A 53,232-nucleotide genomic window follows, 5' to 3' on the forward strand; every position below is an offset into this window, starting at 1 on the left:
AGTAGCTTCTTGAGCAAAGCGGCCTTCCGTTCACTTGAATAACGAGCCATTCGACACTCTTTATCCTCCCCCGGTCTTCACTTGTAGATAGATCAGATCAGGCGACAACTATCCTGACACCGGGGGCCATTAAAATGGTGGTTCTCACGCTACATACACACAGGTTCAGGTGTCAGCAAATAGTTAACGCTAATGTGCTGACATGCTGATTAAATGCTGGGGTGAGAAATAAAGATAGTAATAAAAGATAAATTATCCAATTTGATTTTTATTATCAAATAAATGGAAGTGCATATCGAGTACAAAGTCAACTGGCAAGCGAAGATTTGTATCTTGTCAGTGTGGGTCAAGATATAACATGCTACCGTTGGATATCAGATTGTTTATATTGGAATCCATCAGTATGTTTAATTTTGGCTTATTTGGTTAGATAGAGTAAAATATTTTCGTTGAATTTTTGTTGGTGAAAAATACTTTTATGAAAAAACATAAATTAAATGCAGTGAATGTTGCTGCGCTAGCTTGAATAATAATGGTAGTTTTATTTATGTTAATGTGGAATGTTTTTGTCATCTATTCCCAATGTGAAAAGCGACCTTCTATTGGTGTTTTGTAAATTGTGGCGCCTTGTGCTTTGCACTCTCCCCACAATGGTTTTCTAATTAAGAATGTACCATTATTATTATGCCCCACATAGTAAACATTTATTTTTGACATGGCGCAGGGATTGAACCAGCTTTTTTGTACACGCTGTTCCGAACTATCATTTTTGTGATGTATTATATCTGTATCTGTCAGGATAGTAATAAGATATGGGGATCGATAAGCGGATATGAATTCTTGGCTTACAACGACATCGCTATTCTTGATGTTGGTGATGGTTTTTATTTTTCCTGAATTGCACAATACGCGTGTAAAAAGCGTGTCAGATTCAACTTGCATATTATAGTTGCAGCCTGACGCATTAATAAATGGCAGGGAGATATAAGTTGCGGGGAGCAATGTTGCTATGAAAATAACGAAATTAATTAGTTTTGATTTCTTCATAGATTAACTGGCCTGTTACTGAATCTTTTCCATATAAATAAACGCCATGACTCTTTGGTGCATCATGCTGTGGGGCTGAATGGATGTCATCACCAAAATAACAGACTATGTTATCTTGGTTTTTCAGACAGTCTGGTTCTCTTTCGAGATAATGCATTGTTAGTGCACATCCCCATAAAAAAATGACAAAAGAAATAATCACGGGGTATATGTATTGGCGTCTTTCATATTCGTGAAGGGGGGCTTTTATGTCACGCTCTTTCTGTGGTCTTATTTGCTCGCTTGCTGCAGCCAGTTGGCTAGGTTCAATCGTTATTATACCGGATAGTAATGTAAATCCTTCCTTTGGATTGGTGATAATAACAGGGGCGTCGTGAACTCTGCTAAAAACATCTCTTATGTTTTTTATTGCCATGTTTACCGAGTTGGCTACTACGATACGATCTGGCCAACCAGCATTCAACAGCTCATCTCTTGATACAGTGCTCCCCTCAGACTGCTTAAGGCGACATAAAATATATATTTCACTCTGGCTCAGATTGCCAATGCATTCACTATCACGGTAGACCAATCTGCTGGAGGGAATAATGGTTATCATATGTTTATCAATCTATAAGTTTGAGTCTGCTTCAAAGAATATACCATAAGATATCTTTATGGTAGTGGGATGCATTGTGATTAGCGCACTTCTATGACCTAAATGAGTCAAGTGACGTTACTGGCAGCCAGAGTCATGCTCTGCTTGTAAAGCAACAGTCATAAAGTGTAGGGCAGAGGATACAGCTTCTGCAGGCTCTTGCTGTTAGTCTTGGAGAGGATATGCCCAAGAGCAGTTTTGAGATGCCTCCATGTGCTTAAGCGCCGTGGCTCGTGGCTCAATATCAAGATGACTTTTTGTAATCTACAGATTAACTAATTTTTGATGATACTTTTTTATTTTTATTTATTCACATTTATTTGCTTGGCTTAAATATTATTTTTTATTTTTTTACTTTTCCTGCTGCATAGCTATCGTACTGAATCGGCTTCGGTATGACTTTATTTTGTGTGTAATTAAGCTGCATGTCAGTCAGGCTGAATAGTGATTAATGTGATTAATGTGATTAATGTGATTAATGTGATTAATGTGATCAATGTGATTAAGTGGGAATAGGAAGGTTTTTCTAATGTTTTATGTGGTGGAATCAACAAGAGCCGGAAAAAAGAGAACGTCATATTTATGTATGGCTTGGTTTAATGTTTTCGTTCAGGTGTTTTATCCACTTGCGGTTGCATTTAGTCCAATGGTTATCGGGGCCCCTGCTGCATTTGTCCACGACTTAGAGCAAGTTAGACAGTACCCACCAGTTCAGTTGCCAGAACTTGGTAGCGATGTGTCTGATTTTACTTCCTTTGACGCTGAAGCATTTGAAGAGTCGATGGCAACTATTGCTATTGGGGCCGGTCAACTTTTTTCCAATTCCAATATCGGTGATCAGGCAAAGTCTCGTGCTATTTCTTTGGGCGAGTACGTCGTCAATGGTGCCATTAATTCCTGGATGGGACAGTTTGGTACGGCCGCTGTTTCATTGAATTCAGCTGGCAAGGGCTCTTTTGATTTTCTGCTGTCCGTGCTGGAAGGCAAGGATTACCTCTTTTATACCCAGCTTGGTGCGCGCGCTGATGAAGAGCGCACTTTCTTTAATGCGGGTCTGGGGGCGCGTTTCTTTCAGCCAGAGGCCATGTTTGGTGTTAACTCATTTTATGACTATGACCTGACCGGTAATAACCGTCGTCTTGGCTTGGGTGCTGAATTGTGGCGCGATTATTTGAAATTGGCGGCCAACGGTTATGTGCGTCTGAATGATTGGCAGCAATCCAGTCTGGACTCCATGACTGATTATGACGAGCGGCCGGCCAACGGCTTTGATGTGCGCCTGAAGGCTTATCTGCCTTCTTATCCGCAACTGGGGGCCAATGTTGCCTTTGAACAATATTACGGTGACGAGGTTGCGCTGGTGAGTACCAGCGACCGCGCCGTGAATCCTTCAGCGTTTTCCTATGGCCTGGAATACACCCCCTTCTCTTTGCTCACATTTGGTGTCGGTCAGAAGCATTCGGGCTCAACCCATGACACCTCGGTCAGCATGGACCTGAACCTGCGTCTGGGTGTACCGCTTTCCAAGCAACTTGATGGTGCCAGTGTTGGTCAGTCGCGCACCCTCATGGGCAGTCGCTATGACCTGGTTGAGCGTAACAACACCATTGTGATGGATTATCGCAAGCAGACGCTGGTGACGGTGGCACTGCAGGCCAGTGGCAATCCGGTTGCGGGTGGCGTGATGACAGTGACGCCGACTGTGGTGGCCAAATACGGCCTTGACCGGGTGAACTGGGATGCAGCGACCCTGGAGATGGATGGCGGTCGGCTGGAAAGTCAGAGCGATGGCACTTTGCGGGTGACGTTGCCGGTAGTGGCAGCGGGCGTACTGCCTGCGTACACCATTGGTGCGGTTGCGGTAGACAAGAAGGGTAACCGCTCCGAGCGTGCGACCCTGGTTATCCAGATGCTGGAGGGTGGGGAGGCTGCCCGACCGGCGATTACGACATTGGCGGTGAGCAAGCCGACGGCATTGGCGAACGGTGCTGACGAGATAGGTATCACGGTGTTCGTGGCCAATGGTCTGGTACCGGTGGTGGGTGAAGTGGTCGCACTTTCGTTCAGTGCCGTGGATGAAGCTGCGCGCAGTAGTCATGAGCCGCAGACGCTGACGACGGATGAGAATGGTCAGGTTAGCACTGTACTGACAAGTACCCGGGCAGGCCATACGGAAGTGACGGCAACTTTGGTTTCACACGATGTAAAGGCGACCGAGCGTTTTGCATTTGTGGCAGACGAGGGGACTGCGCAGCACGAAGAGCTGTTGGTGGTGAGTGACAATGCGCTTGCCGATGGGGTGAGCGAGAACAGCGTGCAGGCGGTGGTGACCGATGCCAATGGCAACCCGGTTGCGGGCGTGTCGGTGGATTTCGCTGCGAGCAACGATGCGCGGATAGTCAGCCCGGTGTTGACCGACAAGCGCGGTGTAGCGGTGGCGACGCTGACCAGCACCCGGGCGGGGCAGAGCGAGGTGACTGCGACGGTAAATGGGTTGAGCCGCAGCGTGATGACGACCTTCGTGGTGGATGCCGGTAGTGCGGTGATTGCCGATGAAGAGACTGACTTTGCCGTTGCGACAGGTGCGATTGCTGATGGCCGTGATACCAACGTGGTGAGTGCGACGGTCAAGGATGCAGCAGGCAACCTGGTGGGTGAGGGTATTGCCGTGACCTTCACGGTGAGCGGTGATGCGCGCTTTGTCGATATGAGCGGCAAGCAGCCCCTGGTGGTGGTAACCAACGACAAGGGGGTTGCGGCAACGACACTGGTGAGCAAGGTTGCTGGTGATAACCAGGTGACGGCCCAGGTGGGCAAACATGCGCCGACCAGAGCCAAGCCCTCCCGCTTTGTGGCTGACGCCAGCACGGCCGTCATTGCCGACGAAGAGACAGACTTTACTGTCGCGACTGGCGCGATTGCTGATGGCAGTGCTACCAACGCGGTAAGTGCGACGATAAAGGATGCCAAAGGCAACCTGGTTGGTGAGGGTGTTGCGGTGACCTTCAAGGTGACCAGTGGTGCTGCGTACTTTGTGGATGGTGATGGTGAAGATGCGCAAGAGTTGGTTGTGGAGAGCAATGACAAGGGTATTGCGGCAACATCGCTGTTCAGTAAGGTCGCGGGCGACAACCAGGTCACTGCAACGGTGGGAACCAAAACCACAGCGGAGAAAACGTCGGCCTTTAGCAGTGACTTCTCTGCTGTGACAGTTGAGATTAAGCGTCTGGAGGGAGACATCTATAGTGACGTTGCCATAGACGGTATCCACCCAGTAGGCACTGATGAGGGGACGCCAATTGTTGGGGCAAAATGGGGCGTCAGCCTATCTTGTTCAAAGGCCGTTCTGGAAAATGACTGCGCTGAAGAACGATTCAGCTATCAGTGGAAACTCAGCAGAAAGGATTCGAAGGGAGTAGAGAATGTTGGAACAGGAAGTAGTTATACGGTAAAGGGTAGTGATCAAGGTGCTGAGTTATTCGTAGAGTTGACGCCAACACAGCCAGATACGCCGGAGGCATCCATCGAAAGCGCTATTAATAGATAATATGCAATGTCGATATGTTTGTGGGTTAGCTTGGCTCGCTCACAACCAGAGCCTTCAGTTTTACAATAGAAAATCATGCTGCATGCTATGGATTTATCTTAATTAGAACTGTTCCATTTTTTATATCAGCTGTTACCAAGAGTATTGATTTTTGTGGCCCCTAAGGGGTGGTTAACGGATATGTTAAATGTGCCGAACCGCTGCATTATTAGTGGCTCTAGCCTATTCCTACATTGTGCGCTGGAACTAGATAATGAATTTAATTAATTTAAAAGGTTGCCAAGTATGATGCATCTAACTTTGAAGTTAAATGGCGTAGAACACGTGGATGTTTACTTGGATCTCTGTGAGATCCACATAGATAGTAATGTCATCTCTTTGCAAATGGATAAAGTGAAAAAAGCTGTTTTGCTGAAAACTCAACCATGTGATGAAGATAATGCATATCAGTTCTTATCATTTGATTGCGTGGCATCGAACGCAATATTAATAAAAGTTAAAAAGGATGGGGCTGCGATTGATGCCCTTATGGAGTAACTGATGAAAATGAATGAGTATTCGATAACAGTTGGTTGTGGTCGGATCTTGAAAGGTACCAGATCACCGATTATGTGGACTTTTTATTTTGGTATGATAGCTACACCTGTGCTTGCAACCACAATTATTTCAAGTGCAAGCGATGCCATTATGGGGCATGCACCCACCATATCAGATATAAAAATAGAACAGATAGATACCAAGGCTGGACTGCAGGTTAAGGCTGGAACGCAGGTTAAAACATCATGGAAATATAACGATGCCGATGGTGACATAGAAAAAAATTCTTTGGTTGAATGGTTTCTTGATGATGCATTGCACCCAATGCACCCAGATGGCTCGATTACATTGAAATACGATGTCGCAAATAAAAAACTGAAGGTACGTATTACACCGTATTCCACTGACACTGCATACCCGAATAAAGGCAGCTCTGTCATCAGTAGCGAGGTATTAATTGCAGTGAATAGTTGCACTCAAGGTACCACACTGGTGGATAGTAAGAGTAAGGATAAGCTTAGTTTTACATGTCCACTCACGACGGCTAAAAAATGGAGTGAAGCTAATAATTATTGCAAAGGCATAAAGGCAAGACTGCCTACACGTAATGAGTTACAGGCGCTCTTTTTGAACATGACCCCAGCCAACAGAATTGGCGAGAGAAGTGATGATATGTGTGCTCTTTACGGTTGGCCCTTAGGTGGTGACCTATGTGGTGGAACTACCTCAATGTACTGGACCAGCGATATTGCTGCGGCGGACGGACATCATCTGGTCGTCATGTCAACTGGTTCCCAATCTTATCAGGAAGACTCTAAGTTGCTACAGGTAACATGTGTTTATTAATATCCCACATCTTTTTGGTTATGTTATTGCAGTGATAAAACCCGTTGCGAGTCAATAGATCACCTTGGTTGTTGAGGACGCTGCCAGACTGGCTCTACTTGGCTTGTTGCAACAACTCAAATTTGGCATGCACCCGGTTTGGATACAGGTCGGTATAGATTTGCCAAAGAATATTGATGTTTCTGTGCCCTGTGATCTGGGCAACCTCGTCAATGACAAATCCGGCTTCAAAGAGACGGCATGCGCCTTCGCGGCGTAGGTCGTGCCAGCGTAAGTCTTCAATACCAAGCTCTGTTCTGACTCGCTGAAAACCGGCTGTGACACTCTTGCCGTTGTAAGGGAAGATGCGGGCATCGGTTTTGGGTTGACGCTTGAGGATCTCCCACGCCTCACCCAGCAGAGGAACCAGCATATGGTTTCCTATCTTTTTTCTCGGGTCTTTACGGTCTTCAACCAGCACGGCCCGATTTTTTTCATCCACGCCAGACCATGTTATCTTGCACACCTCGCTTATCCGCATGCAGCTCAGGATGGCGAAGTTGAGAAGGGCTGTGTAGGGGATCTTGGCCATACTGTGATTCTGCCGTTTTTCCAGCCCCTGGATGATCTTTTCCAGCTCATTGCTCACCGGGCGGCGTGTGCGCTTCTGGGATTTTCCCACCAATTTCAGATTGCCGAGAGTTTTGCGTGCTTCCAGGATGAGCTTATTGTCGACGGGGATATTAAAGACCGGGTTTGCGGCAGCAAAAACAGTTCCAAGGTAGCTTATGTCATGGGCAATGGTGGCTGGAGAGGCTCCCGCATCTTTTCTGGCTTGACAGTGATCGATCAGGTCTTTGATGGTGAGCTCGTCGGCATTGAGCTTGGCGATATCGCAATCGGCAACCAGGTCGAGGCAATAAGCCTTGGTTCTGCCTATGGTGGGGCTGATGGCTGGATGGGCACGGTAGAGCGAAATGAGTTCGCGGATGGTCGGAACAGGCTGGCGTTTCCCCGGAAGGCCATCCCTTTCGATCATTGTTACCATCTGCATTCCCCAGCTCTTGGCGTCGGACTGTCTGCCAAAGGTTCGGGATTCTCGGTATACTACCTCTTCGCCTTTATGTTCCCTGACGGTACAGCGATAGCGTAACTCGCCTTTGCTGGTCTTACGTTTTTCTATTGTGTAGCCGGCCATAGATACCTCGTGGAGTACACCTGCCCCATGAAATGGTGGGGCAGATATGGGGCAGGTTCAATCAACAAATGTCTGGAAACACCCGCAAATGACTCAGAAACAAATCAGTGAGAACCCCGTTAAATCAGGCTCTGAGGCCATATCTGGCAAGCCTGCCCACCGCCAGACATTCTCAATTGCCCCCATGCTCGATTGGACCGATCGGCATTGCCGTTATTTTCATCGACTGATGAGCCGCCAGACCTTGCTCTATACCGAAATGGTGACCACCGGCGCCATCATCCACGGCAAGGGGGATTATCTGGGTTACAGCGAGCAGGAGCACCCCATCTCCCTGCAGCTGGGTGGCAGCAATCCGGCCGATCTGGCACGCTGTGCCAAGCTGGCCGAGGAGCGTGGCTATGACGAGGTGAACATCAACGTCGGCTGCCCCTCCGATCGGGTGCAGAACGGCCGCTTTGGCGCCTGCCTGATGGGTGAACCGGCGCTGGTGGCGGACTGCGTCAAGGCGATGCGCGATGTGGTCGATATTCCGGTGACGGTGAAGACCCGTATCGGCATCGACGATCAGGACTCCTACGAATTTCTGCAGACCTTTATCGAACAGGTGCGCGATGCCGGTTGCGACACCTTCATCGTCCATGCCCGCAAGGCCTGGCTGAGTGGCCTGAGTCCCAAGGAGAACCGCGAGATCCCGCCGCTCGATTATCCCCGCGTCTATCGGGTCAAGCAGGATTACCCGGATCTCACCATCGCCCTCAACGGCGGTGTCACCTCCATGGAGCAGACCCTTGAGCACCTGCAACACGTGGACGGCGTCATGATGGGGCGCGAAGCCTATCAGAACCCCTACATTCTGGCGCAGGTGGATAATCTGGTGTTCGGCCAGAACAATGCCGTGCCGAGCCGCCATGAGGTGGTGCGGATGATGCTGCCCTATATCGAGCAGGAGCTGGCCAAGGGTAACTACCTCTCCCACATGACCCGTCACATGCTGGGGCTGTTCCAGAACATGCAGGGGGCGCGCGCCTGGCGTCGTCACCTGAGCGAAAACGCCTGCAAGCCGGGGGCGGATATTCAGGTGGTGCTGGATGCCATGGCCAAGGTGCCGGAGTTTGCTGCCAGCGAGCAGGGCGAATAACTCTCCTGTCAGGCAAAGCGAAAAAAGCGCGTCTTGTGACGCGCTTTTTTTATTTCAATCGGCTGTGGGCAGAGGTTCAGCTGGCGGGGTGGAAGTTGTGGATCTCCCCCTCGCGCGGGGTGAAGCGGGGATCGCTGTCGCGATGCGCCTCTATTTGCAGCATGGTCTGGCAGAAACTGCCTGCTTTGTCGTACTCCTGCCGGGCAAGGTCGATAGCCCGCTCGGCCCGTCGCCGCGTCATCTTGTCCGCCTTGCGATCGCTGAACTGCTGTTGCTGATGCAGCATCCAGTCGACAAAGGCTTGCTGGCAGTGAGATTCACTCTCGGCCAGGGCTGGTAGTGTCCAGAGCAGGGAGAGCAGTAACAGGTAACGCATGATAAATGGCGATCGACAACGGCTGATGGAATCGGAAAGCGGGCATTCTATGCGGCGATATCGGGTGTGAACAGTATCAATAAGAGGGCCGCCCGCAGGCGGCCCTCTTGTGCTTTAGCGCTCTATATCAGCTCAGTGTTTGACGATATAGAGCTGGCGGCTGTAGGCCACATCTTCCGGGTTGTTGATGGGGTAGCCCTTGAGCCAGGGCTTGATGAGCCGGGCATTGGTGTACTGATAGATGGGGGCGATGGGCGCCTGCTGTTCGAGGATGTTCTCCGCCTGATCGAATAGCCGGCTGCGGGCACCGCTGTCGCGAGTTTGCGCCGCCTTGTCCAGCAACTGGTCATAGCTTGCATCGGCAAAGCCGGCCATGTTGCCGCTATGGTGAGAGCCCCACAGGCCGAGGAAGGCGGACGGGTCGTTGTAGTCGGCCACCCAGGAGGAGCGGATCACCTCGAACTGGCCGCTCTGGCGGCTGTCGAGATAGGTTTTCCACTCCTGATTGGTCAGCTCCACCTGGGCGCCCAGCTTCTGTTTCCACATGTTGGCGATGGCGAGCGCCAGCTTCTTGTGTACTTCAGCTGTGTTGTAGAGCAGCGAGAGCTTGAGCGGCTTGTCAGGGCCGTATCCTGCCTCCTTGAGCAGCGCCTGTGCCTTGCTGTCCAGCTCCTGTTGGCTGCTGCTCGAGAGCAGGTTGGCCTTGGGCTCGAAGCTGGCGGTGACATCCGGGGTGAAGTGGTAGGCCGGTTTCTCGCCGGTGCCGAGCACCTTGTCGGCAATCAGGGCGCGATCGATGGTGTAGGAGAGCGCCTTGCGTACCCGTACGTCGTTCAACGGCGGCTGACGGGTATTGAAGGCGTAGTAGTAGGTACCAAGCTGCATCGGGGTGTAGACCTCACCCGGGATCTCTTTCATCAGCTTGTCGTACTGCTCTTTGGGGAAGGATTCGGTGATCTGCAGATCCCCCGCCAGATAGCGGTTGGTGGCGGTGGTCTCCTGATTGATCGGCATGAAGATGACCTGGGTCAGCACTGTGTGGGCCTTGTCCCAGTAATGGGGATTGGGCACCAGCTCCAGCTTCTCGTTGACCACCCGGCTGCTCAGCACAAAGGCGCCGTTGCCGACCAGCTTGCCGGGCTGAGTCCACTTGTTGCCAAATTTCTCGATGCTGGCCTGATGCAGCGGCGACAGGCTGGGGTGGGTGAGCAGGCTCAGGAAATAGGGAACCGGTTGGGAGAGGCTGATCTGCAGGGTGTGGTCATCGATCGCCTTGACACCCAGCTCGCTGGCAGGCAATTTGCCAGCCATGATCTCGTCCACCTTGTCGAAGCGGGCAAGCTGGGCAAACCAGGCGAAAGTGGCCGCCTCTTTCGGGTCGACCAGCTTGCGCCAGCTGTAAACGAAGTCGCCAGCCTTGACCGGATCGCCGTTGGACCAGCGGGCATCAGGGCGCAGGTGGAAGGTGAAGAACTGGTTGTCCTTGTTCTCCCAGCGCACGGCAACGGCGGGGACGGGTTTGCCATCCGGCCCCTGGGTCAACAGCCCCTCGAACAGATCCCGCAGCACCTGCAATTCGGGCAAGCCGACCAGCTTGAGCGGACTGAGACTGGCAGGTTCATCTTTCAGGTGGCGAACCACCACCTGTGTGGCGGCCAGTTCGGTTCCGGCGGGAATATCGGCAGCCTGGACTGCGGCACAGCCCAAGAGGGCCAGCAAGGGGCTCCATCCTTTCATGGGTCGGATCCTTCAAATTGTGTGAAGCGGGGAGAAAACTCGGCGAGAAAATGTCGCCGACAGACGGGAAATCATGATATCCCGTTTACTGGTCTGACCGCCAGCATTCGGCTCTCATCTGTCGCCGGGGCGGCGCCGCGTTGTCGCGTGTCCGGGATTGAATGTGACTAGGAGTAGCAAACGATGAAAGCATGGTTATTGCCGGGCTGTTTCCTGATGGTCGGGGCGCTCAGCCAGAGTGCCTGGGCGTTGACGCCGTGTCAGCGCGACACGGCGGTGGGCAGCTGGTGCGAGGTGGGGATCGAGACCCTGCACCCGACTCAGGGCGGAGTAGGGCAGCTGCAGGTGGATGAAACCCAGGCGACGCTGGCGGACATGAATCCCAAGCAGCTCGACAAGCTGATGAAAAAGAAAGAGATCCCTGTGGTGATTGCGCCGGATGGCGGCTATTGGCTGGTGGACCGACACCACCTGACCAAGGCGCTCTGGCAGCAAGGGGTCAAGCAGGTGCGGGTCAAGGTGATCGGTCGCTTGCAGGATAAAGACAACTTCTGGAGCCAGATGCAGAACAACCACTGGGCCTGGCTCAAGGATGAGAAGGGGTTACCCCTCACGCCGGAGCAGTTGCCGACCAGCATCGACAAGCTGCCTGACTACCCCTATCGCACTCTGGCGGGGTTGCTGCAGGATGCGGGTTACTTCAGCAAGCAGGATCAGGTCTACTTTGTCGAGTTCGCCTGGGCCAGCTGGCTCGGCAAGCAGATGCAGTGGATGCCGATAGACAGTGCCAATCTGGCGGCTCGGCTGCAGCAGGCCAAACGGCTTGCCTGTGGCAGCGATGCCAAAGACCTGCCCGGTTATCCCGGCCGGCAGTGCAGCCTAAACCAGTCGAAAACGGCGAGCTGACAACCAGACAACGAGAGAGGGCGACCCGTGGGTCGCCCTCTTTTTATGTCAGGCTGCGCGTTATGGTGTCGCATCTGGCGCAGACGCTTGGCTCTGCCAGGTGGCCGCCGCCTGTTCCAGTAGCGCCACCTCGCCCTGCTGGATCAGTGGCAACAGGGCATTGACCTGTTCGTCCGGCCAATCCCACCAGGCGAGGGCCTGCAGCCGGGCTATCTCGCTCTCGGTAAAGCGCATCCGCACTATGGCCGCTGGCGTACCCGCCACCATGGCGTAGGGCGGCACATCTTTGGTGACCAGCGCCCGGGCGGCGATGATGGCGCCATCGCCGATGGTGACGCCGGGCATGATCATTGCCTCCATGCCGATCCAGACATCGTTGCCGATGCGGGTATCGCCGGCAGGGCGGTAACTGCGCTTTAGCGCCTCCAGATCAGCAAACGGATAGGTGCTGATGAAGGCGGTATTGTGGGTGTGGTTGCCACCCATGATGATCTTCACCCCGGCGGCGATCTGCACGTAGTCGCCGATATGAAGCTGGTCGATATGCCAGAGCGGCTCCCAGCCGGTATCGGGGTGGCGGCTGAAGCTGTCGCCATGGAGGTAGCGCACTACCTCCTGTTCGAAGGGGCCATCCCAGGCACCCGAGTAGTAGCTATGTTGCCCCTTGAGGCGGATGTTGGGGTTGCTGACTGTCAGATGCAGGTATTCGACCTGTGACCAGTGCTGGCAGGTTTTCATCCTGGTACTCCTTTGCTGAATGGATTTGATTGGTTGCGTTCGATGGAGCGCAGCTAATAGATCCAGACCAGCATACGGGGCACGCAGAGCAGGGAGCAGCCCAGCATTTGGGGTAGACGGGGTCGCATTCGGGGTAAGCCCTGATATGGGAAATCGGCGCGATCATAAGGGTAATGATCGCGATTTGCCAACCTGCAGCGGAGATCCTGCACTAACCATCTGGTTGATATTTATTCTCAATTAGCCATCATTAACCTCCCGGTTTAGTCGGTGGGGGATAACGAAATGACACCAGAGAGTTGGCAGCGTTACATGCTGGAGGCGGAGCGGTCGTGGCAGTCCGGTTCGCTGGGGGCCGCCGTCTGCTTCTATCAGCAGGCGCTGGGGGATGTCTACGAGATGAGTGAGGTTGAGCTTGCCGAGCTGGCCAGCATGCGGGTCGCCACCTGCCACCGGCTGGCCGATTTCTGGCGGGCGATGGATGAACCCGCCTATGAGCTGCGTTATCTCAAGCTCGCCTCCGAGCTTGTGACGGCGCTGGTGCCGCAGTGCCCCAACCGGGAGTGCGAGGCGCTGATCAGCGAGCTGGGTTGCTGCCGCGGCGCCCTGCTCGCCTTCTTGAAGCGCCACCCCAACCCCGAAATAGCCAAACTGATCCAGTTGCAGGACAAAGTTCAGGGCTGCGAACTGATCGGCCGTTTTCGCCTCAACTGACAGGCGTCGATCTCAGCTGCGGCGTTTGAGCTTTTGAGCGATGCGCTGCTGCGCCTCTTCCCCTTGCAGCGCCTGGGCGAAGGCGCGCGCCTCCAGATCGATGACGAAGTGGACCGCCTGTTTGAGCTCCTGTTTCATAAGCGCCTTGCTCTTTTGCACCGCTTTTGGCGCCTTGCTTGCCAGCTTGAGCCCCTGCTCGCGGGCAAAGGGGAGCAGGACATCGGCGGCCATCACCTTGTTGGCGAGTCCGAGCCGCAGCGCCTCGTTGGCATCGAGCGCCTCGGCCAGTAGCAACAGCTCCGCTGCCTTGAGGTGACCCACCAGACGCGGCAGCAGCAGGCTGGAGGCGAACTCCGGCACCAGCCCAAGCTCGACGAAGGGGAGTTGCAGGCGGGCGTTATCCCCCAGATAGACCAGATCGCAGTGGAGCAGGATGGTGGTACCGATCCCCACCGCCGGGCCGCCGACCGCCGCAATCACCGGCTTGGGAAAGTCAGCCAGGGTGTGGAGGAACTGCAGGATGGGATCGTCGGGTTCCAGCGAGCTCTTGCCGACAAAATCGGCCAGATCATTGCCCGCGGTAAAGCAGTCGCTCTGACCCTGCAGCAGCAGGGCGTGCACCTCCTCATCGTTTGCCGCCTGTTGCAGGGCGCTCACCAGCTGCTGATAGAGGGCGGTATTGAGGGCATTGCGCTTGTCGGGGCGGTTGAGCGTCAGGGTGAGCAAGCCATCCTGCTGCTCGGCGACGAGAATGGGGGCCATGTCTAAATCCTTGTTATTGAAGGGTGCACAAAGGTTACTGCCGGAGTAACCTTGGAGCCGTTTAACAACATCATAAAAGGATTTCAACCATGTTTAAACGTGCGTTTTATTCTCTGCTGGTGCTCGGCATGACGGCTCCCGCGCTGGCCAAGGTGGATGCGGTTGACGGCTATGTGCGTTTGCTGCCGCCGGGCTCTCCCAACACCGCCGCCTTCATGGTGCTCAAGAACGATGCCGACAAGCCGGTCAAGCTGGTGGCGGCAGCCTCTCCTGCGGCGGGTCGCGCCGAGCTGCATACCCACCTGCACGAGAATGGCGTGATGAAGATGCGTCAGGTCGAGAGCATCGAGATCCCGGCCAAGGGCGAAGTGGCGCTCAAGCCCGGCAGCTTCCACATCATGCTGTTCGAGATTGGCGCGCTCTCCGAAAAAACGCCGATGCCGCTCACTCTGACCATGGATGATGGCGAGAAGCTGGAGCTCTCCCTGCCGGTCAAACCGATCGAGCCGATGGCGGGGATGAACATGAAGCATATGAAACACTGACATTTGTCGTCGCTTGTTCAGATTTGAGACTGGGTATTTTGGCTGCACCGGGTAAAATAGCGCTCTTTCCATGTATGCAAGAGGAAGTGAAGTGATGAAAAAGACGCTGATTGCCGGTGTTCTGTTTGCCCTGTGCAGCCAGGGTGCCATGGCCGCCAATGACTGGCGTTTCGCCGCCGGTGCCGACGTATGGAATGCCCAGGGCAGTGGTCAGGTTTATGGTGCCAGCACCAACTATGACGATCACTACAACTGGAACGGCTACCTGCAGCTGGAACACGGCATCATTTTCCTGCCGAACGCCAAGTTTGAGATCTCCGACTTCAGCACCTCCGGCGGCGCCTTCAAGAACGAGCTGACTGCCTACGATCTGAACCTCTACTACCGTCTGTTCAACAACGATCTGTTCAAGATCGATCTGGGTCTGACCGGTCGTTACTATGATGGCGAGCTGACCTCCTACGGTCGCAAGGGCTACGACAAGGACACCGTGATGGCCTACGCCGGTAGCGAACTCTACATCCCGAACACAGGTTTCGCCTTCTTCGGTGATCTGCGTACTCACGATGTGGACAACTATGACTACCGTCTGGGTGCCTCCTACAAGTTCTCCAACATGCCGGTCAAGCTGCGCGCCGGCTGGCGTGAAGCCAATGTGGACTTCGACAACGTCGACCAGCGTATCGACGGCTGGTTCATGGGCGGCGAATTCACCTTCTAATCTGAGCGTCTGACGACAAGGAGAAGTAATGGGCTACATCATAGTGACGGGGGCCGGTTCCGGTCTGGGCCGCGCCTTGACCGCAGGGCTGGTTGAGCGGGGCCATCGGGTTGCCATGATGGGGCGCCGTTACGAGAAGTTGCAGGAGCAGGAAGATCAGCTCGGTCAGGCGGTGATCGGCATTGCCGCCGATCTGGCGCACCACGAAGAGGTGGAGATGGCTTTTGCCGCCGCCGTCGAGTGGGGCGGCCTGCCCGAGATGGTGATCCACTGCGCCGGGGTTGGTGAATTCGGCCCGGTCGGCATCTACACCGCCGAGCAGATCCGCAGTGTGGTGGAGAGCAATCTTGTCTCCACCATTCTGGTGGCCCAGCAGACGGTGCGCCTCATCGGCGAGAAAGGCGGGGTGCTGGCCAACGTGCTCTCCTCTGCCGCGCAGGTGGGCAAGGCCAACGAGAGCCTCTACTGCGCCTCCAAATGGGGGATGCGCGGCTTTCTGGAGTCGTTGCGCGCCGAGCTGAAAGGCTCGCCGCTGCGGCTGGTGAACCTCTACCCGAGCGGGATCCGCAGCGCCTTCTGGGACAACTCGGATCACGTCGACCCGACCCGTTTCATGACTCCGGAAGATGCCGCCGCCTACATGCTCGATGCGTTGGAAGCTCGCAGCAGCTGCCACGTGACCGACCTCTTTATCGGTCGCAACGAGTAGCTTTTTCTCTTGCCGCGCAGGCTCAGGTTAAAGAAAGAGGGAGGCGTAATGCCTCCCTTGTTTTTTAGCTGATAGCAAAATCGATCATTGGTGCAGCCCTGCTTGGCTGCTTCTGCTGGCCAGTTTCCCTTTCAGCCAGCTCTCCAGGTCGGCCACATAGCTGTAGACAACCGGCACCATCAGCAGGCTCATGGCGGTGGCTGACAGTAACCCCCCTATTACGGCAATGGCCATCGGTTGGCGGAAGCTGGCATCCGCGCCAAAGCCCAGCGCAAGTGGCAGCAAACCCGCCGTCATGGCGACCGATGTCATGGTGATCGGCTGTGCCCGTTTATGACAGGCATCGAGCAGGGCATCGCGCAGGCTCATCCCCTGCTGTCTGGCTACGATGGCAAAATCCACTACCAGTATCGAGTTCTTTGTGACGATCCCCATCAGCATGACCAGCCCGATGAGCGATGGCAGGTTCAATTCGCCGTGGGTCAGCAGCAAGGCGGCAAAGGCACCTCCCGCGGCCATCGGGACGGCGGAGAGGATGGTCAGAGGCTGGAACCAATCCTTGAACAGCAGCACCAGTACCCCGTAAACGCAAAGCACACCCGCAATCATGGCACCGCTCATGCCGGCAAACAGCTCGGCCTGGGTTTCTGCATCGCCAGACTCCAGCAGCCGTACCTGTTCCGGGCGGTCCTGCAGAGCAGGCAGCGCTTTAGCCGCTTTCAGGGCATTGCCCAAGGCATAACCCCCCAGATCTGCTGTCAGCGTGACCTGACGTTCGCGATCAAATCTGTCTATTTGTGATGGGCCGCTCTCCAGCCCAATTGCGGCTACGTTGCCAAGAGGAACCAGTCCGGTGCGACCTGGTACACGCAGCGCCGCAATAGCCTCAAGGTTCTGGCGCATCTCCCCGCGCAACAGCACCCGGATATCCAGTTGTCGCTGTTCCAGATTCAGTTTGGAGAGCGAGGACTCGCGATCTCCTGCCAGCGCGACCCGCAAGGTGTCGCCAATGGCCTGGGTTGTTACACCGCTCTCGGCAGCTTGATCGGCATCGGGTCGGATGACTACATCTTGCCGCTCCAGACTGGCTGTCGAGGTCACGTTGTGGAGAAATGGCAAGCCACGTAGCTGTTGTTCCAGCTGTTTGGCGCTATTCATCAGCGCGTGTGTATCTGAGCTGGAGAGCACCAGCTCGAGTTTTTCACCCGAGCCACCGCTGCTAAATGAGAAGCGGGCACCGGGAACATCAGCCAACCGCTGCCGCATGGCCAGCTCGATCTCCCTCTGTTTCGGACGTTCCCCACGTTCGGCAAGCACGACGACCAGGCTGGCAAAGCGTACTTCACCGGGATCATTGGCCGAGGCATTGCCGGCATAGGCGAACATGGACTTCACGCCTTCAGTGCCAATCAGCGCATTTCTGGCCTCCTCGGCCATCTCCATGGTTTGATTGATGCTGGCTCCCGGAGGCAGCTCAATGCTGATGGTGGTGCTACCCCGATCAGCCGGCGGAATAAAGCCGGTAGGCAGCAGCGGCAACAGGGCGGCGGAGAGTACAAACAGACCGACCCCGATGAGCAAGGTCTTCAGACGATGATCGAGGCACCAGCGAGCCAGTCGCAGATAGAATTGCATGGTGGGGCCATCGTGCTCTTGCTGGTGCAGACCGGGTTTGATCAGCCAGACCGCCATCATGGGGGTGATGATGCGGGCGACCATGAAAGAGAGGCCGACGGCAATCACTATGGTCCAGCCAAATTGCTTGAATACCAGACCGGGGACACCACTCATCATGGCGGTGGGCAGGAACACCACGATCAGCGTGGTGGTGGTCGCCGCTACTGCCAGCGCAATCTCGTTGACCGCGTCTTCAGTGGCCTCCCGGGCACTTTTCCCCTTGTTCATATGGCGGGCGATGTTCTCGACCTCAACGATGGCATCATCGACCAGGATCCCGACGACGACCGCCAGCGCCAGCAACGTAATGGTGTTGAGCGTATAGCCTGCCCAGTGCATATAGGCGAAGGCCGGTATGATGGAGAGAGGGAGTGCGACCGCCCCTATCAGGGTGGCTCGCCAGTCGCGCAGGAACAGCCAGATTACCAGCACGGAGATAATGGCGCCCTCATAGAGCATGTGCATCGAACCTTCGTACTGCTCCTCGGTATGCTCGACCGTGCTGTTGACCCGTAGCAACTTGATATCGGGATATTTGTGCTGGATCTCCTTCAGCGCTTGCTCTACCCCTGCAGCAATGCGCACTTCGTCAAACCCCTTGGTGCGCCAGAGTTGAAATCCCACCGCAGGTTTGCCATCCAGCATGGCCGACTGGGTTCTGTCGGCAGTTGTATCCTGGACGGTCGCGATCTCGTCCAGACGGATTTTGCGTCCATCACTCAGCACCACCGGCAGGGCGCGCAGCTGGTCGGCTTGCTGTACCGTCGCCAGGGTTCGCACACTCTGCTCAGCCCCACCCATCTGACCCCGTCCGCCGGATGACTCCTGCTGGACACTGCGTAGCGCGCGCGATACATCAGCCGCAGTGGCCCCCAGCCCGGAGAGACGAATGGGATCGACTTCGATGCGCACTTCCCGGCGCACGCCACCGATCCGGGTGAAATCTGTGATGCCGGGAACGGCTTGCACCGCCTTGGCCAGTTCGTTGTCAACCAGCCACGACAGGGCCTCTTCACTCATCTTGTCGCTGGCAATGGCATAGGTGAGCATGGCGCCGCCTGGCCCCGCGATCACCTTGCTGACGATAGGCTCCTGCAGGTCATCGGGCAGATCGTTGCGGATCCGATCCACCGCATCCTTGGTGTCGGACAAGGCTTCATTCAGATTGCGCTCCAGATCAAAGGTCACCGTGATGGTGACCACTCCATCGTTAATTTTGGTGGTCATGTGGCGCAGACCACGTACGGTCGCCAGCGAATCTTCCACCTTTTTGGCGACATCGGTTTCCAGCTGGGAGGGGCTGGCGCCCGGCTGACGGAGTTCCAGTTTGACGGTCGGTAAATCGAGATCCGGCAAATCCTGGATCCCGAGCTTCTGGAAGCCGGCCACGCCGGCCAGGGTCAGCATGATAAACAGCAGAATGGAGGGAATGGGGTTGCGGATCGACCAGGTTGCCAGATTCATGGTTACTCCTTGCCTTTGGCGGTCATGACGCGAATGGCTTCACCATTGTTGAGGAACCCGGCCCCCTTGAGGGCAATCAGGTCGTTTTCCCGGATGCCCCGGGTGATTTCGACGGCATTGTCGCGGCGCAGGCCCACGGTGACCTCCTGCATATAGGCCTTGCCATCGTCGATGCGGAAAACGACGCTGCGGCCATCCCGGATCAGCAGCGCCTGTGCCGGGATGGTCAGTGCCTGCCGTTTCTCGACTTCAATTTGGCCACCGATATACATGGCCGACTTGGCACCGCTGCCCGGCAGGATATCGACATAGGCAGTACCCATCCGGCTGTTGTTGTCGAGTGCGCCAGCCAGCTGCCTGACCTGCCCTTCCGTTCTGGCACCGGATGGCAGGAGCAAGGAGACATGCTGGCCCGGCTTGACTTGCTCCATCTTGGCGGCGGTCAGTTCGGCGCGCCACTCAAGGCGATTTTGCCGTATGAGCCGAAACAGTTCGGTGCCTGTGGCTGGTACCTGCCCCAACGTGGCATTGCGAGCAGTAATAAGACCATCATCCGGCGCAATGATGCGGGTATCGTCCAGACGCACCTGCTGACTGGTCAGTGATGCCTTGGCAGATAGCTCCTGCGCCTGAGCCAGCTTGAGCTCGGTTTCCACTTTGAGCAGATCCTGATCGCTGACACTCTTTGCCTGATAGAGCCTGCGCATGCGCTGGGCATTGGCCAGGTTTTGCTGCAGGCTCGCCTCGGCCTTGATGAGCTCGGCTTGGGCTCGCTGCACATCTGCTCTGGCGATCCTGTCATCCAGCCGAGCCAGCAAGGTGCCTCGAGTGACCAGATCACCGACAGCGGCGTTGATTTCCACCACCGCCATGTTGCCGCTATTGGCGCTGACGATGGCCTCCTGCCAGGGTGTAACAACGCCCATTGCCGGAATGATGTCAGGCCAGAGCTGCCGCTGTGGCGTCACCGTCGTGATTGCCGTCGCCATTTTGTTTTCTGCGGCATCACTTATTAATGGGGTCAGACATAGTTGAGCGATGATTAACATGAACAAAGGATGTCGCATAATTTAGAGGCTCCACGCAGCGGCCAATATGGCAATCATGTTATGCTACTATGATTACCGGTCATATTATTTGGTGATGGATTAAATCAGTAATAAATTTAGCTGGTCGCTGCTGAAGCAGATTCAGGATGGGTAATTCCGGCAAGGAATATTGAAAATACCCCCGGAGCCTGCTTCTGGAGTTGTTCCATATCCTCGGCAATGACGGCCTGCATAATCAAACCTTGGAGCATGCCGATGAATAATGTCGCCGCAGCATCCATATCCAGAGTTGATGGAAATTCATGGTTTGCAATACCTTGCTGCATTAATTTAATCAACATCGCCCGATAACGTAATAACAATGTCTTGGCAATCGCTCTGGTTGGCGAGGCTCGGCTCTTTTGCAGCTCGCCAAACATCATTCTCGGAATACCGGGGTGATGAGCTGCAAATTCAGCGTGCGTCATAAACATGGCTTCCAGTGCAGCCGGTGCTGACTCGATACCCTCTATGGCACGTTCGAGACGGGAGAGCAGGGTGTTGGCGATCCACTCCATCACCGTCTGGAAGATGGCATCCTTGGTGGGAAAATGTTTGAACAGGGCCCCCTGGGTGAGCCCCATGTGCTGCGCAATGATGGTGGTGGTGAGCTCCCCGGGGTGATGCTTGGCCAGCAGTGTGATGACCGTCTGGATCGTGGCGGCTTGCCGCTCTTCGCTCGGTAAATGCTTGGGATGACGTGCCATCTGGTCTGGTCTCGAAGTAAAGTAAGTTGCCTATTACTTAGCATCAATCTCTGTACGTTTTTTGTCAAGCAAGCCACATCGACAAAAACATAACCATAGGAAATAGAAGGTTTTTATATACAGCGTCATTTCTCCATCCTGGCCATGATGAGCTTTGCCAGCGGTTGAGCGGACTGGACTATCGTCACCAGGTTTCACGGGTGATGGGGTACATCAAGAGATGATGGAGATGAACTCCTTGATGTCTTCGCTGTGCAGAGTTAACGACCAGAGGGCACGATGCTGGTCTGAGCTGAGGCCATCGGTATATATAATTGTGCTGTCTTGAACATGAATATGATTACGGTGTGCTTCCATTTGCAGTCCCGTCGTTGGAAACCAGATATGTATAATTCCCGATGTAATAAAGGTAAATTGAGCAAAAAGTTCATTTTCGCCGACCAGTCTGAAGGTTCTCTCAATCACTTTGACTTGCATATATCCCCCCGGTTAAAAAACGCAATTGATATTTGCGTCAAGAGATAGTCCTGAAATTAACGAGAGACAATAGAATGTGGTGCTGATTGTGAGAGCGCTCACGGGTGGTGAAAAAGTAATTGCGGGTGCTCACTTGGGGGTTTTATGGCAATTAAAGGCGTGCTAGGCAGATATTTCTGTTAAATATCGGTTATATATCGCCGCAAGACTGGATTGTCCCACAGTTTATTTACACAGAGCCATATTGAGCACATGGAGGGGGATTTCCGGTATTTCCCGTCAGATCACCCCAACATAGCGACACCTCCTTACGAGAGCTGGTGGCGCGGTTTGGCGGTCAGGAGTCAGGAGTCAGGAGTCAGGAGACTGTGCAGGAAGATACCCGGCATTCTGATGCAACAGGGCCATCCGTCAGAGCGAGCAATAAAAAATGCCAGTCAGCATTGGCTGACTGGCACCATTTTGAGTGCGTTCGTTAACGCGGCAGTGGGGCTTAACGCCCCAGCTTGGCCTTGATCATGGCGACGATGTCGCTGATGGCCACTTCCTGCTTCTCGCCGGTGCGGCGGCACTTGTACTCCACCACGCCGTTGTCCATGCCGCGCTCGCCGATGACGATGCCGTGCGGCACGCCCAGCAGCTCCATGTCGGCGAACATCACGCCCGGGCGCTCTTTACGGTCGTCGAACAGCACGTCGACACCGGCCGCTTTCAGCTCGGCGTAGAACTGCTCGGCCAGCTCGGCAACGCGCACTGACTTGTGCATGTTCATCGGCACGATGGCCACTTCGAACGGGGCGATGGCGTCCGGCCAGATGATGCCGTACTGGTCGTTGTTCTGCTCGATGGCGGCAGCCACCAGACGGGAAACCCCGATACCGTAGCAACCCATCTCCATGGTGACGGACTTGCCGCCTTCGTTCAGCACGCTCGCCTTCATCGCTTCGGAGTACTTGGTACCCAGCTGGAAGATGTGGCCCACTTCGATACCGCGCTTGAGCAGCAGCTTGCCCTGGCCGCACGGGCTCGGGTCGCCTTCCACTACGTTGCGCAGGTCGGCAACTTCGTAAGCGGTGATGTCGCGATCCCAGTTGGCACCGGTCAGGTGGAAACCGGTCTCGTTGGCGCCGCAGACGAAGTCCGCCAGATGGGCGGCGCTGCGATCGACGATGATGCGACCGGCAAAGCCGACCGGGCCGATGGAGCCTGCGTCGCAACCGGCGGCCGCTTTGATCTGCTCGTCGTTGGCGAAGGTCAGCGGGTTGGCCACGCCAGCCAGCTTCTCGGCTTTGATTTCGTTCAGCTCGTGGTCGCCACGCAGTACCAGCGCGATGACGGCCTGCTTGCCGTGCTCATCTTCCTCTGCCAGTACCAGCAGGGTCTTGGCGATGGCGGTCGGCGCCACGTTCAGGAAGGCGGCCACTTCGTCGATGGTGTGGACGTTCGGGGTGGCAACCTTGGTCAGGGCTTTGGTTGCGGCAGCGCGCTCGCCAGCCGGCGCCAGCGCTTCGGCCATCTCGATGTTGGCGGCGTAATCTGATGTATCGGAGAAGGCGATCAAGTCTTCACCGCTCTCGGCCAGCACTTGGAATTCGTGGGAACCGGTACCACCGATGGAGCCGGTATCGGCCTGCACCGGACGGAAGTTCAGACCCATGCGGGTGAACGCCTTGCAGTAGGCGGCGTGCATCTTCTCGTAGGTATCGACCAGAGACTCTTTGTCGATGTGGAAGGAGTAGGCATCCTTCATCAGGAATTCGCGGCCACGCATCACGCCGAAACGGGGGCGCACTTCGTCGCGGAACTTGGTCTGGATCTGGTAGAGGTTGAGCGGCAGCTGCTTGTAGCTGTTCACTTCGTAACGCACCAGCGCAGTGATCACCTCTTCGTGGGTCGGGCCCAGCACGAAGGGACGGTTGTGACGGTCGGTCAGACGGCACAGCTCGGGACCGTAGTCATCCCAGCGGCCGGACTCCTGCCACAGCTCGGCGGGCTGAACCACCGGCATGGAGACTTCGATGGCACCTGCATTGTTCATCTCTTCGCGAACAATGTTCTCGATTTTCTTCAGTACCCGCAGACCGGTTGGCAACCAGGCATACATGCCGGAGGCCAGTTTACGGATCATCCCGGCGCGCAGCATCAGCTGGTGGCTGACAACTTCAGCGTCGGAGGGGGTTTCCTTGAGAGTGGAAAGCAGATATTGGCTGGTACGCATCGCGGTAGACCTTAGCTAGAACGGGCGCGGGGCCCAGGATAATTTCAAGGGCGGAATTTTAACAGGCTGGACGTTGCGGCCCAAGGGCTAAATTTGCCGCAGCCGCGAAAGGGCGGTGCGGGCTGGCCATCTTGTCCGGATCGAAGGGGATGCCCGGCTGGCCATCACCGGCTTGCCGGAGACGCATGTGACCGCAATTGGCTTGGTATAAGTAAAAGTTTGGCCATTTTGGAAAAAACCATAAATTTGATTTATATCGCGCTGTTTGTCCCTGTAACGGGCCGCAGCTTGCCAGTGAGGGCTCGCTAGGGGGATTGGCCGATCCTGACGATGCTGATCTTGCCGCAACCCGCGGGAACGGGGGCTGGCGGGGCCTTGCCATTGCGCGGTTTGGCCGGGATGAAAAAGCGGGGCGGGTAGTACCACAACCATTGGGCTTTTAATGCCTGCAATTTGGCCGGATCTCCGCTAAACTCTGCCACCTTTTCGTGACGGGTCGGCCAAACCGGCCCCGTCTCCCCCTCTTTATTTGCACTTTTGGAGCCGCTCATGCCGCTAGTGGGACATCAACACCAGATCGAGATCCTGGAACTGACCGACAAAGGAGATGGCAAAGGACGCCTGTTCGACCGCCCCCTGTTTGTCGAAGGTCTGCTGCCGGGTGAGCAGGCGTTGGTCGAACTGACCGAGGTGAAGCCCAACTACCTGCACGGCAAGGTCGCCGAGCTGCTCCAGCCCTCCGCCGACCGGGTAGCCGACTTCTGCCCCAACACCGAGTGCGGTGGCTGTCAGGTGCGCCCGCTGGCCTATCCGGCCCAGCTCAAGCTCAAGCAGAGTCTGGTGCAGAGCGCCCTGGAGCAGGTCGGGCTGGGTGAGGCCGTGGTCAATCCCATCCTCGGCATGGAGACCCCGTTCGCCTATCGCAACAAGGCGCAGTACGCGGTGCGCGGCTGTGACGCCGGTGCCGAGATCGGTTTTTATCGCAAGCACTCCCACGATCTCATCACCGCCGATGACTGTGCGGTGCAGGACTCGCTGCACGTGGAGCTGAACGCCCGGGTGCGCAACTGGATGCGCGCGCACGACATCGCGGCCTATGACGAGGTGAACCACACCGGCTGTGTGCGCAACCTGATGACCCGCAAGGGCTTCAAGAGCGGCGAGCTGATGGTGGTGCTGGTGACCCTGAGCGAGGAGCTGCCGTTCGAAGCCGAGCTGCTGGCGGCTCTGCAGGATCTGCCGATCACTACCCTGGTGCAGAACATCAACGAAGCGCGCACCAACCGCATTCTGGGCGACAACAACCGGGTGCTGCTGGGCAGCGGGGTGATCCGCGACAAGATCCACGAACTCGAATTCGAGATCTCGCCGCTCTCCTTCTTCCAGAACAACCCGAGCCAGACCGACGTGCTCTACTCCAAGGCGCTGGAGTATTGCGAGCTGACCGGTAACGAGACGGTGTTCGACATCTATTGCGGTATCGGCACCATCTCCCTGTTCCTGGCTGGCAAGGCCGCCAAGGTAGTGGGGATCGAGTCGGTCGAGAGCGCCATCAGCGATGCCCGTCGCAATGCGGCTCTCAACGGCATCGAGCAGACCGAGTTCCATGTCGGCAAAGCGGAGCAGCTGATGCCTGCCCTGCACGCCGAAGGGGTGAGTGCTGATGTGGTGGTGATGGATCCGCCGCGCAAAGGCTGTGACAAGGCCGTACTGCAGACCCTGGTGGCCATGGCCCCGCGCCGTCTGGTCTATGTCTCCTGCAACCCGCAGACTCTGGCCCGCGATCTCGCCTGGCTGGTCAAGCAGGGCTTCGTGCTGGATGAGGTGCAGCCGGTCGATATGTTCCCGCACTCCATGCACGTCGAAGCTGTCGCTCGCCTGAGCCTGCCCGCCAAGGTATAAGTCGCCTCTGACTTGCGCCCATAAAAAAACGACGCCAACTGGCGTCGTTTTTTTCTATCTGATGCTCGCAGGTTGCGGTGGTCAGCCCTGCTTGCGAACCTCGTCGGCAATCTGGTCGAGCAGCTGTTGCCAGCCCAGACCCAGCTCGCTGACCAGGGCGTTGTAGCCATCGGCCGGCAGCATCCGCACCTGATTGAAGGGGGCTTCGCGCAGCACCGAGCCATCTTCCGCCAGCAGGCGCCAGCGCCCGCTCAGCACGGCGCGGCCATCGTGACGACCCTGAAAGCGCTCGACCAGTATGGTCAGCACCGGGCCCTTGCGGCCGCCATCCTGACGGACGACCCAGCCCGGCAGGCGGGTGGAGAGGCCGTTGAGGGTGAGCTGATTGAGCTGATCGTCGAGCGAACCGGCCCAGCGGTGGTACTCGGTGAAGTGGAGCTCCTGCCCCTCCAGCTGATAGACCAGACTGATCCGGTCGAGCTGGCCCGCCAGCGCGATGGGGCGCAGCACCAGCTGGTGCTGCGGGGTAACCGGCGCCGCTGCCGGTTGCTGGCTGTCGGCGGCGAGGGAGTAGTAGTGCAGCGCTGGCTGGGTGCTGCTGCACCCGGCCAGCAGGCCGGTCAGCGCCAGCGTCAGGATGAACTTTTTCATGGTGTGCCTCGCTTGGGTTCAGGGTCTCGGGGGTGGACTCGATCGAAGATCAGCGAGCTCGGCTGCTCGTTGAGAGAGTGCACCAGCGGCTGCAGCTCGCGCATCAGCTGGTTGAGGGTCTGCACCGACTGACGCAGATCCTGATTGGTTTGCGACTGGGCATCATAGGCCTGCAGGGTCTCCTGCAACTGCTTGAGGCTCTCGTTGAGCGACGCCGGCAGCTGCTGGGTGGAGTCCTTGGCAGTGAGCTTGTCCAGATTGGCGCTGACCGCACTGATGTTGCGCAGGGTACCATCCAGCGTCGAGAGCGAGCTGTTGACCTTGGTCAGGGTGGTGGCCATATCCATGTCGACAAACTTGTCGAGGATGAGGTTCACCTTGCGCTCGATCTGATCCAGCCCACCCTGCACGGTCGGGAATACCTGATAGCCAGCCAGCTTGACCTGATCGAAGCGTGGTGCGTCCGGATAGAAGTTGAGATCGATGATCTTGCCGCCGGTCAGCAGGCTCGAGGTCTTGAGGCTGGCACGCAACCCCTCCTTGAACTGCTTGCTGAACAGGGCGCGCCACTGATCTTTTTCCGCCTTGGCATAACGGTGGGAGAGACGCTGCACCTCGATGCGGGCCAGTACCGGGATCTGGCGGTTCTGGAAGATGCGAACCCCCTTCTCCTCGATCATGTAGGGCGCCGAGATGACGGTGCCGACCCGGATGCCGCGATACTGCACCGCCGCGCCCGGATGGAGACCCGCCACGTTGTCGTCGAACAGGAAGACGTAGTCGATGAACTGATCCAGACTACCGGCCAGCACGCTCGCCTCATCCTGGAACAGGGTGAACTCCTCGTGCTGCTTGACCGGATCACCCGGTGACCAGCCGGCAGGCAGGCCCATAGTGATGCCGCCGTCGATCAGGCTCTCCAGCGAATCCATCTTCACCTTCATCCCTTCGCTGCTCATGGAGACCTCGAAGCCCGGGGTCAGCCAGAAGCGGGAGTTGCTGCTCACCAGAATGTCGTAGGGGGCGTTGATGAAGATCTGATACTGCATCTCGCTCTTTTCAGGCAGGAACTTCGCCTCTTCCACCTGACCTATGGTGAAGCCCTGATAGTTGATGGGCGAGCCCTCGCCAAGTGCCTTGGCTTCGCGGCTGGAGAGGGTGAGGCGCAGCCCCTTGGCGTCCAGCGAGGCGAGCGGCGGCTTGTCGAGCATGGCGTACTCGTCGCGTGCCTTCCCTTTCTTGCCGGGGGAGAGCTCGATATAGGCGCCGGAGAGCAGGGTGCTGAGACCCGATACCCCTTCGCGACCGACTCTGGGTTTGACCACCCAGAACTTGCTGTCGCCGCGCAGCATGCTGGAGGCGTCGTTGGTCAGGCGCCCCTTGAGCACGGCGTGACTGTAGTCATCGCTCAGCTGGACGGCATCGATGCGGCCGACGGTGACCTCGCGCGAGCGGATCTCCGTCTTGCCTGCCACTATGCCTTCGGCGGTGGCGACTGTCAGGGTGAAGCTCGGGCCTTGGGAGTACCAGTGCTGGAACAGCATCCAGAGACCGATGAACAGTGCCAGCAGCGGCACCATCCAGATTGCGGCGGCGGAGCTCAGAAAGTCAGAGCCCGGTTTCCACCTTGTTTTACGCTCACTCACGTTCGCGTTCTCCTTGTTGTAAATCCCAGATCAGGCGCGAGTCGAAGCTCATGGCGGCGACCATGGTGATCAGTACCACGCCTGCAAATGCGACGGCCGCAGGGCCGGGGTAGATGGTCATCAGGTTGTCGAGCCGGATCAGGCCCGCCAGAATGGCCACCACGAAGACGTCGATCATCGACCAGCGTCCGACAAATTCGGTCATCCGATAGAGCTTGAGCTTGCCGAGCGGCGACTCGGCATGGCCGCTCTGCACCATGTAACAGAGCCAGAACAGCGCCAGGATCTTCACCAGCGGCACGACCACGCTGGCAAAGAAGATGACGGCGGCGATGGGGTAGGAGCCCATCGCCCAGAGCAGCACCACGCCGCCGAGGATGGTGGATGGGCTGTCATCGCCGAGAAAGACGGTGTCCATAATCGGGTAGACGTTGGCCGGGATATAGAGAATGGCCGAGGTGATGAGCAGGGCCCAGGTGCGGTTCAGGCCGCCCGGTTTGCGGGCATGCAGCTTGCCGCCGCAGCGCTGGCAACTGTGGCTGCCCGCCTCGCTCAGGGCGCCGCAGATATGGCAGCCCACCAGACCCGATGCTATGGCGCCCGCTTCGGGGTCCAGTTCACGCTGCTCGGTCGGGCCGAACAGCCGTTGCCAGAGCCACATCCGATCCAGCGACGAGATGGTCTTGATGAGCAGGATGGTGTAACCGACGAAGGCCCAGAACGAGAGGCCCATCTGGATGTCGGCCATCCCCATCAGCTTGACCAGCGAGATGAGCACACCCACCAGAAAGACATCCACCATCAGCCAGGGCTTGATACGGCAGAGCAGGCGGCCGAGAGAGCGCAGGGCGTGGCTGTGCAGGTTTTTGTCGAGGCGCCACAGTACCAGCATGATGGAGCCGATATAGACCAGCGGCAGACCGATCAGGGTGATGCTGAGCACGGCGCTGAGAAACAGATACCCTTCGTCCACCAGAGTCGAGATGCACTGGAGAAAGGTCATCTCCTGCCCGATCCCCTTGGCCGAGAAGGACATGAAAGTAAAGGAGTTGGAGAGCACGAACATGATGAGCGCCGCAAACCCGTAGGAGATGGGACGCAGCTCCTGCTGTGGCAGATGCTGGCTCAGGGTGTGACCGCAACGGGGGCAGTGGCTGGCTTCGCCCACCGCCAGCGGTGTGGCCGGGATCAGCAGGTCACACTCTTCGCAGGCGGTGTCGTCATGAACGTAGGTGGTATGGTGTTGGTGTGAAACCGGATGCAAGATAAAACCCCAGATTAGGCTCGCGAGAGAACCAGAGGGGCGATTATCGCAGTTGTACCGGTCAGCGACCAGTCCTGCGGCGGTGCGATTTGCGGGGCGGTGTGTGAGAATGACTTTGACAAGCCAGTGGCCATTTAGCACAATCAAACGCCACTTTTTTTCCGCGGGACAATAATTTATGACAACTGAATCCCCAAGCTACTCCACGATTGAGCAAGCCTTCTCCCTCGGGAACGGGCAAGATTCTGCCCTCAACTGGTTGCGTAAAAACCGCAGTCAGGTCGCCATTTTCCTGGTGAGCGGCATCAAGCTGGAGGGCACCATCAGCGGGTTTGACCAGTACAGCGTGCTGCTGACCGATGCACACGGCAACCAGCAGCTGGTCTACAAGGCCAAGATCTCCACCATCGCCATGCACACCGGCCGTCCGCAGGTGAACATCCAGCGTGCTCGCAAGCCGCGTGTCTCCATGGCGCCGCGCCCCCACGGTGCGCCGGGTCGCTATGACGACAATCAGGGCGGCGGCAACAACGAGTAATCGTACGTCACTGCCTGTCCGTTGACCGCCTGCTGCGTCAACGGCTGACGGGAGTTCCGCTCATTCTCCATCCTGTCCCGTATGAGCGCGGACTCCCGTTATCGCCCTGTCAGGGCGATAACGTTCACCTCATCAGAAGTCGATCCCTACCGGTTTACCCTCTTTGACCATGCAGGTCTGCATCCCGGCAGCTTCGCCCGCCTGTACGCCGATCCCGGTATCTTCAAACACCAGACAGCTTGACGGTGCGACCCCCAGCTTGCTGGCGACCAGCAGGAAGGTGTCCGGATTGGGCTTGTGCAGCTCCACGTCGTCGGCCGTCACCACCACCTGAAAGTAGCGATCCAGCCCGGTATTGCGCAGCACGGCTTCGGCATTGACCCGGGGAGAGCCGGTGCCAATTCCCATCGGGATGGTGCCGTGATAGCGATCGAGCAGTGTCTGCATGGCCGGAAACACCGTCGCCTTGTGCAGGTTGGCCACATAGTGGGTGGTCTTGCAGCGAGTCACCTCGAGCGGATCGAGGGGGATCTGCTGCTCTTCGGCGACCAGTAGCGCGATCTTGCGGCTCGGCATGCCACCCAGTTCATAGAACCAGTCTGCATCGAAGCGAAAGCCAAACTCGCGGGCGGTGTGCTCCCAAGCGGCGAGGTGCAGCGGCATGGAGTCGACCAAAGTGCCATCAAGGTCAAAGACCAGGCCTTGGAATCCGGAAAGGGTCATGGTGCGGGGTCTGTCTCTGAAAAAAGGGAGCCCATTCTAGCCAGTGGCTCCCCGGCTCGCCATCACCTAGCTGGTGAGAAACGCTTGCCCCCACATTTGTGCCTGAAAATAGATGGGGGTGAGTCTGGCCGGATCGAGCTGGTAGTGCGGGGCCAGCTGTGCCAGCAGGGCCCAGTTGCCCTGTTCGTAGGTGTTGACCAGCTGGAACAGGTGAAACAGCGGCCCTTCGCGCAGCTCGATGGCCCGTTTGACGTTTGTGGGCAGGTGGCGCTTCATCTCCTCCGACAGCAGGGAGGCATCCTGCACCAGCCCGACCAGAAAGGCCCAGCTGGCGTCGGCTTTACCGAGCGCCGTGAGGGCGATGAGCTCGCAGAAGCGGCCGCGAGCAATGGCCATCCGGGTACAGGCTTCGGGCATATGCTGGCTGGCCCGGGCCAGCCCGTTGATCAGCACGAACTTGCGGATCTCCTGCTCCCCCAGATAGGAGAGGGCGCGGGGCACCGAGGTGATGGGGGTGGCGTGATCGAAACCGGGGGCGTTGACATAGGTGAGCAGCAGGCCCGGCAGCCAGGCATCCTGCTCCAGCAGGCGGGCGACCTGAGCAAACGAGAACTCTTCGTGGCAGATGAGCTGTAGGATCTGCTGTACCAGTGCCATGTCGGGCTGCTGGGCGCGCTGGTTGATCAGCTCGGGACGGGCGAGAAAGCCGCCAGCGAAGAAGTCGACCCCCGCCTCCCGCAAGGGGAGAAAGTCCTCCCACGCCTCGACGTTGAGCGCCATCCGCTTGTGATCGGTGGGCTGGCAGATCCCCTCTTCCCCCGTCCAGAACACCAGCAGGCGGCTAGCGCCGAGCCAGCGGGCATCGCGCTGGGCGCCATGCACGGCGAGCCGGCGCCGGCTGTCGCGCCACTGCTCCAGCACCGGAAAGGAGGTGGGTAGCCGTTCGCTGGAGGCTTCGACCAGCGGGATGGTCTCCTGAGCAAACAGCAGGGGGCGTTGCTCATCGAGTTGTTCGTGGTTGAAGGGGAGCAGATATTGGCGCCCCTGCGCCAGCAGGTGGCTATGTTGGGCCAGTGCGGGCCATTCGGCCGGTGAGCTGAGCTGATAGTCGATGCCGTAGGCCACCAGAGCCAGGCGACGGTTGAAGATGGGATAGCGACGCAACAGCATGGGATCACCGATAAGCCAGTGTGCGGGCCCTCCCTTCTGATTTGGCGTGGTAGAGCGCCTGGTCGGCCTGTTCGGTCAGGCTCTGCCATGCCTCGTCCTGGGAGGGGACCAGATAGCTAAAGCCTATGCTAACCGTAATGAAATCAGCAACTCGGGATGCTGGATGTGGCAGGTGCAGGCGGGCTAGTCCCTCGTGAATCCGCTCCGCCAGCTGCTCCGCTTCACCGGGTTGCGGTGCGCAGAGCAGGATGACGAACTCCTCCCCGCCATAGCGAGCCACCAGATTGGTGCGGCGGCGTTCCGCCTCCTGTAGCACCCGGGCCACCTGCTGGAGGCACTCATCCCCCTTGGCGTGACCAAAGTGATCGTTGTAGCCCTTGAACTCGTCCACATCGATCATCAGTACGGCCAGCAGGCTCTGGGTGCGTCTTGCCCACTCCCACTCCCGTTGCATGGTGATATCCCACTGGCGCCGGTTGGCGATGCCGGTGAGGGGATCTTCTAGGGAGAGCAGTGAGAGGCGCCGGTTGGCCTCTTCCAGCGCACGGTTGGTCTCGGCCAGTTGCATGGTGCGCTCGGCGACCCGCTCCTCCAGCTCGCGATTGAGCCGCTCCAGCTGCTCCTGGGTGCGCTGGCGGATCAGCAGTTGTGACAGGATGGCGGCGTACTGTTTGAAGATCTCGCTCTGATAGGCTTTGAGCGGGCGGTGCCACAGCAGGTTGTCGGCGGCAATCCAGCCGATGGGGATGGCGCCATCCCAGAGCGATACCATGGCGTTCCAGCCCTGTCCCACCTGCTGTTTCTCGTAGTAGAGAGGGGTATCTTCGAGCACCAGCACGTAATCCTTGCGCTTGAGCGCCTCCTGCACCGTGGGGTGATCCGGGATGGGGCTGACAAAGTCGTGTTCGTCTACCAGCTCTCCCTCTTCACTGGTGCCCCAGGTGCCGCGCATGGTTTTGCCATCGGGCTCGATGAGAAAAATGGCGACCCGGTCAAATTGCAGCTCCTTGCGTGCCAGCAGCACGGCATCACGCAGGAGCTGGTTCTCGCTGCGGCTGCGGGAGAGAGTGACGCTGACCATGTGCAACGCCTGCAGCATGGTGAGGAAGGAGCCCTGCAGCGCCTGGCTCTGCACCAGATCGGTCTGGGTATGCAGCCGCTGGTCCCGCTCCTGATCAACCTGATCTGCGAGCAGATGGTTGCTCAGTTCGGCGGTCAGGTAGTGGATCAGCAGCTGGATCCCCTGACGCTGATGGCGGGAGAGACGATCGATCCGGCGGTGGGTTTCGAGGTAGATGACCCCTTCCAGCTTCAAGTGACGTTTGAGGGGGAAGCAGGCGCGCAGGCGGGGAGGTTGGGGCTCCGATTCATCCCGCTCGTCCGGAGGCTGGTGGACCGGCTCGATCATCAGCTGGCCCTGATGAATCGCCTTGTCGATCAAGGTGTGGGGCAGGGGTAATGCATCCAGATGGGCGATATCGAGCATCGTCAGCCCCTGCTCCAGCTGGAAGCGATAGAGTTTCGGTTCGGGGGATTTCAGCCAGAGATAGAGGTAGTCGGCATCTGTCTTGTCACGAATGGTAGCGAGGCTGACTTCGCATAACTGGGCAAAGTTGGTGAAGTGTTCCGGATCCCATTCCTGCATGCCAATATCCCTTTGGGTCTAACCCCGCGAGTATATATAGAGTCTGTTTAATTTATTGATTGAAATGTCAAAATGGAGATCCAGAGCCCAGATTTTGGCTCCTTTTATGGTGCGTGATGACGGGCTTTGCATGGGGCTATTAACTGTTACGGGTAACAGCAATCAGTGGCCGGTTGGCAGGGAGATTTGAAGGATTATGAAAAGAAGAGCCCGCACAGTGGCGGGCTCTGGAGAGGGGGATTTATTCCGCCTTGCCGGCTTCATCGGCCGGTGCCGCGGCGTTATCAGCACTGTTCTCGGCGACCGGCGCTTCCGGTGCCGGACCCGGTACCAGATCTACCGCCGGTTTGGCGATGAGAGAACGGGTCTCTTCCACCGCTTCGGTCAGCTTCACCTCGATGATCTGGCCGAGCTCGTAGACCACCTCGGTCTTGTCCAGATAGACGCGGCCGTTGTCCCAGTTGCACTCCAGTCGATCCTTGTTGTCGAGGATGTGACGGGCAGGCATGAACACCACGGCGCCGTTCTCCTGCAGACGCAGCTTGAGACCGGCACGCATCACGTCGATGATCTCGGCGTTGAACACCTGATCGGTGCCCGCGGCGGCTTTCAGATAACGGACATAGAGCCAGTCGCCGATGTCGCGCTCCACCATGCGGTGCAGACGGCGGCAGGCGGTCAGGTGCTCGGTGAGCTCGGTGCTCGGGCGCTCACCCGGGGTCTTGCCGGCGATGACGGCTTTGAGCAGACGATGGTTGACCATATCGCCGTACTTGCGAATAGGTGACGTCCAGGTGGCGTAGGCATCCAGGCCCAGGCCGTAGTGGGCGCCCGGCTCGGAGGACATCAGCGCATAGCTCTGGAAACGGCGGATCTTGCCATCCAGCCAGCGGGTATCGAGGTTGTCGATCCAGCGGCGCAGGGCGCAGAAGCCGGAGAGGCTGGCGATCTCGTCGCGCTCGAACGGGGCTTCGGCACTCTTCAGCAGGTCGATGGCGCCGTCGAGGGACTCTTCGTCAAAGCCGGTGTGAACGTTGAAGATGCCGTAACCGACGCTCTTGCCCAGCACGCGACCGGCGCAGATGTTGGCGGCGATCATCGACTCTTCCACCATGCGGTTGGCGATGCGGCGTGGCTCGACGTGGATAGCCAGCACTTCGCCATTTTCGCCCAGCTCGAAGTCGTAGTCGGGACGATCCGGGAATACCAGCGCATGCTCGGTGCGCCACTTGATGCGCGCTTCGGTCATCGCCTTCATCAGCGGCAGCTGGGCCAGTACGCCTGCGTCGATGGCCAGCTCTTTGCCATTCTCGGCCCAGTCGGAGACGTCGTCATAGTTGAGGCGGGCGTGGGAGCAGATGCGGGCGGCGAAGAACTCGGTCTCCTCCAGCAGCAGACCATCTTCGGCGATCAGCAGACGGGCGCACAGGGTGTTGCGCTCCTCGCCCTCCTTCAGGGAGCAGAGCTCGTCCGAGAGGGTGCGCGGGATCATGGGTACGTTGCGGCCCGGCATGTAGACGGTGAAAGCGCGCTGGGCGGCCTCCTTGTCCAGCTCGCTCCCTTCGGCCACATAGGCGGTCGGGTCGGCGATGGCGACCAGCAGCTCCCAGCCGTTATCCAGCTTGGTGATGGCCAGCGCATCGTCCATGTCCTTGGTCTTGGCACCGTCGATGGTGAAGAAAGGCACCTTGGTCAGGTCACGACGGGGCAGCTCCTCCTCTTCGATCACCTTCCACTCCGGCAGATCAGCCGGCTCGACCTGGGCCAGGTTGTGGCGTGCCAGCACCACCCACCAGGGCACGTTGTGATCTTCCTGGGCGGCAATCTTCTGGGTGATCTCGGCGGAGAAGTTGCCGTCGACCAGCGCATGGCGCTTGAGGGTAGCGACCACCCAGTCCCCTTCCTTGAACTCTTTTTCGTCCAGACCCTTCTTGACGCGGGCCTTGATGGCATCTTTGATCAGCGGGTGGTCTGCGACCACGTTGAGGCGGTCGCGGAACATCTTGACCCGGGCCACGAAGCGGGTGACGGACTGCTCCAGCAGGGCATCCGGCTCGGCCACTTCCTTCTCTTTTTCGGTGCGGATCAGGGCGCTCACCCGGTCACCGTGCATCACCTTCTTCATGTAGGGAGGCGGCACGAAATAGCTGGTCTTCTCATCGACCTCCAGAAAGCCGAAGCCCCGATCGGAGGCGCGGATAACACCCTCTTTCTTGGGGATGTTTTCGCGGATTTGTTGCTTGAGCTGGGCCAGCAGCGGATTGTCTTGGAACATAAGTGAGGAACCTGAAGTGAAAACCTGGGTGGAGACCTGATGAAGGATCGCCCAGCACTATACGTTTTTAGCCCTGCAAAGCCAAGGTGAATGGCCTGCTCAGCGTGGTTTCAACTGCGCTCTGGCATGGTCGATGAGACGTTGGGAGAGCTGCTTGTGTACCCCCTTTTCCAGCACCCAGCGGTGCCAGTAGAGGCGTTCTGTCAGGACGTGGTCGGGACTGAGGTTGATCAGTGATCCGCCAGCCAGCTGGCCTCTTATCTGCAACTCGGGGATGAGACAATAGGCCAGGCCCTGTTCAGCCATGGCGACGAAGGCCTCCGACGAGTGAACCGTGTGGCAGGGATAACCGCCGGGCTCCAGTCCGAAGTGTTGCGCCATAAAGCTGACATGCATGTCGTCGCGTTGATCGAAGGCCACTGCCGGAGCCTTGGCCAGCGCCTCCCGGGTCAGACCGTGGGGGAAGTGTCGCGCCACGAACGCGGGGCTGGCGGTGAGCAGATAGTTCATTTCGCCCAGATCATCGACGCAGCAACCGGCCAGTGGCTGGGGGCTCAGGCTGACGGCGCCGAAGGCTTGGCCCTCGCGAACCTTGTCGAGGGTGCGGCTCTCGTCATCCACCAACAGATTGAGTTCGATGGGATGCTGCTCCAGCAAGGGGGCGATAGCGGGCAGAAACCAGGTGGCCAGGCTATCGGCATTGACGGCGATGCTGATCCGGATGGGGGCTGTTGGCGTGGCAGGGGCCAGTTCGCCCGCCAGCTCAAGTTCGAGCTGATGTACCTGCCGATAGTGGGCCAGCAGCTTTTCCCCCAGCGGGGTTGCCTGCAACGGCTGACTGCGGATGAGCAGCGGCTCGGCAAATTGCTGCTCCAGCTGCTTGATGCGTTGAGAGATAGCCGATTGGGTGATGTGCAGCGACCTGGCTGCACGCTCGAAATTCTGCTCCTGCAACACGGCATCCAGTGCCCGCAGCAGTTTGTAATCCAGCTCTTTCATCCCTCATCCTCCCCTCGGCGCAGAGCCCAACTCTACGTGACTGCGCAGAGCCCAACTCTACGTGACTGCGCCGGGGACAACAACGGCGAGAGGTGGCGCCATTCTGGCGGTGCTGTGATATCTGACAGTGGTAGAGGAGCCTTTTGGAGCAGATACTGGGCTCGTCGCGCTGGCAGCCCGGCGCGGAGTCATGGCGAGCCATTTGTCCCGGGGCGGGCTCCCGGGATTTTTTATACCTGAGCAGCCAGTTGTTCCACCTTGTGCTCGATGCTCTGGTATTGACCCAGCAGGGTTTGCGAGACGACTCTGCCAAAGTGTTCATTGAGGTGAAAACGCAGGCCAACGCCTCTGACGGCCCCGAGATCCACGGATTGGCGGTGACCCAGACGCTCCATCGGGATGCCCATTCTGCGGTAGATACGTTCTGCAGGCAGACTGGCGACGCCAACCACCTCCTTGATGCCGTTGGCTTTGGCAAAAGCATAAACTTCGCGAAGGATGACGAAAGTGAGTTCGCTGACGCCATTTTCCATGCGGGGTGCACGGCTGGCATCTATGGCCAGACGAGTCAGTTCCCAGATGTCGGGTGTGTCGGGAGGGCATTCGCCAGCCAGCGCAGTTGGAAAAATGGTGGACAACATGTAGGTACCGGAGCAGTCGAGCATGCGGATGCAGCCGCATATCCCCTCGCTGTCTTCGATTAGTACCCAGTGGGTGTCCGGGGAGTCGAAGCTATCGCGCTCAAGACCGCGGTGTGATTCGACATCCCAGCCCAGACGACCAGAAAAGATGCGATTTCGAAAGCGATAGAGCTCGTTCTCTATCTCATTTCGCGGGTGATCTCTCAATTTTCCTGTGAAAACCAACATTGTGGCCCCTCTCTCTTTCTATTCGCCGTTATAATCACATGCTCTGCCAAGGGGGCTAGCACATGCAACGAGAGCAACTGTTTGAATATCTGGAACATTTCACTTCGGTGACTGATGGGGATTGTCTGGCCAGATTAATTGGTCAGTTCGCACTCGATATGGGGTATGACTACTATGGCTTTACCCTGATCATTCCCATGTCGATGCAGCGCCCCAAAGTTGTGCTGTTCAATCAGTGTCCTGCTCCCTGGGTACAGACCTATACCGACAACAACATGCTGGCTTGCGACCCCGTTATTCAGCTGGCGCGCAAACAGACACTCCCTATCTACTGGAACCGGCTCGACGAGCGGGCCCGTTTTCTGCAGGAAGGGAGCATGAACATGATGGGGCTGGCAGCTGAATTTGGGCTGCGCAATGGCCTCTCCTTCCCACTACATGGCGCTGGCGGAGAGAACGGAATCCTCTCCTTCATTACTTCCGAGCGGGCATCAAGCGATTTGCTGCTGGAGTCCTCGCCCATCCTCTCCTGGATGTCCAACTACATCTTTGAAGCTGCGATTCGGGTCGTTCGTCACAACATGCAGGAGGCTCCAGCCCCTGAGCTATTGACCGAGCGTGAAACCGAGTGCCTTTTCTGGGCCAGTGAAGGGAAAACCTCGTGCGAAATTGCCTGCATTCTCGGCATCACCGAGCGCACGGTGAATTACCATCTCAATCAGGTCACTCGTAAAACCGGCTCCATGAACCGCTATCAGGCGATTGCCAAGGGCGTGAGTAGCGGCATCCTGTTGCCCAATCTGGAGCAGGTTGTCGTGACCAATTACCCGGTATCGCTGCAGTAGGGCTGTTCCTGGCGGGAGCGATGAATTCTCCTGCCGCTATTCAGGGGGGACAATTGTCAGATCCGGTAATTGACAAGAGAGCGGCAACCGCATCCAGATAGCCATGGATGAGTCCGTTACTATTAGCAACTCGAATCAATCAGTAAATCCATGAATTTCTCTGGATAGACGCTCATCGCTATAGTGCCGTTTATTCCCAATTTCAGACGGTGCTTTTCATGTTCACTACTACTCTGCAAGGCTTTACCCTTGGCCTTGCCATGATCATTCCCATCGGTGCCCAGAACGCCTTTGTGCTTAGCCGCGGCATCCATCGCAATCACCATCTGCTGACGGCAACGCTCTGCAGCTTCTGCGATCTCATCCTGATCGGGATCGGCGTATTTGGTGGTGCTACTGTCCTCTCAGCAAGCCCCATCGGGATGGCGCTGCTGACCTGGGGCGGTGTGCTCTTTCTCTCCTGGTTCGGCGTGCGATCCCTGTGCAGTGCCTGGCGTGGTTCTCAGGTCGGGCTTGCCGACTCGCCCCAGCAAATGGGGGCCAAAAGCGTGCTGGCGATGACGCTGGGCGTCACCCTGCTCAATCCCCATGTCTATCTCGATACCCTGATGTTGCTCGGCTCCGTGGGCAGTCAGGTGGCAGAGTCCTTGCGCCCGGCATTTGCCGCAGGTGCCATGCTGGCCTCGCTGGTATGGTTTTACTCACTGGCGCTGGGGGCTGCAGCTCTGGCCCCTTGGCTGGCCAAGGGGAGGGTGCAGCAGGGGATCGATCTGCTGGTCGGCATCATCATGCTGATCCTGGCGCTGCAACTGGCCAGAGGGAGTTAATTCATCCAGATGAAAAGATGCCACTCGCGGGGAGTGGCATCTTGGTTTTTCAGGGGGATCAGACCCGGAACTGCGAAAGCAGCCGCTGTTGCAGCAGGCTGGCCTGATGCAGTGACGAGGCGAGTTGCAGACACTCCTGCGCCTCCTGTTCACCGGTTTTGGCCTGCAGGCTGATGCCCGAGACTTTGTCGGAGGAGTGGCTGAGGGTGTGTGACAGCTGCCCGGTGGCGACGGCCACCTGTTGCACCATATCAGCCAGCTGATCGATGGCATCTTGTACCTTGAACAGGATCTGCTTGGTGTTTTCGGAATCTTGCATGCCCGCTTCCACCGTCTTGAGATTGCGCTGCATCATCAGGTAGGCGGTCTCGGTTTGCTGCTGGATGCTGCTAATCACCTGGCTAATCTCGGCACTGGAAGCCGCTGTGCGGTTGGCAAGGGTGCGCACCTCGTCAGCCACAACCGCAAAGCCCCGCCCCATTTCTCCCGCCCGGGCCGCCTCGATGGCAGCATTGAGTGCCAGCAGATTGGTTTGCTCCGAGATCCCGCTGATGGTGGAAATGATCTGGCCGATCTGACCCGCCTGCTCCTTGAGGGAATTGATGGCGATGGCGCACTCGCTCACCTCCTGTACCACCCGCTGCATGCCCGCGCTGGCAGAGGCGACATACTGGCTGCTCTCGGTGGTCAGCTGGCGCACCTCATTGGCATTTTGGGCAGCCATGCTGCAGTTATCCGAGATACCGGTGGCAACCTGCACCATTTCTTCACTGTCATGATGCAGCGCCAGCGCGTGTTCGGCGGTCTGGCGGCTGCTCTGGCTGATGGCCTCCACCCGATTGACCGAGGTATGGACATGCTCGCTGATGTGCTGGTTGTTGTGCATCGTCGAGCTGATCATCTTTTGCAGCTTCTCTATAAAGCGATCCACGCTATTGGCGAGCGACCCGATCTCATCATCCCGCTTCAGGTTGATGCGCACGTTGAGATCGCCATCGCCCGCGGCTATATCCTCCATGCGTTTATTTACCTGGAGCAGTGGGGTTACAAGCTTGCGGGTCAGCCAGAAGCCACACAGGGTGACGATGACGAGGCTGAACACAAGACCTGCCAGGATCAGGCTGTTGGTCTGGCCGATGATACCATTGAGCTGGATAATCTGATCTTCCACGGTGGCATCGCCTTTTGCCTCGACATCGACCAGTTGTTGCGCTAGTCGATCTGCGCTTTGCTCATAGGTCGCCTGTTGTGTCTGATAACTGGCGAGGGCCGCTAGCCAGCTGCCCAGCAACTGTTTGTGGCGGGCCTGCAGCTCGCGGTATTGGCTCGACAGCGTATGGCCGCCGAATTCTCCGCTGCCCTGTGCATCGAACATTCCAGTGGCCAGCATCCGGCTGGCGGCACTCTCATAAAATGTGATTGCCTCTTCCAGCTCCTTTTTGATGGCATCCGAGATGCCGAGTCTACGCATCTTTTCCATGGCGTAGAGTTGACGCAAGAAGCCGATATTGGCCTCCATACCGCCATCGGCAGCCTCCCATCGCGTTTCCAGGCCGCCGTTCCAGCTAATGGGTTGGTCGGGCGATTGTGTCAGGCCTTCCACGGCCTCATCACCGATGACCTCCATCTGTTCCGAGAGGCGGGCCAGTCGATCGGCATTATCGCGCAAGGATTGATCCACATCGGTATAGCTGCGATAGAGCGCCAGCAAGGCATCTTGCTGCTGTCGATAGTCCTGCTGCTGCTGATCCATGATCTTGACTGCGGAGGGGTCGATGAGTTGCCCGTTAGCCACCCGCGTCAGTGCATCATCGGTTGCCGCCTTGGCTGAATTCAACTTGCCATTATCGAGCGGGATCCCGTTGAGCATCTTTTGTATTTGCAGTTGCTGGTGGCCCAGTTCGATGGAGCCTTCCATGGCGCCATCTGCAGTTTGCCAGGCTGCCCCCAATACATAGGAGAGCAAATTGGCCAGTCGCTGGCTGCCGTACCAGCCGACGATCCCCATGCCCAGCGTGCAGCCAAGCAATATGGTGAGGCCCAGATTTGAGGTCGTAACAATCTTCATGTGATGGCCTTCCTTGGTGTGTTGCACTATCAGGTGCCGAATAAGTCTAATCAGACAACGCCATGTTTGCCAAAGATGCGGAGTCGGCTACCGGTTATCCCGTGCCTGAAAAAGCACAGGATCAAGCATGGTGGATCTTGCATAAAATGCTTCTCCGATGAGCGGCCACCGATAGGGCAATGCTGGATACTTATCCAGTTATTCTTTATGCTATGAGCCAATTTGCGAATTGCTGTACTGGTGAGGAGAGAGCCGTGATTGGTCGCTTGAGAGGCATTGTCATTGAGAAGCAGCCCCCCGAGGTTTTGCTGGAAGTGGGTGGCGTTGGCTACGAGGTGCAGATGCCAATGAGCTGTTTCTATGATTTGCCGGAAATCGGCAAGGAGGCGACCATCCACACCCATTTTGTGGTGCGTGAGGATGCCCAGCTGCTCTATGGTTTCAACCACAAGCAGGAGCGGGCCCTGTTCCGCGAGCTGATCAAGACCAACGGGGTAGGCCCCAAGCTGGCGCTGGCGATTCTCTCTGGGATGACGGCCAGTCAGTTTGTCATCAGTGTCGAGCGTGAAGAGATAAGCTCACTGGTCAAGCTGCCAGGGGTAGGCAAGAAGACGGCCGAACGGCTGGTGGTGGAGATGAAGGATCGCCTCAAGGGATGGGTCAGCCATGATCTCTTCTCCCCGGCAGCAGTCACCTTGCCATCTCGCGAGCCGGAACTGCGAGCACCGGATGCAGCGGAAGAGGCGGCCAGTGCCCTGGTGGCACTCGGTTACAAGCCGCAACAGGCGAGCCAGATCGTCAGCAAGATCGCCAAAGATGACATGTCGGTGGAAGATATCATCCGCGAATCCCTGCGTAGTCTGGTGTGAGGTAGCAGATGATTGAAGCAGATCGTCTCATTTCGTCCAGTGCCGCCCGCGAGGACGACATTATCGACCGTGCCATCCGCCCCAAAAAACTGGCGGACTATACCGGTCAGGATGCCGTTTGCGAGCAGATGGAGATCTTTATCGAGGCGGCTCGGCAGCGGGGGGAGGCTCTCGATCACCTGCTGATCTTCGGCCCGCCGGGTCTGGGCAAGACCACCCTCGCCAACATCGTTGCCAACGAGATGGGGGTCAATATCAAGACTACCTCTGGCCCCGTATTGGAGAAAGCGGGTGATCTGGCTGCATTGCTCACCAACCTCGAACCACACGATGTGCTCTTTATCGACGAGATCCACCGCCTCAGCCCGGTGGTGGAAGAGGTGCTCTATCCGGCGATGGAGGATTACCAGCTCGACATCATGATCGGGGAGGGGCCGGCGGCCCGCTCCATCAAGCTCGATCTGCCCCCCTTTACCCTGATCGGTGCTACCACCCGGGCCGGCTCTCTCACCAGCCCGCTGAGGGACCGCTTCGGCATCGTTCAACGTCTCGAGTTCTACAACGTCAAGGATCTCACCGATATCGTCTCCCGCAGTGCTCGCTGTCTGGGGCTCGACATGACAGAAGATGGTGCCATTGAGGTCGCTCGTCGCTCTCGCGGCACGCCGCGGATTGCTAACCGCTTGTTAAGACGGGTGCGCGACTTTGCCCAGGTCAAATCCGATGGCCGGATCGATGGCCCCATCGCTGCGCGGGCGATGGACATGCTGGACGTCGATAACGAGGGGTTTGATTTTATGGACCGCAAGTTATTGTTGGCTGTGATAGACAAGTTTATGGGGGGCCCGGTGGGTCTCGATAACCTGGCGGCGGCAATCGGTGAAGAGAAAGATACGATTGAGGATGTGCTGGAGCCCTATCTGATCCAGCAGGGCTATCTGCAACGTACCCCAAGAGGGCGGATAGCGACTACGCGGGCATATGCTCATTTTGGCCTTCAGCGGCCTGATGAGAAGTAAGAAAACAGCTGTTTGAGTAAAAAACCGCCACATAAGGCGGTTTTTTGTTATCCGGGCAAAAAAAAGCCCACGGCGGATGCGGTGGGCAAAGACAATTCAGGATGGATGTTCACAGACAGTGAGTGCGTCTGGACACAGACCGGAAAATAAACAGGTGAGCCGTCGCGAGCTCTCAGAGTCGGTTCAGTTGATAGAGCTGAACAAAGGAAAGCTTGTAGTAACGGATGGTTTTAGCAACAAACTTTTTCATCTTCGATTCCAATAGTCAGGTTCAAAATGATGGTCGAATACGTACCGTGAACCCCGATTAACCGGCCTGTATCCAAGGGTATGCCCTCACTGCGAGGCGCATTGTAGGAGTTCGAATCGGCGTGGGCAAACAAGAAAAATTGCACTGTTCAGATTAGTTTATCTAATTTATTTTTCGACTGGTTTGGCTCGCATGAGTATGCATTTTTAGCAGTATTAAATTGAGTTTTTCAGAGCGGGAGTCAGTTGCGAATAACATAAGAAAAAGAAGGTTGGCTCCATTTTTCAAATTAAATGAAGGCATTGTTGGTTAAACAATTAAATTGATTTAAATCAATAAATTACTGTTTTTGTTATTCTGTGATCTGACTCATATCATCAGACGTTAAATAGTTTAAAAATGCCTTTTGCGGTCATCTTTTGCGGGTGCTTTTACATTGATTTCAATCAAATAAAGGTGATATAAAACCACAGTCATCATGGGCGAGAATAAATTCCAGCTGGTTGTTTTATAAATGTTAAACATTAGCTTTCTTTGTTCTCAGTTATTGCCTTGTTGTTAATGCTGGTTGTTAGTAATGGGGTTTTGTTGTGAGTGCTCATGGCGGGACCCATTTGATGGCCATCAACGGAAGCTTTGTGCTTAAAACTTAAAATAGCCGTGCCAATAATCGGTGAGGAAACATCATGATTGCTGAGCATGTGGTCGACCTATCGCGGTTCCAGTTCGCTGCGACGGCCCTTTATCACTTCTTGTTTGTCCCCCTGACGCTGGGAATGACCTTCATTCTCGCGATCATGGAATCTGTCTATGTTATGACCAACAACCCCATCTACAAGGACATGACCAAGTTCTGGGGTAAGTTGTTCGCCATTAACTTCGCCCTCGGGGTAACGACCGGTTTGACCATGGAGTTCCAGTTCGGAACCAACTGGGCTTACTACTCCCACTATGTTGGCGATATCTTCGGTGCCCCGCTGGCTATCGAAGGTCTGATGGCATTCTTCCTTGAATCTACTTTCGTCGGCATGTTCTTCTTTGGTTGGGATCGCCTGAGCAAGCATCAACACCTGGTTGCGACCTGGTTGATGGCGCTGGGGACCAACCTCTCTGCCCTCTGGATCCTGGTTGCCAACGGCTGGATGCAGAACCCGGTCGGTGCCGAGTTCAACTTTGAATCCATGCGGATGGAGATGGTGAGCTTCGCAGACCTGGTGTTCAACCCGGTTGCTCAGGTCAAGTTCGTCCACACCGTGGCTGCTGGCTATACCTGTGGCGCCATGTTCGTTCTGGGCATCTCCTCCTACTACCTGCTGAAGAATCGTGATGTGGCTTTTGCCCGTCGCTCCTTCGCCATCGCTGCCGCTTTCGGTATGGCTTCCATCCTCTCCGTACTGGTGCTGGGTGACGAGTCCGGTTACGAGACCGGTGAAGTGCAGAAGGTGAAACTGGCTGCCATCGAAGCCGAGTGGGAAACTGAGCCTGCTCCGGCTGCCTTCACACTGTTCGGTATTCCGAATCAGGAAGAGATGCGCACCGACTACGCCATCAAGATCCCCTATGCCATGGGCATCATCGCGACTCGTTCCCTTGATACTCAGGTCACCGGTCTCAAGGATCTGAAGAGCGAGCACGAACTGCGCGTGCGTAACGGTATGACCGCTTACGATCTGCTGACCAAGCTGCAGTCTGGCGACAAGTCTGACGAAACCCGCGCTCGCTTCGATGAAGTGAAGCAGGATCTGGGTTACGGTCTGCTGCTCAAGCGCTACACCAGCAATGTGACCGACGCTACCGACGAGCAGATCAAGGCCGCCGTGGATGACTCCATCCCGCAGGTGCTGCCGCTGTTCTTCGCTTTCCGCATCATGGTTGCCGTCGGCATGCTGATGCTGGTGCTGATCGGTATGGCCTTCTATGACAGTGCCCGTCACCAGATCGGCCAGCGCAAGTGGCTGCTCAAGGGTCTGCTGTGGGGGATTCCGCTGCCGTGGATCGCTATCGAAGCTGGCTGGTTCGTTGCCGAATATGGTCGTCAGCCCTGGACCATTGCCGAAGTACTGCCGACCTCGGTCTCCGCTTCCAATGTGCCTGCCGCTGAAATCTGGTTCTCTCTGATCGGTATCTGCCTGTTCTACACAGTGCTGCTGGTGATCGAGATGTACCTGATGTTCAAGTTTGCTCGTCTCGGCCCAAGCAGCCTGAAGACTGGCAAGTATCACTTTGAACAGCTCAAGGCATAAGGAGAGTGACCATGTTTGATTACGAAACTCTGCGTGTCATCTGGTGGGTACTGGTCGGCGTACTGCTGATTGGCTTCGCCATCACTGACGGCTTCGACATGGGGGTGGGCGCACTGCTCCCCTTCGTCGGCAAGAAAGATATCGAGCGTCGCGTCATGATCAACTCCATTGCCCCCCACTGGGACGGCAACCAGGTGTGGCTGATCACTGCGGGTGGTGCTCTGTTCGCAGCCTGGCCGCTGGTTTACGCAACTGCGTTCTCCGGCTTCTATGTGGCGATGATCCTGACCCTGATGGCGCTCTTCTTCCGTCCGGTCGGTTTTGACTACCGTTCCAAGCTGGAGAGCCCGAGATGGCGCAACAACTGGGACTGGTGCCTGTTCATCGGTGGTGCGGTTCCGCCCATCGTGTTCGGCGTCGCGTTCGGTAACCTGCTGCAGGGCGTACCGTTCGAATTCAACCAGTTCCTGATGTCCACCTATCACGGCAACTTCTTCGGCCTGCTCAACCCGTTCGGCCTGTTGGCCGGTATCGTCAGCCTCAGCATGTTCCTGGCTCAGGGCGCGACCTGGCTGATGATGAAGACCGAAGGCGAAGTGCTGGCGCGCTCCCGTACCGCCGCCATCGGCAGCTCGCTGCTGCTGCTGGTGCTGTTCGCTGTCGCTGGCTGGTGGGTTAGCGGCATGGAAGGCTATGTCATCGTCAAGGCTGCGGCCAACGATGCTGTCTCCAACCCGCTGGGCAAGGAAGTTGTGCTGCAGGCTGGCGCCTGGATGAACAACTACAGCCTCTACCCGTGGATGATTGCCGCGCCGGTACTGGGTCTCTCCATGAGCCTGCTGACTGCGCTGTTCGCCATGCTGAACAAAGGTTGGGTGGCGTTCACTACCTCCTCCCTGGCGATGGCTGGCGTGATCCTGACTGCCGGTTTCTCCATGTTCCCGTTCGTGATGCCCTCAAGCCTTGAGCCGTCACAGAGCCTGACCATGTGGGATACCACTGCCTCTTTCAACACCCTGCAGGTGATGACAGTGGCCGCAGCTATCTTCGTACCGATTGTGCTGGGTTACACCATCTGGACCTACATCAAGATGTTTGGCCGGGTGACCAACAAGCACATCGAAGATAACCAACATTCGGCCTACTAAGAGGAGCCCTGATAATGTGGTATTTCACCTGGATCCTGGGTCTGCTGCTGGCCTGTGCATTTGGCATCATCAATGCGCTGTGGTTGGAACATACCGAGAACATGGATCGTCAGATCGATGAGGATAAGTGATCGACTGGCCAGGCTGGCGGCTCCACTGGAGCGCCAGCCATGGCAAGGGTTGATGTTGCTCGCGGCGGCCTTGTTGGCCGTCGCTATTTTGCAGGCCCCCAATCTGATAGCCGCCAACACCAGCAGCCATGGCCACTGGTTGTCGTTCTGGCTGATGTGGGCGGTCTGCTGCGGCATCCTGAACGGACTCGGCTTTCATCTGAAAAGTGTGTTCGGGCGGATCCTGTTTAACCCCTGGCTCGCCTGGCCCAGTTTGTTGTATGGCCTTTGGCTGACACATTCATATTTCCTCTCATAAAAAACAGGGGGAGGCAGGATTTCCCTGCTTCCCCCTGCTTCTTTCCTATTCAGCCCTGCGCTATGATAGCCCCCCATCTGACTGTCGAATGGATCACAGATTGTTATGGGGGAAGTCCATGAGTTTCCGGTGCGTGTCTATTACGAGGACACCGACGCCGGGGGCATCGTCTACAACGCCAATTATCTCAAGTTTATGGAACGTGCTCGCACCGAGTTCCTTCGTGCCAAAGGGGTCGAACAGGACGTCTTGCTGCAGGAGGGATATGCCTTCGTCGTGAGTCGAACAGAGATCGATTTCCGCTCGGCGGCCCGTTTTAATGAACTTTTGAATGTGTTAACGCAAGTGACTGAAGTGAAACGCGCATCCATGCGTTTTTCACAGCAGATCCTGGCGGCTGATGGGCGACTGGTCACTCAGGCCATGGTACAGATAGCCTGTGTCAGTCATCCGCAAATGAAACCTGTTGCAATACCTGTAAATGTGAAGGGAGTGCTGTAAGTGCACGCTGAAATTTCGTTTATTGGCCTGTTTTGGCAAGCCAGCCTGTTGGTAAAACTGGTCATGATGACCCTGATGAGCATGTCGATTGTCTCCTGGGCGCTGATTATCCAGCGCTCCAAGGCGATCAAGGCTGCCAATATCGCATCTGAGCAGTTTGAAGATCGCTTCTGGTCCGGGGTTGATCTCAATCGCCTCTATCAGGAGTCCTCTTCCCGCCGCGATGACATCGAAGGCATGGAAGATATCTTCTACTCCGGTTTCAAGGAGTATGCCCGCTTGCTTAAGGCCGGCGCCCGCGGTCAGGATGCGGTGATGGACGGTACCTACCGTGCCATGCGCGTCTCCCTCTCTCGTGCGGTGGACGATCTCGAATCCAACCTGCCCATCCTGGCGACCATCGGCTCCATCAGTCCCTATATCGGCCTGTTCGGTACCGTATGGGGGATCATGAACGCCTTTATCGCCCTGGGTCAGGTACAGCAGGCGACCCTGCAGATGGTTGCGCCCGGTATCGCGGAAGCGCTGATCGCCACCGCCATGGGTCTGTTTGCCGCCATCCCGGCCGTTATCTTCTACAACCGCTTCTCCAACAAGGTGGAAAAGCTGGAGAACGCCTACGCCAACTTCATGGACGAGTTCACCACCATTCTGAACCGTCAAATTGCACAGCAGCAGGGTGATCAGTAATGCAAACCTATCAGCGGATCCGGCGCAAGAAGGTGGCCGAGATCAACGTGGTTCCCTATATCGACGTCATGCTGGTGCTGCTTATCATCTTCATGGCGGTAACGCCGGTGATCACCCAGGGGGTCAAGGTTGACCTGCCGCAGGCGGAATCCGAGCAGTTGCCGGAAGATGCCAAGCCGCCCTTCATCGTCAGCGTCAACACCGATGGCGAGTATGTCATCAAGGCTGGCGAAGCCGAGGATGAGCCGGTACCAAGCGGCACGCCCGAAGCGATGCAGCAGTACATCACCGAGAAAGCCATGGGCTATCTGGCCATCAACCAGAACGCTCCCGTGGTGGTGGCCGGTGACAAGTCGGTGCGCTACGAAGAGGTGATCCTGTTGATGGTGGCCCTCAAGAAAGCCGGTGTTCCTCAGGTTGGCCTGATGACTGATCCGGTGAATTGACGGAGATGGATGTGAAGCGTGGTATTTCCGGTTATCTCATCGCATCGTTTCTGCTGCACCTGATCATCGGCATCATCCTGTTTGTCGGGCTCGACTTCAGCAAGCCGAAGCGGCCCGAGTCGCAGGGGCAGATCGTCAATGCGGTGATGCTGGATAGCGAATTCCTGGCCCAGCAGGCGCAGCAGATCCAGCAGCAGAAGGCTCAGCCCAAGGCTGCACAGCAACAGCAGAAGAAAAAGGAAGAGGCGGAAGAGGCCAAGCGCGAGCTGGCCGAGCAGCAGGAGCGCCTGCGTATTGCCGAGACCAAGCGCAAGCAGGCCGAAGAGGCGACCCGCAAGGCAGAAGCCGAAAAGCAGAAGAAAGAGGCTGAGCAGAAGCAGGCGGAAGAGAAGGCCCAGAAAGCCGAGGAAGCCCGCAAGCTGGAAGAGCAAAAAGCCAAGAAGGCAGAGGCCGAGAAGAAAGCGGCGGAAGATGCCAAGGCGCTCGCGCTGAAGAAAAAGAAAGAGCTCGAGAAAAAACAGGCGGAAGAGAAAGCCAAGGCCGAAGAGGCCAAGGCCAAGAAAGCGGAAGCCGAGAAGAAGGCCAAAGCCGAAGCTGAGAAAAAAGCCAAGGCAGAAGCCGAGAAGAAAGCCAAAGCCGAGGCCGAGAAGAAGGCCAAGGAAGAGGCTGATAAAAAGGCAAAAGCTGACGCAGAGAAAAAAGCCAAAGCCGAAGCCGAGAAGAAGGCCAAGGCGGATGCCGAGCGCAAGCGCAAGGCAGAAGAGGCCAAGCTGCAGAAAGAGATGGAAGCCATGATGGAGCAGCAGATGGCGGCTGAAGCCAATGCGCGCAGTCAGGCTGCATCGGCGGCAGCCAAGGGTGAAGTCGACAAATATGCGGCACTCATCAAGGCCACTGTTGAGCGTTATATGATTTTGGATCCCACCATGCGGGGCAAAACATGTACTATCGGCGTACGTCTTGCGAGCAGTGGCTTTGTCATTTCGGTGGATAACGGCCAGGGTGACCCGGCGGTATGTCGTTCCGGTAAAGCGGCCGTATTGAAGGCCAACCAGTTGCCGGTGCCGAAGGATCCTGCGGCATTCGAGATGTTGAAGGAATTTAACCTCAAATTGGAACCGAGTATTTAAGCCATGATCAGAAAAGTGTTTTTTGCTTTGGTTGGTTGTTTGCTGCTGGGCCAGAGTGCCCATGCGGCTCTGGATATCGTCATCACTGGCGGCATTGACAGCGCTCGTCCCGTCGCCGTTGCCCCCTTCAAGTGGGAAGGTAACGGCCAGCTGCCGCAGGATATCGCGGAAGTGGTCTCCAACGACCTGATGCGCAGCGGCAAGTTCAAGCCGCTGGCGCGCAGCCAGATGCCGCAGACCCCGAGCAGCAGCAGCGAAATCAACTTCGCACCCTGGGCAGCCCAGGGGGTCGAGGCTGTGGTGGTAGGCTCCATCGCCGCCGTGGGTGACGGTACCTACAAGATCAACTTCGAACTGGTCGATGTGCTCAAAGGCCAGCTGGCCAAGGCGCAGGGTGGCGAGAGCAATGGTTACATCCTGGATAGCCGTATGGCGACCATCCCGGGTGCCCAGATGCGTCAGTTCGCCCACCGTATCTCCGACATCGTCTATGAGCGTCTGACTGGCGAGCGTGGAGCCTTCCTGACTCGTCTGGCTTATGTTTCCGTACAGCAGGGAACCCAGTTCCCGTACCAGCTGCGGATCTCCGACTACGACGGTTACAACGAGAAGACCCTGCTGCGCTCCCGCGAGCCGCTGATGTCCCCGGCCTGGTCGCCGGATGGCAGCAAGCTGGCCTACGTGAGCTTCGAGAACCAGAAATCCGAGATTTATGTGCAGGATATCTACACCCAGCAGCGCAGCCTGATCACCAGCTTCCGCGGTATCAACGGTGCGCCGGAGTGGTCTCCGGATGGTCGTCGTCTGGCTATCGTTCTCTCCAAGGACGGGTCACCGAACCTCTATGTTGTTGATGTCGCAAGCAAGCAGTTGACCAGGGTCACCACCAGCCGGGTGATCGACACCGAACCCTCCTGGATGCCGGACGGGCAAAATTTGCTGTTCACCTCTGAACGTGGTGGCAAACCCCAGATTTATAGCGTAAATTTGGCGACTGGCATGACTCGCCGGATGACCTGGGAAGGTGAATCCAACCAGGGCGCATCCATCACACCTGATGGCAAGATCATGGTGATGGTGACCCGGGTTCAAGGGCAATACCGTATTGCCCGTCAGGATATGGACACCAATGCCCAGTTGGTCCTGACTCAGAGTGCACTGGACGAGTCCCCAAGTGTGGCTCCCAATGGCAGCATGATCATTTATGCCACCATCTATCAGGGTCGTAAGAGTCTTGCGTTGGTGTCGACTGATGGTCGCTTCAAGGCTGTGCTTCCGACCAGTAGCGGTGAAATTCGTGCACCAGCTTGGTCGCCCTTCTTGAATTGATAAAAATCCAATTGTTTTTTGTTTTGTTATAAAGGTTTAAGGAAATAGCATGCAACTCAATAAACTGCTCAAGGGTTTGGCCATCGCACTGCCACTGTTCACCCTGGCTGCTTGTAGCTCCTCTTCTGATTCAGGCTCTGCTGGTGCCGAATCAGGTATGACCGACGGCATGGGCGGTGTACAAACCGGTGGCGCCAACGGCATGTTGTCCCCGGAAGAGCAGATGCGTCAGAAGTTCGAAGCGCTGCAGCGCGACAACGTCATCTACTTCCCGTTTGACGGCTACGAAATCCAGGGTCAGTACGCTGATCTGCTGGATGCCCATGCCAGCTACCTGCGCGAGCGTCCGAGCGTGAAAGTACTGATCGAAGGCCACGCCGATGAGCGCGGTACTCCGGAGTACAACATCGCTCTGGGTGAGCGTCGTGCCAAGGCTGTTGCCAAGTATCTGCAAACCCTGGGTGTGCAGGCCGAGCAGCTCTCCATCGTCAGCTATGGCGAAGAGAAGCCGCTGGATCTGTCTCACACCGAGGAAGCCTTTGCCAAAAACCGCCGTGCGGTTCTGGTTTACTAAGGTTCTATACGGATGAATTTTGTGTATAAGCAAGCGGCCATTTCGATGGCCGTTTTATTTGCAGTCTCTGCCCACGCCGCGGCTCCGGTCAGCGATTTGGGGGGGGATTCCGGCGGCGTTGTCCTTAATGGCAACAACGGCGCCATCGTGCCCACCGGTAGCCTCGAAGATCGGGTTGCCCTGCTGGAGCGCACCCTGAACGCCCGTCTGCGCCTGCAAGCTGACTTGCAGCAGCAGGTCGACTCCCTGCAAGGGGAGGTCTCCGAGCTGCGTGGTCAGCTGGAGCAGCAGACCTACCAGATGGAGCAGTCGCAAGAGCGTCAGCGTCAGCTCTACCAGGAGCTGGACAAGGTGAGCAGCCAGCAGCAGGCCGCTGCTCCGGCCGCCGCCGCACCAGCTGCAGCCACTGCGGCCAATCCGGCCCCGGCCGTCAACTACTCGACCAATCAGGACGAGAATCAGGCCTACGACGCTGCCGTGAACATGGTGCTCAAAGAGAAGAACTACGACAAAGCCATTCCGGCTTTCCAGGGCTTCATCAAGCAGTACCCCAGTTCAAGCTATGTCCCCAATGCACACTACTGGCTGGGCCAGCTGCTGTTCAACAAGGGTGATCGAGCCGGTGCAGCTGCCCAGTTCTCTACCGTCGCCAACAAGTACAGCAAGTCGCCCAAGCGCGCCGATGCCCTGCTGAAGCTGGGGATGCTGTCACAGCTGGATGGCAAGAAGGCCGAGGCGAAAGCGTTCTACGAGCAGGTGATCAAGGGTTACCCCAACACCTCTCCGGCACAGCTGGCGAAGCAGAGCCTGAGCAAGCTGTAACATTGCTGTATGTCACTGTTTTCGTAACGGTACTGTAAAAACAGCCTGCATTTGTACGCACAGTGAGCAAACGGATTTAAATTACGAATTTTCTGTTGCACCGGAAATTTAAATCCGTAATATAGGCCGCCGTCAGAGCCGAAGCAGTAATGCAGTCGGTACTGGTCGTGGTGAGGGTCGTTAGCTCAGTCGGTAGAGCAGTTGACTTTTAATCAATTGGTCGCTGGTTCGAATCCAGCACGACCCACCATTTTCTCCACCAGGTGGAGACAGAATTCCCAGGTCGTTTAGCTCAGCTGGGAGAGCACCTCCCTTACAAGGAGGGGGTCACTGGTTCGATCCCAGTAACGACCACCAGTTTGTAAAAAAATGATTTAGATGGGTCGTTAGCTCAGTCGGTAGAGCAGTTGACTTTTAATCAATTGGTCGCTGGTTCGAATCCAGCACGACCCACCATCATTTCAGAATTCCCAGGTCGTTTAGCTCAGCTGGGAGAGCACCTCCCTTACAAGGAGGGGGTCACTGGTTCGATCCCAGTAACGACCACCAGTTTGTAAAAAAATGATTTAGATGGGTCGTTAGCTCAGTC

48 protein-coding genes and 4 tRNA genes are annotated in these 53,232 nt (G+C 56.9%); 30 read left to right on the forward strand and 22 right to left on the reverse strand.

Annotated features, from left to right (window positions below; translation table 11 throughout):
* Positions 1 to 573: 573 nt before the first annotated feature.
* A complete protein-coding gene (locus tag AAHA41_RS20870) occupies positions 574 to 1,047 on the reverse strand; it encodes a hypothetical protein (protein WP_323092164.1) in 474 nt (157 codons plus the stop codon).
* Positions 1,025 to 1,645 (reverse strand): winged helix-turn-helix domain-containing protein, encoded by a 621-nt coding sequence (locus tag AAHA41_RS20875; RefSeq protein WP_323070799.1) that lies wholly within the window; start codon positions 1,643 to 1,645, stop codon positions 1,025 to 1,027. The genes AAHA41_RS20870 and AAHA41_RS20875 overlap by 23 nt, the downstream gene beginning before the upstream one ends.
* A gap of 568 nt (positions 1,646 to 2,213) precedes the next feature.
* Between AAHA41_RS20875 and AAHA41_RS20880 the strand changes: the two genes are divergently transcribed.
* From AAHA41_RS20880 to AAHA41_RS20890, 3 genes are all read left to right on the forward strand, one after another.
* Entirely contained in the window at positions 2,214 to 5,231 is a 3,018-nt protein-coding gene (locus AAHA41_RS20880) for an inverse autotransporter beta domain-containing protein (RefSeq protein WP_342697342.1), read from the forward strand.
* A 285-nt stretch (positions 5,232 to 5,516) separates the two neighbouring features.
* The gene (locus tag AAHA41_RS20885; RefSeq protein ID WP_323070797.1) at positions 5,517 to 5,768 is read left to right on the forward strand and encodes a hypothetical protein; all 252 of its coding nucleotides are present in this window, start codon (positions 5,517 to 5,519) and stop codon (positions 5,766 to 5,768) included.
* Positions 5,769 to 5,771: 3 nt separating this feature from the next.
* Entirely contained in the window at positions 5,772 to 6,614 is an 843-nt protein-coding gene (locus AAHA41_RS20890) for a hypothetical protein (RefSeq protein WP_323070796.1), read from the forward strand.
* Between the two features lie 94 nt (positions 6,615 to 6,708).
* On the opposite strand, the gene AAHA41_RS20895 is transcribed toward AAHA41_RS20890, so the two are convergent.
* The gene (locus AAHA41_RS20895) at positions 6,709 to 7,791 is read right to left on the reverse strand and encodes a site-specific integrase (RefSeq protein ID WP_323070795.1); all 1,083 of its coding nucleotides are present in this window, start codon (positions 7,789 to 7,791) and stop codon (positions 6,709 to 6,711) included.
* A gap of 88 nt (positions 7,792 to 7,879) precedes the next feature.
* Here AAHA41_RS20895 and dusA point away from each other — a divergent pair, with 88 nt between their 5' ends.
* A complete protein-coding gene (gene dusA / locus AAHA41_RS20900) occupies positions 7,880 to 8,932 on the forward strand; it encodes a tRNA dihydrouridine(20/20a) synthase DusA (protein ID WP_323070793.1) in 1,053 nt (350 codons plus the stop codon).
* 76 nt (positions 8,933 to 9,008) lie between these two features.
* Here the strand turns inward: dusA and AAHA41_RS20905 are convergent, their stop codons facing one another.
* A complete protein-coding gene (locus tag AAHA41_RS20905; RefSeq protein ID WP_041209209.1) occupies positions 9,009 to 9,308 on the reverse strand; it encodes a hypothetical protein in 300 nt (99 codons plus the stop codon).
* Positions 9,309 to 9,440: 132 nt separating this feature from the next.
* Positions 9,441 to 11,045, reverse strand: coding sequence for an ABC transporter substrate-binding protein (locus tag AAHA41_RS20910; protein WP_323070792.1), 1,605 nt, complete (start codon positions 11,043 to 11,045; stop codon positions 9,441 to 9,443).
* 183 nt (positions 11,046 to 11,228) lie between these two features.
* Here AAHA41_RS20910 and AAHA41_RS20915 point away from each other — a divergent pair, with 183 nt between their 5' ends.
* On the forward strand, positions 11,229 to 11,951 hold the full coding sequence (locus AAHA41_RS20915) for a ParB-like protein (protein WP_323070791.1): 723 nt from the start codon (positions 11,229 to 11,231) through the stop codon (positions 11,949 to 11,951).
* Positions 11,952 to 12,011: 60 nt separating this feature from the next.
* On the opposite strand, the gene AAHA41_RS20920 is transcribed toward AAHA41_RS20915, so the two are convergent.
* Positions 12,012 to 12,689, reverse strand: coding sequence for a CatB-related O-acetyltransferase (locus AAHA41_RS20920; protein WP_323070790.1), 678 nt, complete (start codon positions 12,687 to 12,689; stop codon positions 12,012 to 12,014).
* A gap of 285 nt (positions 12,690 to 12,974) precedes the next feature.
* Here AAHA41_RS20920 and AAHA41_RS20925 point away from each other — a divergent pair, with 285 nt between their 5' ends.
* A complete protein-coding gene (locus AAHA41_RS20925) occupies positions 12,975 to 13,403 on the forward strand; it encodes a DUF2753 family protein (RefSeq protein WP_033115108.1) in 429 nt (142 codons plus the stop codon).
* A 12-nt stretch (positions 13,404 to 13,415) separates the two neighbouring features.
* Here AAHA41_RS20925 and AAHA41_RS20930 read toward each other — a convergent pair whose 3' ends face one another.
* The gene (locus tag AAHA41_RS20930; protein WP_323070789.1) at positions 13,416 to 14,165 is read right to left on the reverse strand and encodes an enoyl-CoA hydratase-related protein; all 750 of its coding nucleotides are present in this window, start codon (positions 14,163 to 14,165) and stop codon (positions 13,416 to 13,418) included.
* 89 nt (positions 14,166 to 14,254) lie between these two features.
* Between AAHA41_RS20930 and AAHA41_RS20935 the strand changes: the two genes are divergently transcribed.
* The 3 genes from AAHA41_RS20935 to AAHA41_RS20945 all read left to right on the forward strand — a co-directional run bounded on the left by AAHA41_RS20935 (position 14,255) and on the right by AAHA41_RS20945 (position 16,140).
* Positions 14,255 to 14,710: a copper chaperone PCu(A)C gene (locus AAHA41_RS20935; protein WP_042032588.1), complete on the forward strand. Its 456-nt coding sequence runs from the start codon at positions 14,255 to 14,257 to the stop codon at positions 14,708 to 14,710.
* A gap of 94 nt (positions 14,711 to 14,804) precedes the next feature.
* The gene (locus AAHA41_RS20940; protein WP_033115111.1) at positions 14,805 to 15,431 is read left to right on the forward strand and encodes a TIGR04219 family outer membrane beta-barrel protein; all 627 of its coding nucleotides are present in this window, start codon (positions 14,805 to 14,807) and stop codon (positions 15,429 to 15,431) included.
* Between the two features lie 28 nt (positions 15,432 to 15,459).
* Positions 15,460 to 16,140 (forward strand): SDR family oxidoreductase, encoded by a 681-nt coding sequence (locus AAHA41_RS20945; RefSeq protein WP_219271693.1) that lies wholly within the window; start codon positions 15,460 to 15,462, stop codon positions 16,138 to 16,140.
* An 84-nt stretch (positions 16,141 to 16,224) separates the two neighbouring features.
* On the opposite strand, the gene AAHA41_RS20950 is transcribed toward AAHA41_RS20945, so the two are convergent.
* From AAHA41_RS20950 to AAHA41_RS20970, 5 genes are all read right to left on the reverse strand, one after another.
* Positions 16,225 to 19,281 (reverse strand): efflux RND transporter permease subunit, encoded by a 3,057-nt coding sequence (locus AAHA41_RS20950; RefSeq protein WP_323070788.1) that lies wholly within the window; start codon positions 19,279 to 19,281, stop codon positions 16,225 to 16,227.
* Between the two features lie 2 nt (positions 19,282 to 19,283).
* Positions 19,284 to 20,270: an efflux RND transporter periplasmic adaptor subunit gene (locus tag AAHA41_RS20955; protein WP_323070787.1), complete on the reverse strand. Its 987-nt coding sequence runs from the start codon at positions 20,268 to 20,270 to the stop codon at positions 19,284 to 19,286.
* A 176-nt stretch (positions 20,271 to 20,446) separates the two neighbouring features.
* The gene (locus AAHA41_RS20960) at positions 20,447 to 21,076 is read right to left on the reverse strand and encodes a TetR/AcrR family transcriptional regulator (protein WP_323070786.1); all 630 of its coding nucleotides are present in this window, start codon (positions 21,074 to 21,076) and stop codon (positions 20,447 to 20,449) included.
* A gap of 213 nt (positions 21,077 to 21,289) precedes the next feature.
* On the reverse strand, positions 21,290 to 21,553 hold the full coding sequence (locus tag AAHA41_RS20965) for a hypothetical protein (protein WP_323070785.1): 264 nt from the start codon (positions 21,551 to 21,553) through the stop codon (positions 21,290 to 21,292).
* 493 nt (positions 21,554 to 22,046) lie between these two features.
* Entirely contained in the window at positions 22,047 to 23,771 is a 1,725-nt protein-coding gene (locus tag AAHA41_RS20970) for a proline--tRNA ligase (RefSeq protein ID WP_124241650.1), read from the reverse strand.
* 549 nt (positions 23,772 to 24,320) lie between these two features.
* Between AAHA41_RS20970 and rlmD the strand changes: the two genes are divergently transcribed.
* Entirely contained in the window at positions 24,321 to 25,673 is a 1,353-nt protein-coding gene (gene rlmD, locus AAHA41_RS20975) for a 23S rRNA (uracil(1939)-C(5))-methyltransferase RlmD (protein ID WP_323070784.1), read from the forward strand.
* Between the two features lie 81 nt (positions 25,674 to 25,754).
* Here rlmD and AAHA41_RS20980 read toward each other — a convergent pair whose 3' ends face one another.
* From AAHA41_RS20980 to AAHA41_RS20990, 3 genes are read right to left on the reverse strand one after another with little or no spacing between them, the layout of a single operon-like run.
* Complete coding sequence (locus tag AAHA41_RS20980) at positions 25,755 to 26,324, reverse strand: ABC-type transport auxiliary lipoprotein family protein (RefSeq protein ID WP_323070783.1); 570 nt, start codon at positions 26,322 to 26,324, stop codon at positions 25,755 to 25,757.
* A complete protein-coding gene (gene pqiB, locus AAHA41_RS20985; RefSeq protein WP_323070782.1) occupies positions 26,321 to 27,970 on the reverse strand; it encodes an intermembrane transport protein PqiB in 1,650 nt (549 codons plus the stop codon). The genes AAHA41_RS20980 and pqiB overlap by 4 nt, the downstream gene beginning before the upstream one ends.
* Positions 27,963 to 29,234: a paraquat-inducible protein A gene (locus tag AAHA41_RS20990; RefSeq protein WP_323070781.1), complete on the reverse strand. Its 1,272-nt coding sequence runs from the start codon at positions 29,232 to 29,234 to the stop codon at positions 27,963 to 27,965. The genes pqiB and AAHA41_RS20990 overlap by 8 nt, the downstream gene beginning before the upstream one ends.
* Before the next feature lie 178 nt (positions 29,235 to 29,412).
* Between AAHA41_RS20990 and hfq the strand changes: the two genes are divergently transcribed.
* Positions 29,413 to 29,772, forward strand: a complete 360-nt coding sequence (hfq, locus tag AAHA41_RS20995; RefSeq protein WP_005335772.1) for an RNA chaperone Hfq — start codon at positions 29,413 to 29,415, stop codon at positions 29,770 to 29,772.
* A 132-nt stretch (positions 29,773 to 29,904) separates the two neighbouring features.
* Here the strand turns inward: hfq and AAHA41_RS21000 are convergent, their stop codons facing one another.
* From AAHA41_RS21000 to AAHA41_RS21025, 6 genes are all read right to left on the reverse strand, one after another.
* On the reverse strand, positions 29,905 to 30,495 hold the full coding sequence (locus tag AAHA41_RS21000; RefSeq protein ID WP_323070780.1) for a beta-phosphoglucomutase family hydrolase: 591 nt from the start codon (positions 30,493 to 30,495) through the stop codon (positions 29,905 to 29,907).
* 66 nt (positions 30,496 to 30,561) lie between these two features.
* Positions 30,562 to 31,665: an HDOD domain-containing protein gene (locus AAHA41_RS21005; protein ID WP_323070779.1), complete on the reverse strand. Its 1,104-nt coding sequence runs from the start codon at positions 31,663 to 31,665 to the stop codon at positions 30,562 to 30,564.
* Positions 31,666 to 31,669: 4 nt separating this feature from the next.
* Entirely contained in the window at positions 31,670 to 33,310 is a 1,641-nt protein-coding gene (locus AAHA41_RS21010) for a diguanylate cyclase (RefSeq protein ID WP_323070778.1), read from the reverse strand.
* A gap of 241 nt (positions 33,311 to 33,551) precedes the next feature.
* The gene (locus AAHA41_RS21015) at positions 33,552 to 35,585 is read right to left on the reverse strand and encodes an exoribonuclease II (RefSeq protein WP_323070777.1); all 2,034 of its coding nucleotides are present in this window, start codon (positions 35,583 to 35,585) and stop codon (positions 33,552 to 33,554) included.
* Between the two features lie 99 nt (positions 35,586 to 35,684).
* Positions 35,685 to 36,584, reverse strand: a complete 900-nt coding sequence (locus AAHA41_RS21020) for a LysR family transcriptional regulator ArgP (RefSeq protein ID WP_323070776.1) — start codon at positions 36,582 to 36,584, stop codon at positions 35,685 to 35,687.
* Between the two features lie 230 nt (positions 36,585 to 36,814).
* A complete protein-coding gene (locus AAHA41_RS21025) occupies positions 36,815 to 37,453 on the reverse strand; it encodes an acyl-homoserine-lactone synthase (RefSeq protein WP_323070775.1) in 639 nt (212 codons plus the stop codon).
* A 62-nt stretch (positions 37,454 to 37,515) separates the two neighbouring features.
* Between AAHA41_RS21025 and AAHA41_RS21030 the strand changes: the two genes are divergently transcribed.
* Positions 37,516 to 38,298, forward strand: a complete 783-nt coding sequence (locus AAHA41_RS21030; RefSeq protein ID WP_124241660.1) for a LuxR family transcriptional regulator — start codon at positions 37,516 to 37,518, stop codon at positions 38,296 to 38,298.
* 218 nt (positions 38,299 to 38,516) lie between these two features.
* Positions 38,517 to 39,125: an L-lysine exporter gene (gene lysE / locus AAHA41_RS21035; protein ID WP_323070774.1), complete on the forward strand. Its 609-nt coding sequence runs from the start codon at positions 38,517 to 38,519 to the stop codon at positions 39,123 to 39,125.
* A gap of 58 nt (positions 39,126 to 39,183) precedes the next feature.
* Here the strand turns inward: lysE and AAHA41_RS21040 are convergent, their stop codons facing one another.
* Positions 39,184 to 41,193 carry a methyl-accepting chemotaxis protein gene (locus AAHA41_RS21040; RefSeq protein WP_323070773.1) on the reverse strand — a complete coding sequence of 670 codons (2,010 nt, stop codon included), beginning with the start codon at positions 41,191 to 41,193 and terminating at the stop codon, positions 39,184 to 39,186.
* A 254-nt stretch (positions 41,194 to 41,447) separates the two neighbouring features.
* Between AAHA41_RS21040 and ruvA the strand changes: the two genes are divergently transcribed.
* The 17 genes from ruvA to AAHA41_RS21125 all read left to right on the forward strand — a co-directional run bounded on the left by ruvA (position 41,448) and on the right by AAHA41_RS21125 (position 53,192).
* A complete protein-coding gene (gene ruvA / locus AAHA41_RS21045) occupies positions 41,448 to 42,062 on the forward strand; it encodes a Holliday junction branch migration protein RuvA (RefSeq protein ID WP_323070772.1) in 615 nt (204 codons plus the stop codon).
* Positions 42,063 to 42,070: 8 nt separating this feature from the next.
* Positions 42,071 to 43,081, forward strand: a complete 1,011-nt coding sequence (gene ruvB, locus AAHA41_RS21050; protein ID WP_033115129.1) for a Holliday junction branch migration DNA helicase RuvB — start codon at positions 42,071 to 42,073, stop codon at positions 43,079 to 43,081.
* A 936-nt stretch (positions 43,082 to 44,017) separates the two neighbouring features.
* Positions 44,018 to 45,574, forward strand: a complete 1,557-nt coding sequence (locus AAHA41_RS21055) for a cytochrome ubiquinol oxidase subunit I (protein WP_041209184.1) — start codon at positions 44,018 to 44,020, stop codon at positions 45,572 to 45,574.
* An 11-nt stretch (positions 45,575 to 45,585) separates the two neighbouring features.
* A complete protein-coding gene (gene cydB, locus AAHA41_RS21060; protein WP_041209183.1) occupies positions 45,586 to 46,722 on the forward strand; it encodes a cytochrome d ubiquinol oxidase subunit II in 1,137 nt (378 codons plus the stop codon).
* A 14-nt stretch (positions 46,723 to 46,736) separates the two neighbouring features.
* Entirely contained in the window at positions 46,737 to 46,853 is a 117-nt protein-coding gene (gene cydX, locus AAHA41_RS21065) for a cytochrome bd-I oxidase subunit CydX (RefSeq protein WP_026456928.1), read from the forward strand.
* Positions 46,840 to 47,151 (forward strand): cyd operon YbgE family protein, encoded by a 312-nt coding sequence (locus AAHA41_RS21070; RefSeq protein ID WP_041209182.1) that lies wholly within the window; start codon positions 46,840 to 46,842, stop codon positions 47,149 to 47,151. Before cydX ends, AAHA41_RS21070 begins: the two co-directional genes overlap by 14 nt.
* A gap of 105 nt (positions 47,152 to 47,256) precedes the next feature.
* Positions 47,257 to 47,652 (forward strand): tol-pal system-associated acyl-CoA thioesterase, encoded by a 396-nt coding sequence (ybgC, locus tag AAHA41_RS21075; protein WP_033113515.1) that lies wholly within the window; start codon positions 47,257 to 47,259, stop codon positions 47,650 to 47,652.
* Positions 47,653 to 48,342 (forward strand): protein TolQ, encoded by a 690-nt coding sequence (gene tolQ, locus AAHA41_RS21080; protein WP_041209181.1) that lies wholly within the window; start codon positions 47,653 to 47,655, stop codon positions 48,340 to 48,342.
* Positions 48,342 to 48,788: a protein TolR gene (tolR, locus tag AAHA41_RS21085; RefSeq protein ID WP_033113513.1), complete on the forward strand. Its 447-nt coding sequence runs from the start codon at positions 48,342 to 48,344 to the stop codon at positions 48,786 to 48,788. Before tolQ ends, tolR begins: the two co-directional genes overlap by 1 nt.
* 5 nt (positions 48,789 to 48,793) lie before the next feature.
* Positions 48,794 to 49,918, forward strand: a complete 1,125-nt coding sequence (tolA, locus tag AAHA41_RS21090) for a cell envelope integrity protein TolA (protein WP_041209180.1) — start codon at positions 48,794 to 48,796, stop codon at positions 49,916 to 49,918.
* A gap of 3 nt (positions 49,919 to 49,921) precedes the next feature.
* On the forward strand, positions 49,922 to 51,247 hold the full coding sequence (tolB, locus tag AAHA41_RS21095; protein ID WP_041209179.1) for a Tol-Pal system beta propeller repeat protein TolB: 1,326 nt from the start codon (positions 49,922 to 49,924) through the stop codon (positions 51,245 to 51,247).
* Between the two features lie 49 nt (positions 51,248 to 51,296).
* On the forward strand, positions 51,297 to 51,821 hold the full coding sequence (pal, locus tag AAHA41_RS21100; RefSeq protein ID WP_033113510.1) for a peptidoglycan-associated lipoprotein Pal: 525 nt from the start codon (positions 51,297 to 51,299) through the stop codon (positions 51,819 to 51,821).
* A 12-nt stretch (positions 51,822 to 51,833) separates the two neighbouring features.
* Positions 51,834 to 52,643, forward strand: coding sequence for a tol-pal system protein YbgF (ybgF, locus tag AAHA41_RS21105; RefSeq protein WP_041209178.1), 810 nt, complete (start codon positions 51,834 to 51,836; stop codon positions 52,641 to 52,643).
* Between the two features lie 174 nt (positions 52,644 to 52,817).
* Positions 52,818 to 52,893, forward strand: a tRNA-Lys gene (locus tag AAHA41_RS21110).
* 31 nt (positions 52,894 to 52,924) lie between these two features.
* A tRNA-Val gene (locus AAHA41_RS21115) sits at positions 52,925 to 53,000 on the forward strand.
* Between the two features lie 23 nt (positions 53,001 to 53,023).
* Positions 53,024 to 53,099 (forward strand) — tRNA-Lys (locus AAHA41_RS21120).
* Between the two features lie 17 nt (positions 53,100 to 53,116).
* Positions 53,117 to 53,192 (forward strand) — tRNA-Val (locus AAHA41_RS21125).
* The last annotated feature ends 40 nt before the right edge of the window (positions 53,193 to 53,232 follow it).

Origin of the sequence: Aeromonas sp. SER, assembly GCF_038739615.1 — a bacterium.
Taxonomy (GTDB): domain Bacteria; phylum Pseudomonadota; class Gammaproteobacteria; order Enterobacterales; family Aeromonadaceae; genus Aeromonas; species Aeromonas jandaei.

What these genes read in the sequence shown, in the direction of transcription:
- AAHA41_RS20870 (WP_323092164.1), bottom strand. Translation starts at nt 1,047, where the DNA reads ATGAAGAAATCAAAACTAATTAATTTCGTTATTTTCATAGCAACATTG.
- AAHA41_RS20875 (WP_323070799.1), bottom strand. Translation starts at nt 1,645, where the DNA reads ATGATAACCATTATTCCCTCCAGCAGATTGGTCTACCGTGATAGTGAA.
- AAHA41_RS20880 (WP_342697342.1), top strand. Translation starts at nt 2,214, where the DNA reads ATGTTTTATGTGGTGGAATCAACAAGAGCCGGAAAAAAGAGAACGTCA.
- AAHA41_RS20885 (WP_323070797.1), top strand. Translation starts at nt 5,517, where the DNA reads ATGATGCATCTAACTTTGAAGTTAAATGGCGTAGAACACGTGGATGTT.
- AAHA41_RS20890 (WP_323070796.1), top strand. Translation starts at nt 5,772, where the DNA reads ATGAAAATGAATGAGTATTCGATAACAGTTGGTTGTGGTCGGATCTTG.
- AAHA41_RS20895 (WP_323070795.1), bottom strand. Translation starts at nt 7,791, where the DNA reads ATGGCCGGCTACACAATAGAAAAACGTAAGACCAGCAAAGGCGAGTTA.
- dusA (WP_323070793.1), top strand. Translation starts at nt 7,880, where the DNA reads ATGACTCAGAAACAAATCAGTGAGAACCCCGTTAAATCAGGCTCTGAG.
- AAHA41_RS20905 (WP_041209209.1), bottom strand. Translation starts at nt 9,308, where the DNA reads ATGCGTTACCTGTTACTGCTCTCCCTGCTCTGGACACTACCAGCCCTG.
- AAHA41_RS20910 (WP_323070792.1), bottom strand. Translation starts at nt 11,045, where the DNA reads ATGAAAGGATGGAGCCCCTTGCTGGCCCTCTTGGGCTGTGCCGCAGTC.
- AAHA41_RS20915 (WP_323070791.1), top strand. Translation starts at nt 11,229, where the DNA reads ATGAAAGCATGGTTATTGCCGGGCTGTTTCCTGATGGTCGGGGCGCTC.
- AAHA41_RS20920 (WP_323070790.1), bottom strand. Translation starts at nt 12,689, where the DNA reads ATGAAAACCTGCCAGCACTGGTCACAGGTCGAATACCTGCATCTGACA.
- AAHA41_RS20925 (WP_033115108.1), top strand. Translation starts at nt 12,975, where the DNA reads ATGACACCAGAGAGTTGGCAGCGTTACATGCTGGAGGCGGAGCGGTCG.
- AAHA41_RS20930 (WP_323070789.1), bottom strand. Translation starts at nt 14,165, where the DNA reads ATGGCCCCCATTCTCGTCGCCGAGCAGCAGGATGGCTTGCTCACCCTG.
- AAHA41_RS20935 (WP_042032588.1), top strand. Translation starts at nt 14,255, where the DNA reads ATGTTTAAACGTGCGTTTTATTCTCTGCTGGTGCTCGGCATGACGGCT.
- AAHA41_RS20940 (WP_033115111.1), top strand. Translation starts at nt 14,805, where the DNA reads ATGAAAAAGACGCTGATTGCCGGTGTTCTGTTTGCCCTGTGCAGCCAG.
- AAHA41_RS20945 (WP_219271693.1), top strand. Translation starts at nt 15,460, where the DNA reads ATGGGCTACATCATAGTGACGGGGGCCGGTTCCGGTCTGGGCCGCGCC.
- AAHA41_RS20950 (WP_323070788.1), bottom strand. Translation starts at nt 19,281, where the DNA reads ATGAATCTGGCAACCTGGTCGATCCGCAACCCCATTCCCTCCATTCTG.
- AAHA41_RS20955 (WP_323070787.1), bottom strand. Translation starts at nt 20,270, where the DNA reads ATGGCGACGGCAATCACGACGGTGACGCCACAGCGGCAGCTCTGGCCT.
- AAHA41_RS20960 (WP_323070786.1), bottom strand. Translation starts at nt 21,076, where the DNA reads ATGGCACGTCATCCCAAGCATTTACCGAGCGAAGAGCGGCAAGCCGCC.
- AAHA41_RS20965 (WP_323070785.1), bottom strand. Translation starts at nt 21,553, where the DNA reads ATGCAAGTCAAAGTGATTGAGAGAACCTTCAGACTGGTCGGCGAAAAT.
- AAHA41_RS20970 (WP_124241650.1), bottom strand. Translation starts at nt 23,771, where the DNA reads ATGCGTACCAGCCAATATCTGCTTTCCACTCTCAAGGAAACCCCCTCC.
- rlmD (WP_323070784.1), top strand. Translation starts at nt 24,321, where the DNA reads ATGCCGCTAGTGGGACATCAACACCAGATCGAGATCCTGGAACTGACC.
- AAHA41_RS20980 (WP_323070783.1), bottom strand. Translation starts at nt 26,324, where the DNA reads ATGAAAAAGTTCATCCTGACGCTGGCGCTGACCGGCCTGCTGGCCGGG.
- hfq (WP_005335772.1), top strand. Translation starts at nt 29,413, where the DNA reads ATGACAACTGAATCCCCAAGCTACTCCACGATTGAGCAAGCCTTCTCC.
- AAHA41_RS21000 (WP_323070780.1), bottom strand. Translation starts at nt 30,495, where the DNA reads ATGACCCTTTCCGGATTCCAAGGCCTGGTCTTTGACCTTGATGGCACT.
- AAHA41_RS21005 (WP_323070779.1), bottom strand. Translation starts at nt 31,665, where the DNA reads ATGCTGTTGCGTCGCTATCCCATCTTCAACCGTCGCCTGGCTCTGGTG.
- AAHA41_RS21010 (WP_323070778.1), bottom strand. Translation starts at nt 33,310, where the DNA reads ATGCAGGAATGGGATCCGGAACACTTCACCAACTTTGCCCAGTTATGC.
- AAHA41_RS21015 (WP_323070777.1), bottom strand. Translation starts at nt 35,585, where the DNA reads ATGTTCCAAGACAATCCGCTGCTGGCCCAGCTCAAGCAACAAATCCGC.
- AAHA41_RS21020 (WP_323070776.1), bottom strand. Translation starts at nt 36,584, where the DNA reads ATGAAAGAGCTGGATTACAAACTGCTGCGGGCACTGGATGCCGTGTTG.
- AAHA41_RS21025 (WP_323070775.1), bottom strand. Translation starts at nt 37,453, where the DNA reads ATGTTGGTTTTCACAGGAAAATTGAGAGATCACCCGCGAAATGAGATA.
- AAHA41_RS21030 (WP_124241660.1), top strand. Translation starts at nt 37,516, where the DNA reads ATGCAACGAGAGCAACTGTTTGAATATCTGGAACATTTCACTTCGGTG.
- lysE (WP_323070774.1), top strand. Translation starts at nt 38,517, where the DNA reads ATGTTCACTACTACTCTGCAAGGCTTTACCCTTGGCCTTGCCATGATC.
- AAHA41_RS21040 (WP_323070773.1), bottom strand. Translation starts at nt 41,193, where the DNA reads ATGAAGATTGTTACGACCTCAAATCTGGGCCTCACCATATTGCTTGGC.
- ruvB (WP_033115129.1), top strand. Translation starts at nt 42,071, where the DNA reads ATGATTGAAGCAGATCGTCTCATTTCGTCCAGTGCCGCCCGCGAGGAC.
- AAHA41_RS21055 (WP_041209184.1), top strand. Translation starts at nt 44,018, where the DNA reads ATGATTGCTGAGCATGTGGTCGACCTATCGCGGTTCCAGTTCGCTGCG.
- cydB (WP_041209183.1), top strand. Translation starts at nt 45,586, where the DNA reads ATGTTTGATTACGAAACTCTGCGTGTCATCTGGTGGGTACTGGTCGGC.
- cydX (WP_026456928.1), top strand. Translation starts at nt 46,737, where the DNA reads ATGTGGTATTTCACCTGGATCCTGGGTCTGCTGCTGGCCTGTGCATTT.
- AAHA41_RS21070 (WP_041209182.1), top strand. Translation starts at nt 46,840, where the DNA reads ATGAGGATAAGTGATCGACTGGCCAGGCTGGCGGCTCCACTGGAGCGC.
- ybgC (WP_033113515.1), top strand. Translation starts at nt 47,257, where the DNA reads ATGGGGGAAGTCCATGAGTTTCCGGTGCGTGTCTATTACGAGGACACC.
- tolR (WP_033113513.1), top strand. Translation starts at nt 48,342, where the DNA reads ATGCAAACCTATCAGCGGATCCGGCGCAAGAAGGTGGCCGAGATCAAC.
- tolA (WP_041209180.1), top strand. Translation starts at nt 48,794, where the DNA reads ATGGATGTGAAGCGTGGTATTTCCGGTTATCTCATCGCATCGTTTCTG.
- tolB (WP_041209179.1), top strand. Translation starts at nt 49,922, where the DNA reads ATGATCAGAAAAGTGTTTTTTGCTTTGGTTGGTTGTTTGCTGCTGGGC.
- pal (WP_033113510.1), top strand. Translation starts at nt 51,297, where the DNA reads ATGCAACTCAATAAACTGCTCAAGGGTTTGGCCATCGCACTGCCACTG.
- ybgF (WP_041209178.1), top strand. Translation starts at nt 51,834, where the DNA reads ATGAATTTTGTGTATAAGCAAGCGGCCATTTCGATGGCCGTTTTATTT.